The sequence below is a fragment of the Myxococcus sp. CA039A genome (assembly GCF_013336645.1).
GTDB lineage: Bacteria > Myxococcota > Myxococcia > Myxococcales > Myxococcaceae > Myxococcus > Myxococcus llanfairpwllgwyngyllgogerychwyrndrobwllllantysiliogogogochensis.
Genome location: NZ_JABUMQ010000056.1, coordinates 1 through 41,052 on the forward strand (window position 1 = coordinate 1; position 41,052 = coordinate 41,052).

The 41,052-nt window shown below is 66.8% G+C and carries 43 protein-coding genes; 24 read left to right on the forward strand and 19 right to left on the reverse strand.

What is annotated here, in order from left to right; all coding sequences use genetic code 11:
* Together HR086_RS12070 and HR086_RS12075 are read right to left on the reverse strand one after the other, a co-directional pair.
* Positions 1–211: hypothetical protein (locus HR086_RS12070; RefSeq protein ID WP_141646046.1), on the reverse strand; the 211-nt coding region annotated here is incomplete at its 3' end.
* Entirely contained in the window at positions 208–798 is a 591-nt protein-coding gene (locus tag HR086_RS12075; RefSeq protein WP_174465680.1) for a hypothetical protein, read from the reverse strand. The genes HR086_RS12075 and HR086_RS12070, both read right to left, overlap by 4 nt.
* A gap of 182 nt (positions 799–980) precedes the next feature.
* On the opposite strand from HR086_RS12075, the gene HR086_RS12080 reads away from it, so the two are divergent.
* The gene (locus HR086_RS12080; protein WP_174465681.1) at positions 981–1,748 is read left to right on the forward strand and encodes an alpha/beta fold hydrolase; all 768 of its coding nucleotides are present in this window, start codon (positions 981–983) and stop codon (positions 1,746–1,748) included.
* Between the two features lie 67 nt (positions 1,749–1,815).
* On the opposite strand, the gene HR086_RS12085 is transcribed toward HR086_RS12080, so the two are convergent.
* Together HR086_RS12085 and HR086_RS12090 are read right to left on the reverse strand one after the other, a co-directional pair.
* Positions 1,816–2,448 (reverse strand): hypothetical protein, encoded by a 633-nt coding sequence (locus tag HR086_RS12085; protein WP_174458744.1) that lies wholly within the window; start codon positions 2,446–2,448, stop codon positions 1,816–1,818.
* Positions 2,449–2,710: 262 nt separating this feature from the next.
* Positions 2,711–3,331: a glutathione S-transferase family protein gene (locus tag HR086_RS12090; protein ID WP_174458745.1), complete on the reverse strand. Its 621-nt coding sequence runs from the start codon at positions 3,329–3,331 to the stop codon at positions 2,711–2,713.
* Between the two features lie 177 nt (positions 3,332–3,508).
* Between HR086_RS12090 and HR086_RS12095 the strand changes: the two genes are divergently transcribed.
* Positions 3,509–4,369 carry a helix-turn-helix domain-containing protein gene (locus HR086_RS12095; protein ID WP_174465682.1) on the forward strand — a complete coding sequence of 287 codons (861 nt, stop codon included), beginning with the start codon at positions 3,509–3,511 and terminating at the stop codon, positions 4,367–4,369.
* A gap of 121 nt (positions 4,370–4,490) precedes the next feature.
* Here the strand turns inward: HR086_RS12095 and HR086_RS12100 are convergent, their stop codons facing one another.
* Positions 4,491–5,390 (reverse strand): NmrA family NAD(P)-binding protein, encoded by a 900-nt coding sequence (locus HR086_RS12100; RefSeq protein WP_174465683.1) that lies wholly within the window; start codon positions 5,388–5,390, stop codon positions 4,491–4,493.
* Positions 5,391–5,509: 119 nt separating this feature from the next.
* Here HR086_RS12100 and HR086_RS12105 point away from each other — a divergent pair, with 119 nt between their 5' ends.
* Complete coding sequence (locus tag HR086_RS12105) at positions 5,510–6,106, forward strand: TetR/AcrR family transcriptional regulator (RefSeq protein ID WP_174458748.1); 597 nt, start codon at positions 5,510–5,512, stop codon at positions 6,104–6,106.
* Between the two features lie 69 nt (positions 6,107–6,175).
* On the opposite strand, the gene HR086_RS12110 is transcribed toward HR086_RS12105, so the two are convergent.
* Entirely contained in the window at positions 6,176–7,069 is an 894-nt protein-coding gene (locus HR086_RS12110; RefSeq protein ID WP_174465684.1) for a LysR substrate-binding domain-containing protein, read from the reverse strand.
* Between the two features lie 122 nt (positions 7,070–7,191).
* Here HR086_RS12110 and HR086_RS12115 point away from each other — a divergent pair, with 122 nt between their 5' ends.
* Positions 7,192–8,070, forward strand: coding sequence for a PhzF family phenazine biosynthesis protein (locus HR086_RS12115; RefSeq protein WP_174465685.1), 879 nt, complete (start codon positions 7,192–7,194; stop codon positions 8,068–8,070).
* 41 nt (positions 8,071–8,111) lie between these two features.
* Here HR086_RS12115 and HR086_RS12120 read toward each other — a convergent pair whose 3' ends face one another.
* The gene (locus HR086_RS12120; RefSeq protein WP_174465686.1) at positions 8,112–8,966 is read right to left on the reverse strand and encodes an SDR family NAD(P)-dependent oxidoreductase; all 855 of its coding nucleotides are present in this window, start codon (positions 8,964–8,966) and stop codon (positions 8,112–8,114) included.
* A gap of 65 nt (positions 8,967–9,031) precedes the next feature.
* On the opposite strand from HR086_RS12120, the gene HR086_RS12125 reads away from it, so the two are divergent.
* Positions 9,032–9,976 carry an AraC family transcriptional regulator gene (locus tag HR086_RS12125; RefSeq protein ID WP_174465687.1) on the forward strand — a complete coding sequence of 315 codons (945 nt, stop codon included), beginning with the start codon at positions 9,032–9,034 and terminating at the stop codon, positions 9,974–9,976.
* A gap of 114 nt (positions 9,977–10,090) precedes the next feature.
* Here the strand turns inward: HR086_RS12125 and HR086_RS12130 are convergent, their stop codons facing one another.
* Together HR086_RS12130 and HR086_RS12135 are read right to left on the reverse strand one after the other, a co-directional pair.
* The gene (locus tag HR086_RS12130) at positions 10,091–10,342 is read right to left on the reverse strand and encodes a hypothetical protein (protein ID WP_141646060.1); all 252 of its coding nucleotides are present in this window, start codon (positions 10,340–10,342) and stop codon (positions 10,091–10,093) included.
* Between the two features lie 73 nt (positions 10,343–10,415).
* Positions 10,416–10,901, reverse strand: a complete 486-nt coding sequence (locus tag HR086_RS12135) for a hypothetical protein (protein WP_174465688.1) — start codon at positions 10,899–10,901, stop codon at positions 10,416–10,418.
* A gap of 146 nt (positions 10,902–11,047) precedes the next feature.
* Between HR086_RS12135 and HR086_RS12140 the strand changes: the two genes are divergently transcribed.
* A complete protein-coding gene (locus HR086_RS12140) occupies positions 11,048–11,269 on the forward strand; it encodes a hypothetical protein (protein WP_174465679.1) in 222 nt (73 codons plus the stop codon).
* 464 nt (positions 11,270–11,733) lie between these two features.
* On the opposite strand, the gene HR086_RS48450 is transcribed toward HR086_RS12140, so the two are convergent.
* Positions 11,734–11,892 carry a hypothetical protein gene (locus tag HR086_RS48450; protein ID WP_254626293.1) on the reverse strand — a complete coding sequence of 53 codons (159 nt, stop codon included), beginning with the start codon at positions 11,890–11,892 and terminating at the stop codon, positions 11,734–11,736.
* Here HR086_RS48450 and HR086_RS12145 point away from each other — a divergent pair.
* The 7 genes from HR086_RS12145 to HR086_RS12175 all read left to right on the forward strand — a co-directional run bounded on the left by HR086_RS12145 (position 11,891) and on the right by HR086_RS12175 (position 18,329).
* Positions 11,891–13,171 (forward strand): SH3 domain-containing protein, encoded by a 1,281-nt coding sequence (locus HR086_RS12145; protein WP_254626294.1) that lies wholly within the window; start codon positions 11,891–11,893, stop codon positions 13,169–13,171. The two genes, HR086_RS48450 and HR086_RS12145, sit on opposite strands and share 2 nt — an antisense overlap.
* A 119-nt stretch (positions 13,172–13,290) precedes the next feature.
* Positions 13,291–14,358 carry an alpha/beta fold hydrolase gene (locus tag HR086_RS12150; protein WP_174458755.1) on the forward strand — a complete coding sequence of 356 codons (1,068 nt, stop codon included), beginning with the start codon at positions 13,291–13,293 and terminating at the stop codon, positions 14,356–14,358.
* The gene (locus tag HR086_RS12155; protein WP_174458756.1) at positions 14,355–15,182 is read left to right on the forward strand and encodes a MerR family transcriptional regulator; all 828 of its coding nucleotides are present in this window, start codon (positions 14,355–14,357) and stop codon (positions 15,180–15,182) included. Before HR086_RS12150 ends, HR086_RS12155 begins: the two co-directional genes overlap by 4 nt.
* A 408-nt stretch (positions 15,183–15,590) precedes the next feature.
* Positions 15,591–16,037, forward strand: coding sequence for a hypothetical protein (locus tag HR086_RS12160; RefSeq protein WP_174458757.1), 447 nt, complete (start codon positions 15,591–15,593; stop codon positions 16,035–16,037).
* An 87-nt stretch (positions 16,038–16,124) separates the two neighbouring features.
* The gene (locus HR086_RS12165; RefSeq protein ID WP_174465689.1) at positions 16,125–16,397 is read left to right on the forward strand and encodes a hypothetical protein; all 273 of its coding nucleotides are present in this window, start codon (positions 16,125–16,127) and stop codon (positions 16,395–16,397) included.
* 145 nt (positions 16,398–16,542) lie between these two features.
* Positions 16,543–17,436, forward strand: a complete 894-nt coding sequence (locus tag HR086_RS12170) for an RNA polymerase subunit sigma-70 (RefSeq protein WP_217440900.1) — start codon at positions 16,543–16,545, stop codon at positions 17,434–17,436.
* A 74-nt stretch (positions 17,437–17,510) separates the two neighbouring features.
* A complete protein-coding gene (locus tag HR086_RS12175) occupies positions 17,511–18,329 on the forward strand; it encodes an alpha/beta fold hydrolase (protein ID WP_174464126.1) in 819 nt (272 codons plus the stop codon).
* Between the two features lie 349 nt (positions 18,330–18,678).
* Here the strand turns inward: HR086_RS12175 and HR086_RS12180 are convergent, their stop codons facing one another.
* From HR086_RS12180 to HR086_RS49760, 3 genes are all read right to left on the reverse strand, one after another.
* Positions 18,679–19,563: a hypothetical protein gene (locus tag HR086_RS12180; protein WP_174464127.1), complete on the reverse strand. Its 885-nt coding sequence runs from the start codon at positions 19,561–19,563 to the stop codon at positions 18,679–18,681.
* Between the two features lie 8 nt (positions 19,564–19,571).
* Positions 19,572–19,934: a cytochrome c oxidase assembly factor Coa1 family protein gene (locus tag HR086_RS12185; RefSeq protein ID WP_174458762.1), complete on the reverse strand. Its 363-nt coding sequence runs from the start codon at positions 19,932–19,934 to the stop codon at positions 19,572–19,574.
* A 62-nt stretch (positions 19,935–19,996) separates the two neighbouring features.
* Positions 19,997–20,245, reverse strand: coding sequence for an MYXO-CTERM sorting domain-containing protein (locus HR086_RS49760; RefSeq protein ID WP_371745762.1), 249 nt, complete (start codon positions 20,243–20,245; stop codon positions 19,997–19,999).
* Between the two features lie 62 nt (positions 20,246–20,307).
* On the opposite strand from HR086_RS49760, the gene HR086_RS12190 reads away from it, so the two are divergent.
* Both HR086_RS12190 and HR086_RS12195 read left to right on the forward strand, forming a co-directional pair.
* Positions 20,308–20,451: a hypothetical protein gene (locus tag HR086_RS12190; protein WP_174465690.1), complete on the forward strand. Its 144-nt coding sequence runs from the start codon at positions 20,308–20,310 to the stop codon at positions 20,449–20,451.
* A 279-nt stretch (positions 20,452–20,730) separates the two neighbouring features.
* Entirely contained in the window at positions 20,731–21,723 is a 993-nt protein-coding gene (locus HR086_RS12195; protein WP_174464128.1) for a hypothetical protein, read from the forward strand.
* A gap of 15 nt (positions 21,724–21,738) precedes the next feature.
* On the opposite strand, the gene HR086_RS12200 is transcribed toward HR086_RS12195, so the two are convergent.
* Complete coding sequence (locus HR086_RS12200; protein WP_174465691.1) at positions 21,739–22,353, reverse strand: glutathione S-transferase family protein; 615 nt, start codon at positions 22,351–22,353, stop codon at positions 21,739–21,741.
* A 101-nt stretch (positions 22,354–22,454) separates the two neighbouring features.
* Between HR086_RS12200 and HR086_RS12205 the strand changes: the two genes are divergently transcribed.
* Both HR086_RS12205 and HR086_RS12210 read left to right on the forward strand, forming a co-directional pair.
* Complete coding sequence (locus HR086_RS12205; protein WP_174465692.1) at positions 22,455–23,354, forward strand: LysR family transcriptional regulator; 900 nt, start codon at positions 22,455–22,457, stop codon at positions 23,352–23,354.
* A 110-nt stretch (positions 23,355–23,464) separates the two neighbouring features.
* Complete coding sequence (locus HR086_RS12210) at positions 23,465–24,502, forward strand: DUF3592 domain-containing protein (protein ID WP_174465693.1); 1,038 nt, start codon at positions 23,465–23,467, stop codon at positions 24,500–24,502.
* A 62-nt stretch (positions 24,503–24,564) separates the two neighbouring features.
* Here the strand turns inward: HR086_RS12210 and HR086_RS12215 are convergent, their stop codons facing one another.
* From HR086_RS12215 to HR086_RS12225, 3 genes are all read right to left on the reverse strand, one after another.
* The gene (locus tag HR086_RS12215) at positions 24,565–25,362 is read right to left on the reverse strand and encodes an N-acetylmuramoyl-L-alanine amidase (RefSeq protein WP_174464130.1); all 798 of its coding nucleotides are present in this window, start codon (positions 25,360–25,362) and stop codon (positions 24,565–24,567) included.
* A gap of 253 nt (positions 25,363–25,615) precedes the next feature.
* Positions 25,616–26,509: a signal peptidase I gene (gene lepB / locus HR086_RS48455; protein ID WP_174465694.1), complete on the reverse strand. Its 894-nt coding sequence runs from the start codon at positions 26,507–26,509 to the stop codon at positions 25,616–25,618.
* Positions 26,510–26,661: 152 nt separating this feature from the next.
* Positions 26,662–27,072 carry a RidA family protein gene (locus HR086_RS12225; protein ID WP_174464132.1) on the reverse strand — a complete coding sequence of 137 codons (411 nt, stop codon included), beginning with the start codon at positions 27,070–27,072 and terminating at the stop codon, positions 26,662–26,664.
* Positions 27,073–27,221: 149 nt separating this feature from the next.
* On the opposite strand from HR086_RS12225, the gene HR086_RS12230 reads away from it, so the two are divergent.
* From HR086_RS12230 to HR086_RS12245, 4 genes are all read left to right on the forward strand, one after another.
* Entirely contained in the window at positions 27,222–28,136 is a 915-nt protein-coding gene (locus tag HR086_RS12230; protein ID WP_174465695.1) for a LysR family transcriptional regulator, read from the forward strand.
* Between the two features lie 134 nt (positions 28,137–28,270).
* Positions 28,271–31,012, forward strand: a complete 2,742-nt coding sequence (locus HR086_RS12235) for a right-handed parallel beta-helix repeat-containing protein (protein WP_174465696.1) — start codon at positions 28,271–28,273, stop codon at positions 31,010–31,012.
* 2 nt (positions 31,013–31,014) lie between these two features.
* Positions 31,015–33,216: a hypothetical protein gene (locus HR086_RS12240; RefSeq protein WP_174464135.1), complete on the forward strand. Its 2,202-nt coding sequence runs from the start codon at positions 31,015–31,017 to the stop codon at positions 33,214–33,216.
* 49 nt (positions 33,217–33,265) lie between these two features.
* Positions 33,266–33,697, forward strand: coding sequence for a hypothetical protein (locus HR086_RS12245; RefSeq protein WP_174465697.1), 432 nt, complete (start codon positions 33,266–33,268; stop codon positions 33,695–33,697).
* Positions 33,698–33,724: 27 nt separating this feature from the next.
* On the opposite strand, the gene HR086_RS12250 is transcribed toward HR086_RS12245, so the two are convergent.
* Together HR086_RS12250 and HR086_RS12255 are read right to left on the reverse strand one after the other, a co-directional pair.
* A complete protein-coding gene (locus tag HR086_RS12250; protein ID WP_181790953.1) occupies positions 33,725–34,747 on the reverse strand; it encodes an alpha/beta fold hydrolase in 1,023 nt (340 codons plus the stop codon).
* A 112-nt stretch (positions 34,748–34,859) separates the two neighbouring features.
* Positions 34,860–35,744, reverse strand: coding sequence for a carboxymuconolactone decarboxylase family protein (locus HR086_RS12255; RefSeq protein WP_174465698.1), 885 nt, complete (start codon positions 35,742–35,744; stop codon positions 34,860–34,862).
* A 244-nt stretch (positions 35,745–35,988) separates the two neighbouring features.
* Here HR086_RS12255 and HR086_RS12260 point away from each other — a divergent pair, with 244 nt between their 5' ends.
* The 3 genes from HR086_RS12260 to HR086_RS12270 all read left to right on the forward strand — a co-directional run.
* Positions 35,989–36,894 carry a LysR family transcriptional regulator gene (locus tag HR086_RS12260; protein ID WP_174458777.1) on the forward strand — a complete coding sequence of 302 codons (906 nt, stop codon included), beginning with the start codon at positions 35,989–35,991 and terminating at the stop codon, positions 36,892–36,894.
* A gap of 438 nt (positions 36,895–37,332) precedes the next feature.
* On the forward strand, positions 37,333–37,794 hold the full coding sequence (locus HR086_RS12265; protein WP_174458778.1) for a hypothetical protein: 462 nt from the start codon (positions 37,333–37,335) through the stop codon (positions 37,792–37,794).
* Positions 37,795–38,644: 850 nt separating this feature from the next.
* Positions 38,645–41,052, forward strand: a 2,408-nt coding sequence (locus tag HR086_RS12270) for a condensation domain-containing protein (protein WP_174465699.1), incomplete at its 3' end; no start/stop codon positions are given.

The following is a 41,052-nucleotide window of genomic DNA, read 5'->3' on the forward strand; positions in this document are numbered from 1 at the left end:
CGGGCGGGCCGTGCATGGCGCGCCGGCCCACCGTGGGCATCACCCTCATCGACGGGAAGCCGATGCAGATGCCGTAGAAGGCGCTGAGCGCGAAGATGCGCATGACCTCCGCGGGCGGAGTGGGCGCGGGGAGTATCACGAACGCCGTGACGAGCGCCGCGAGCAGCAGCGTGCAGCCCGCGAACAGCGCCCAGCGCACCCCGGGTTTCATTTCGCGCGCCGCACCGTCATCTCGAGGAACTGACCGAATGTCTTGCCCCCATCGAGCGAGAGTTCTCCCTTTTCAACCCACACCCCGTCGCGCACGTCCAGCGTGAAGCGGACGCGGCCCTGAGGCATGTCGAAGCCCCACTGGAACACCCCATCGCCCAGCAGCTTCATTTCGGTGTCCACGACGCCGCCACCGAACCGGTATGCACTGAAGCGCACGCGGCCAGCGGCCTCATCCCAGGAGAGTACTCCGAGCGCCTGGTGCGTGGGGACCTCGGGGGCCGTGGGGCTCGCTCGGCTGGTGCCCAGTCCCTCCACCACGAGCACTGTTCCGTCGAGGTGCGGCTGCACGGTCTCCTTCAGTTGGAACGTCTTGCGGCCGCCCGCATGAGGGCCCATGTCGACCCATCCGTCTCCCCGCCAGTTGCCCACCAGGACCTGTAACGGCGAGAGCTTCTCGCGGTGCCGGGCGGCCGCTTCCGCGGCGGAGGGTGGCTGTCTCGGCCGCACAGGAGGCGTGGGCTCCGCGGCGAGGACAGGGGCGGCCAGTGTGAGCGCGAGGGCGACGAGGAGGTTGCGGGCGTGCATGAGAGGTACTCCCGTTCGTGGGTGCCTTCCGGTCCTAGTTCAGGGGCGCTCGCCGGGCGCGCGGGTTCCGACGAGAGGTCGGACTTCAGGGACGAGGGGTTCATCGGCACCCGAGCGGGGGCTATGCCGGTGTCGTTGGTTCCCCGTGACTTCGCGCAAGGACACACTGACCGTAAAAGCAGATGTATTACGAGGTGTCCGGCAAGGGCGACCCGCTGATTGTCCTGCACGGGGCCTACATGAACATCCCGACGATGGGCGCCATCATCCCCAAGCTCGCGAAGACCCATCGGGTCTATGCGCTCGAGTTTCAGGGACACGGCCGCACCACCGACATCGACCGGCCCATCACCTACCCCCACCTGGCGGATGACATCGCGGCCTTCATGGACGCGGTGGGACTCAAGAAGGCGGACGTGTTCGGCTACTCCATGGGAGCGGCCGCCGGGCTGCAGTTCGCCATCCGCCATCCGGAGAAGGTGAACAAGCTGGCCGCCGCTTCGGTCGCCTACGACGTCGAGGGCTGGCAGCCCGAGTTCAAGGAGTTCATCCCGCAGATGAAGGTGGAGATGTTCCTCGAGATGCCGTTCGCGAAGGACTACCGGAAGCTCGCCGCCAACCCCGAAGGGTTTCCGGAGCTGGTCCGGAAGCTGATTGCGCTCGAGAAGGAGCCGATGGCGTGGAGGGAGCAGGTGAAGGCGCTGAAGACTCCGGTGCTCATCATCACCGGAGATGCCGACGTCTCGACCCTGGAGCATTCGGTCGCCCTGTTCCGGCTCCTCGGCGGTGGCGGCGCGGGCGACATGGGCAAGCCGCTGTCGCCCTCGCGCCTCGCGGTCCTGCCGGCGACGTCACACACCGCGGTCATCACGCAAACGGAGCTGTTGCACGCCTTCATCGAGCCCTTCCTGAAGGGCATCACGCCGAAGGGGATGTTCGAGGCTCCTTAAGCCGGTGCCTCGAACCGCTCCCCCTTTCACCGCGTGAGTGACGGGGAGGCTTCCGCTCCTGGACGACTCAGCGTCGGACGAGGAGTCGCAGACCGCCCATGAACCAGGAATGGAAGCGGGCATCCTGTCCGTCGTACCTGGCCAGGGTCCCCGTCACGTAGGGGCCGAACCACACGGGCCCCGCGACGTTGAAATCGATGCCCCCCTGAAGGTTGCCCACCTCGAAGCCTTCCAGGCGGCCATACGACGAGGTCGGTTCGAGTTCTCCGGTCATGACGGAGGGCACCTGGTCGGCATCGAGGACGTCGTAGCCAACGCCCAGGCCCAGCCACGGGCTGAGCTTCTCCGACCAGGGGTGGTGGTAGCTCAGGTTGAGGCCGATTCGCATGGCGCTCACACCGCAGTCCCCCTGGCACTCACTGACGGCGAGCCCCACCGCGTACTGGAACGAGGCGCCCACGTAGAAGTGGGAGCCCAGGAACGTCCCCACGTCGAGCTGCGCGGGGACGATGCCCTTCACGATTTCGTCCAGGTATATGTCGTAGTGGCTGTCCCCTCCCTTCGCGATGCCGATGGGGAGCCCGTAGCCGGCGCGAAGGCCGAAGGAGAGCTTCAGGTCCTCGGATTCGGCCTGGGCGACAGGTGCCCCTGCGAGGATGAGCGTGATGATGGCCCCGAACGTGACAACTGAGTTGCGCATGATGTCTTCCTCTCGCGGTGATGCGATGTGAATCACCGCCGGGCCCAGAGCGGGGTCGGCCTCCCTCGCCTGGCCCGACGAGGCGCCAGTGCAAGCGCGGTGCCTTCCCTGTTCTCCAGGTGACACCAGGATGGACCGTGAAGACAGCACGACTCGGGGACTCAGAATTTCGCGGCAATGCGCCAGGGAGGCCGTGCTCCAGGGGAGGCATGACTTGTGTGTCGCAGCCTGGCTGAGGCACGGGTGGTGATGCGGGGAGTGCTCAACGGGCCCTGGCCGTTGGCCATACCGGCATCTTCACGAAGCCCGGCAGTTGCTCGACACGCGCCAGCCAGGCGGTGACTCCAGGGTAGTCGTCGAGGGCGATTCCTCCCTGGTACGAGAGGCTCACCAGAGGATGACAAGCCACGTCCGCCAGCGTCGGACGCCCGAGCTCAAGCCAGCCCCCGTCGGTCAGACGTCGCTCCAGCACCTGCAGGGCCGAGCGCGCTCGCGACTGCGCGGCGGGGAGGTCGCAGGCCACTCCGAAGGCCAGGTGGTTGCGCGCGAAGCCAATGCCGTTGTGCAGCTCATTGGCATCCATGAACAGCCATTGCATCACTCCCGCCGCCTCCGCGGGCTCTCGCGGCAGCCAGACGTCAGCGCGGTCATAGGTCCGGGCAAGGTAGTAGACAATGGCGTGACTGTCTCGCAGCACGAGTTCACCGTCGGTCAGCACCGGGACCTGCCCGAGCGGATTGAGCGCCAGGAATTCGGGGCGTCGATGCTCGCCGACGACCAGGTTCACCATCTGCTCGCGGTAGTCGAGCCCCAGCAGGGAGAGGAACAGCCGCACGCGGTGCGTGTTACCGGACAGGGGAAAGCCATGAAGGATGCGCGTCATGAAGCCTCCTGGAGAGGACTGAGCTGGGGTTGCACGTCGCGCGGCGATGGCGACGCGGGCCACTGTGGAGTCGTCGCGTGGGCGCGGCAACCACCTCGGAGGTAGTTGTCGCCATCACCGCATCAGCCCCACACTCCCCGCGTCCGCCATCTCGTCTTCCTCACGGAGGGGTCACTCATGGCTTCACGTCCGCAAGCGCTGCCGGAGCTGACCCCAGGCTCGTCCTTCGCCGAGCAGCTCAAGCGCTGGCGACAGCTGCGCAGGCTCTCGCAGATGGAGCTGTCCCTGCAGGCGAACGTCTCGCAGAAGCACGTCAGCTACCTCGAGCTGGGGCGGGCGAGGCCCAGCCGCGCCATGGTCCTGCTGCTAGCGCACGTGCTCGATCTCCCCCTGCACGAGCGCAACGTGTTCCTGGAAGCCGCTGGCTTCACCGGAGCCTTCAGCCGGAGCACCCTGGATGCCCCCTCGATGCGGCCGGTGGTCGAGGCCGTCGATGTCATGCTCACCCACCTCGAGCCGAATCCGGCGCTCGTGGTCGACGGCGCCTGGGACATCGTCCGGCTCAACGCAGGCATGTCGCGGCTCACGGCGGCGCTGGCATTCGACCCGGCGCCACTGCAGCGCGCCGTGGGCATGGCGAGGGCGCGAAACATGATGCGCCAGCTGTTCCACCCTGCCGGCCTGCGCGGGCGCATCATCAACTGGACGGAGGTCGCGCCGCTGATGCTCGTGCATCTGCGCCGCCAGCATCAGAGTCGGCCGAGCGAGGCCCTCGCGGACCTCTACACCGAACTGCGGGGGTATCCCGGCGTATCCGCCCTGCCAGTTCCGTCATCGGCATCCACCGGCCTGCCGCCCATCACGCCCATCGAGTACGCGCATGGGACGTTCCGGATACGGCTGTTGTCGATGTGCTCGACCTTTGGCAATGCGCAGGACATCACCACCGACCATCTGCGCATCGAGTCCTTCTTTCCCGCCGACGACGACGCGCGGCGGCGCTTGAATGAGCTCAAGGCGGCAGGACGGAGACGGTAGGGTCTTCGGGCAAGACCTCAGCGCGCCCAGCAGGCCGCGCGCCGCCAATCCTGCCCACGGCACCGCGTGCAGAGTGACTTCGCCCATTGCCTCCTGGCGGAGTCCCGGCGATGAGGTCACCTCAAGGCCACTTGGCGTGGACCCATTGCGCGAAGGTCCGTGGCGAGAGGCCGAGGGCCCGCGCTTCGTCGGGGCGGGCCGGACTCGGATTTTCGTTCAGGTAGCGCTGCGAGTTGACGAACGCGGGGAGGAGGCCCTGTGCGAGTGCCTCTTCCGGAGTCAGGTCGGGCGCCTCGACCTTCGTCTTCCAGGCCTCCGAAAGGACCGCTGATATCTCGCGGAGCGAGCGGACATCACCGGCGAGTTCGAGGTTGCGGCCATCGAAGCGCTCCGGCTCGGCGATGATTCGCGCGACCGCCTTGCCGATATCGTCGACGGCGATGAGCGACAGCCGGGTGTCGGGTTTGAGGACGGTCAGCAGCCGATTCTCCACCCAGTTCGCGAAGAGGAATGACGGGCGCACGAAGTTCTCCATGAACATGGACGGCCGCAGCACGGTCCAGTGCGGGAAGCCGGCGTCCTTCACGAGCTCGTCGAGATACGCCTTGCTCTCCCAGTAATGCTCCAGCGTCTTCCAGCGCCCCTCCTTCCAACCGGGGACGCCGCGATGATGGTCGCCAGCGCCGGAGACCGATGTGTGGACGAACTGCGGGACGCGCTCGGCGAGCGCCGCCTCGACGAGGTTCCGCCCATGCCTCGTCTCGGAGTCGCCTCCGAGGTCCTTGAGGTCGGGCGTCTGCACCGAGAAGACCGCGTCGACGCCACGGCAGGCCGCGCGCAGCGAAGGCGGGTCATCAAGATTCCCCGAGGCAATCTCGACGCCGTGCCCCCGGAGCCCCGCCACTGCCGGCGCCTCCAGGTTTCGGACCAGCGCCCGCACCGCGACGCCGTCGGCGCGCAGTGCGCGTGCGGCCGCTCCGCCCTGTCTGCCCGTGGCTCCCGTCACCAGAACCGTCTTCATGGCCCACCTCATCGCAACGTGGCCGGCGCTTTATTGCAACCAGTTCGTTGCTTTAACGAAGGTAACGGCCCCGGAGGACAAAGCAACTTGTTCGTTGCTTTCGTGCTAGAACGTTCGGGATGGCTTCGAAACAGCAACGGGGCGAGCCGCTGGTCGCGAAGATTCTCGAGGCGACCCTCGAAGAGGTCGCGCGGGTCGGCTACGAGAACCTGTCAATCGAGGCGGTCGCCGAGCGCGCCGCCGTCAACAAGACGACAATCTATCGCCGCTGGGAAACTCCGGAGGCGCTGGTGCTCGCCGCGTTCGAACGGGTGTCCGACCAGGACAGCTTCCCCAACACCGGCTCGCTCCGGGGCGATCTCCTCGACTACCTGCGCCGCTATCGCGCGGTCTGCCGCTCCCCCGTGGTGCTGTCGCTGATGCGCATGCTCTTCGCTGGCAGTGGCGGCAAGGGAGAGCTCTGCAAGGTCATCCAAGAGCGAATCGAGCGCTCCGAATGCAACGCGCTCGTGATGTTCGAGCGGGCGGTGGCGCGCGGCGAGCTCCCGAAGGACACCGACATGCCGCTCGTTCGTGACCTCCTGCTCGGCAGCGCCCGGAATCTGATTTTGTTCCGCCATGACACCTGCACCGACGAGACGCTCGAGCGAGTCGTCGACGTGATGCTGCTCGGCGCCGCCGAAGGCGGTCGGCGAAAGAAGTCGGCGCGACGCTGAGGCACCCCGCGAAGCGCATTCGTCCCATGCGTTGCACGCGGACCGCTACGACCCGCGAACAGGTATGAATCATGGGAGCGTCATCAGGTTGCGTTGAAACCACTCCCGGAGGGCGACGACGTCGGCACGGGAACTCAGGCCTGGCGCGCAGACGAAGTGATAGGTCTCGCCGCAAAGAACCTCGACGAACGGCTGGCTCAGCAGTCCCGCGGACAAGGCGTCGGCCACCAAGACCCGGCTGACGATGGCAACCCCCTGCCCCGCGAGCGCGGCCTGAACCGCATGCAGGCCGTCCGTGAACCGGATGCCGGCCTCGGTATCCACCCCTGTGACTCCGGCCTCGGCACACCAGCGGGCCCACGTCGGCGGAGGTCTGGGCACACGCTGCCCGTCGATGTGGATGAGCTTCGCGCGGCGCAGGTCGCTGGCGCGCGTGAGTTTGAGTCTCGGGCTGCACACGGGGGCGAAGGTGTCGCGCTTCAGCACCGTGGCCTCGGCCCCCGGAAACGGGCCCCTGCCATAGCGGATGGCCACATCGACTTCGCCCGCTTTCAGCACCACGGGCGCGTTTCCGGCATGCAGCCGGAACTCGATGTCCGGCAAGAGGCGGCGGACCTCATCCAGACGCGGCACCAGCCACTGGCTCAAGAACCCCGTGGTGGCGGAGAGTGTCAGCGTCACGGGAGTCGGGCCCTTGCGCAGGCGTGAGACAACCCGGCTGATGTCCGCGAAACCCGCCGCGGCCGCCTCGTACAGCTCCGCGCCCGCCGACGTCAGGGACACGGACCGTGGCGTCCGGTCGAGCACACGCACGCCCAGGTAGGCTTCGAGCTGCCGGACCTGGTGGCTGATGGCCGTGGGCGTCACGAAGAGCTCCGCGGCGGCGGCCTTGAAGCTGGAATGTCGGGCGGCGGCGTCGAAGGCGCGCAGCGCGTTCAAGGGAGGAAGCTCGTACGGAGGCATGCTGAATCCAGCTCATCTTCAAGGTGAGAACTTCGCTTTTGCGGCGGCACCCGTGCCTCATTAGGTTTCCGTCAGGTCCGAGCAAGGTGAATGTAGCTCATCTACGACCGAGGAGAAGACGAATGGCAGAGCTGGCATCAGGGCTGATCGATGTGTTCGCGGATGCTCCGCTGAGCGGCAACCCTCTCGCGGTCGTCGAAGGCGCGGACGCGTTGCCCGACGACACGCTTCGGCGCATCGCAGGCGAGTTCAATCAGGCGGAGACGACCTTTCTCCTGAAGAGCACGCGCGCCGATTGGAAGTTGCGCTCGTTCACCGCGAATGGCTCGGAGATATTCGGAGCGGGGCACAATGCGCTCGGGGCCTGGCTGTGGCTCGCCGAGCACGGAGCCCTCGGTTCGTTGGATGCGCCGAAGACCTTCCAACAGGAAATCGGTACAGACGTGTTGCCCATCACGCTCGAGGCACGTGCGGGCCGCATCCATGGACGGATGAAGCAGTCCCCATTGAAGCTCTCTTCGTCACTCGATGAGGTCGGCCCTCTGGCCGAGGCACTTGCCCTGCCTGTCGCGGATGTCCTGACGCACCCGGCGCCCCGCGTCGCCAGCACCGGCGCAGGTCATCTCCTGGTTCGCGTTCGAGACGCGCTGACTGTTGATCGCGCTCGCCCCATGAGTGACAAGTTGCTCTCGGTGCTGGCGGCGGCGGGGGCAGAGGGCTGCTATGTCTACGCGTTCGACCCGGCCGCGCCACGGACGGCCTATGCGCGCTTCTTCAACCCCACGGTCGGTCTCTGGGAAGACGCGGCGACAGGCACGGCCGCCGGGCCGCTGTGCGCCTACCTGGGTTCGGAGGACCTGCTCGCGGAGGACAAGACCCTCGTCGTCGAGCAGGGTGTTCACATGGGCCGGCGCAGTTTGTTGCATGTGCGCCTGACGCCAGAGCCCGAGCTCTCCGGCTCTGGAGTCGTGGTGCTTCGTGGATTGCTCACGGTGACGTGACACTCACTCGACGCCCACGTGCTTCTTATCCTGGGCGCGAGTCACGAACCCGGGCGCAGCATGGCCTCGGCGAGCCTCCAGACGCTGGCCGCCAGCTCGGCGTCGTACGCAATCGCTGTGGGCTGATATTTCTTCGGACTCTTGAGCGCGGCACCTCGCGCGAGCCGCACGTCCTCGTCGAGCAGGAAGCGAAGGCCATTTTCAGCCGAGCGCTCCGGCGTCGTCGCGATGAGCGCGTACAGCGCGCGGGCCCACCACGGCTGTTCGCGAATCGAGTCGGTCGTCGTAGGGCCCACGCAGGAAATCGCGATGCTGATGGGCAGGTCTTTCCACCTTCGCGCGGCCTCCTGAACGTGAAGGAAGCCGAGCACCTGCGACGACATGAGCGAAGCCGTGAGCGTCCACTTGCGACGCTCGAATTGCAGATCGCCCACATCCGGCACGAGCCTCGCGGGAGGGCTGGCGCCGATGTGAAGAATCCGTCCATCTCCGGACGCCGCGAGCGCATCGACGAGCTTCAGGTTGAGCCCGGCCCGCGCGAGGTATTGCAGGCCGAAGGCGTGTTCGTAGCCGTCGGCCGTCGACTGACGCGTCCGCGCCCGCAGGTCCACGTTCATCGCCGAGTGGATGAGGCCATCGAATGTCCTGCGCCAGGCCAGGATGTTGCGGGCAGCGGCTTCGATGCCCACGACCGACGAGAGGTCTGCCCGTGCCCACCGCGCGTCACCGGCTCCGGCGTCACGCAGCAGCTTCGCCGTGGCTTCGCCCCGTGTGGCATCTCGGCCCAACACGAGCACGTCCGCGTGTCGCCGCGCCATCGCGAGCGCGGTGGCTCGACCAATGCCACTCGTCCCACCGGCGAAGACGAAGGCCTTTCCTCTAACGTCTCTCGACATCAGCACCTCGTGGAGTTCAAGTTCGGGTGCCATGGTCTCGGACGACCTGCTACGAAGCGTCTCGAATGGTTGATGGAACGTCCGACGATGCGCTGACGTCGCTTCTCTCCACCGTGAGGCTTCGCGCGAGCATCTTCGGTGCGAGCGAGCTCGCGGCGCCCTGGGGCGTCAGCACCGAGGGTCTCGGCGCCTACGTCTGTTACGTCATCCCAGAAGGAAGTGCCGTCCTCTTCGTGCGCGGGACTCGCCGTGCCCTCCCCCTCCTGGCGGGCGGTGTCGCGCTGGTCCGCGCGGGCATGGCGCACGAGCTCAAGGACTCGCTCAAGACGCGCGCCGAGCCCTTCGAGCGGCTTCGCGCCAGGTCCAAGAGCGCGACCTCTTTCTTCCGCGGCGGCGGCACCGGCGCGCGAACCCAGGTCATCTGTGGGACCCTCGAGGTCGACGAGATTGACCGCGCCCTCTTCGACACCGCGCTGCCACCAGTCGTGAGCTTGAAACACGAAGAGCTCTCGGGGGCGACGCGGCATCTGGTCGCCGCGCTCACGTCCGAGGCCATCGACCGGAAGCCCGGGGCATCACTCGTCCTGACGCGGCTGGCGGAGCTCCTCTTCGTGCAGGTCGTTCGCGCGTGCATCGGTCTCGATGTTCGGATCGCCAGCTGGCTGCGAGGAGTCGGACACCCGGCAATCACGAAGGCGCTGGCTGCGATTCATCGCGCGCCAGGAGAAGCATGGACGCTCGAACGTCTCGCGGAGGAGGCGATGATGTCGCGGTCGACCTTCGCGGCGACCTTCCACGACATCGTGGGGGAGACGCCGTTCGCATATCTCACGTCGTGGCGCATGCGAGCCGCCGCACAGCTCCTCGCATCGTCTGAACAGAGCCTCAAGGTGATTGCCAGCACCGTTGGCTACGCATCCGACGAGGCCTTCTCGCGAGCCTTCCGAGCATGGGCCGGTATGCCTCCCGGCGCATACCGGGGGCGGTCGCCAAGGCGTGCGGACACGTAGCCGTCCCGCCTCGAACCCCTGTACATCCGGCTGCCCATCTCGTCGTTCGAGCGACTCCCCTGCTCGGTCCCCCGCACTCGAACGGGCATCCCACAACGACCTTGGCGCGCACCGCTATCGCCTGTTGATGAGGTAGCGGAGGACCGAGCCGAGGCCGGAGAAACGAAATGAGGGGTCGATGTATTTTTCGATGACGTAGAAGGCGAAGTAGTAGGCGCGGCAGAAGGCCCAGATGGCGAGGCTGAGCAGGAGCAGGACACGCCACTCGGGCAACTGAAGGAGGACGAGCGCCGACGACATCAGTCCGATGACGACGAAGAGGCTCGCCTTGATCCACATCCATCGGTGCGATTGCAGGTCGCGCATGCGCGAAACCTATACCGCCGCTGAGACCTTCGACAGCGCAGGGGGCCGCGGGGCACCAGGCCTCGCCTCCACGTCAGCGCTCCTCGCCTATCTTCGGCATCCCCCGACACAGAAAATCCTCGTCGTCCTTGATGTACGCCAGCAGGAATTCCTCCAGGCTCCCTAACGGGAACCGAGGATCATTGCCGCTCTTGGTGCCCAGGACGAGAGACACGTATCCCTTCCATGGCCCTGACACCCACAGCGCGTACCACCACGACTGCTGAAAGTAGTCGACGAAGATGACAGACGCCTCCGTGGCGTTGCAGCCGTACCCTGCGTCTCGGAGAACATCGGCGGTCGCGCGAAGCTCCCCCGGCAACCAGAAACGAAACCCCTGGGCATCCTCATCCGTTGGAAGCCCGGCGATGCGGAGGAACGCCTCGTATTCTTCTGGAAGTACGCCAGGAAGCGACCGCCACGCGTCCACGAGTTCCTTCATCGCGACCGGCTGGACGTTGAGGTGCCGCTCCAGCCAGTGCTGCCGAACCTGCGTCGCGATATTCGTTATTGCAGTCATGGCGCGGCGATCCAATCCATCAAGCACTTCAACAACCCCGGTGCTGCAAGCGCAGGTTTTCGACGGTAGCACGGGTCAATTTCGCTGCGTGTCCTGGACGAACCGCGAGGCGCGGTGGAGCAACAGGCGCGTGCTACCTTCGGTGGATGGCAAACCACCTCGCCTGCATCGGAATCCACGCCAACGACAAGGCGGCCTTCGGGCGCGTCCTGGACTCCCTGCTGGAGCACACCACGGTCGCGGGCACGACACGCGACCACGAGTTGAAGGTGTGGTCCGACACTTCGGGCGCGAGCTACAGCTTCGTCTTCAACCACGCGCGCACGGCGCAGTGCGCCATCCCGAGCTTCCGGGCGGCAACATCGTGAGGGGGACCTTCTGGCTTGTGGCGAGCGTGACGGCGGGGCTGGGCTGAGCCCGACCAAGAGAGTGGCCATGAGCCTGCGCGAGAAGCGCACCCGTGTGCCTCCCAAACCCGGTCGCCGCATCGCGAGCGCGTCGCTGCCATGAGCGCCAGCGCGTCGCGGCCAGTGAACGAGCCGTGAACTCCGAGGCGACAACAGCCCTGACTGAGGGGCATCTCAGTGGGCCCGTGAAGGCGGCGAGCAGCCGACAAGGCGAGCCGTCCGTTCAAGGAGCTTCTGGAGCGACTGCCTCCCGGTGAAAACGCCGCGCGCCTGCGAAATAGCTCTCGCCAAGAGTTCGTTGTGCCTGAGGGTGAGCAGCCAGTTACAAGTGCGATGACCTGCTCGCCCCCGCGCGCATGCACGGCCACATGAGCCGTCTTCCCCCTGGGAGTTGAACGAATGAGCCGCCTGGCATCCCCCTCCACTCAGCCTCGTGCGACGACGTGCCGGGCTGGCGCACGCACATGGCGCACGCGGATTCTCTCGCTCGCGGTGATGGGGACCACCGCCAGCCTTGCCGCCTGCGCCGCGCCGTCCGCGCTCGCCGTGTCTCCATCCGGGGTGCCCGCGTTCAGCGAAGACATGCTGTCGCCCGAGTTCTGGATTCGCCACGCGCCATCTCCCGATGAGGTGCTGCTCGATGCCAACCAGGTGGCGGCCAAGCGCATGCGCGCCTTCGGTCCGGATGGCGGCCTGATCGACCTGAAGCGCATCCCGGCCACGCTGACGCGGGCGCAGGTCGCCGGCTGGGTCAAGGATGCGCAGCAGACGCCCATCCAGGCAGTCATCGACGAACAGGGCCGACCGGTGACGGAGGCGATGCTCGAAGAGCCGCGCCAGAACACCGCGACCGAACACATCCCCGAAGCCTCCACCGCGCGCTACGGCCTCAGCGTGCGGCGCACGACCCTGCGGTCACTGCCGTCCGACCGGAAGTTCTTCGCGGCGGAGAACCTGCGCGACTACGAAAGCCTGCAGGCCGGCATCCTCTTCCCTGGCGAGCCGGTCGTCATCGCGCACCACAGCGCGGACCAGCAATGGCTGTTCGTCATGACGACCCAGGGTCCCGCATGGGTCCGGCGCGCCGATGTCGCGGAGGGCTCGGCGGACGCGGTGTTCTCGTACGTGGCGAAAGCGCCCGGGCGTGTCGTCACGGGCGACCAGGTGCGCACGGTCTCCACGCCGGAAGCACCCGGGGTGTCCGAGCTCGAGCTCGACATGGGGGTCGCGCTGCCACGGGCCGACGTGGCACCCGGTGAGCCGGTCAACGGCGCCAGCAGCTATGCATCGTGGCCGGTGCTGCTGCCGGTGCGCGAGCAGGACGGCACACTGGCGTTCCAGAGCGCGCTGCTGCGCCGTACCGCCGACACCGCGCCGGGCTATCTGCCAATGACACGCGCCAACATCCTCCGCCAGGCGTTCAAGTTCCTCGGCGAGCGCTACGGCTGGGGGCACCAGTTCAATGCACGCGACTGCAGCGGACTGACCAGCGAGGTGTACCGCAGCCTAGGGCTGTTCCTGCCGCCCAACTCCGGGATGCAGGGCAAGAGCGAGGCGCTGAATCACCGCCTCTTCACTGCGCAGGACTCGCACGCCGAGCGGCTGCGCGCGCTGGCCCAAGCGCAGGTGGGTGACCTCATCGTCGTTCCCGGTCACGTCTTGATGATCATCGGCCACGTGGATGGCGAGCCCTACGTCATCCAGGATGTCCCGTTCGCCGTGTTCAAGGACCCGGCCACGCAGCAGCTCCGCAAGACGAAGCTGAACCAGGTATCGGTCACGCCTCTGCTGCCGCTGTATGCCGACGACACGACCCTGTACGTGGACGCGATGACGAGCCTCGTACACGTCACGCGGCCATAGGCCCGGCCGCGGGCGATGAATTCCATGCTCGCGTGGGCCGCCTCCGCTTGACTCTCCCCCAAGGGGAGACCGCCACCCTCCGCTCCATGTCACCCGGAAACAGGTCTCGGAGGATGGTCATGGTAGGAGTTCTTGGAACACTCGTCCTGCTGGTCGCGGCGGCAGCGGGCACCTGGTGGTGGATGGGGCGAGCGCTCTTCCAACCAGGCACCGTGGAGCAGTTGCTGGCCGCGCGGGGCGAAACGCTGGACGTTCCCCCAGGACAACGTGCGGATGGGCCGTCCTGGCAGGTGTCGCCGGACGTGAGGCTCCACCACGTGGCCGTGGGTGATGGGCGGGACGTCGTCGTCGTGCATGGCGGCCCTGGACTCCCGCCAGCGGAACCCTGGCGCGGGGCGACCATGACGGGTGACGCCCTGCGCTGGCACTTCTATGACCAGCGAGGCTGCGGCGCCTCGTCGCGGCCCTTCACCCACGCGCCCCCTGGCGGCACGTGGCAGGCCATGCAGGCGGTGGAGCTGCGACTGGGACTCGCCGCGCAGCTCGCGGACCTCGAGCGCATCCGGCGACTGCTGGGCAAGGAGCGCCTCACGCTCGTGGGACACTCCTTCGGGGCCCTGGTGGCCGCGCTCTACGCCGCGGAGTGGCCGGAGCGGGTCGAGGCCCTCGTGCTGGTGGCACCCGCCCCGTTGGTGACGATGCCCGCGGGTGATGGCGACCTGTTCACCCAGGTGAGGGCCCGGTTGGACGCAACGGGCCAACGCGAGCTGGCGGCGTGGCTGAAGCACACCTTCGACTTCCCTGCCCGCCTGAAGGACGACGAGGCCCGACTCGCCGAGCACTTCGCCGCCTTCGGCCCCCTGTACGTCCAGGCCACGCGGCACGCCCGCCCCGACGCGAAGCTTCCAGGCGCCGGCACCGCGGGAGGCTTTCTCTCGCTGGGGCTCTACCTGAGCCTGGGCCGGCATCACGACTGGACGGAATGGTTGCGCCGGGTGCGCGCGCCCACGCTCGTCATCCATGGCGCCCAGGACCTCCAGCCGCGCTCGGCCACGGAGCGTGTGGTAGAGGCGATTCCCCACGCGCGACTGGTGGAGCTGGCGGACAGCGGGCACTTCCCTTTCGAGGAGCAACCCGAGTCCTTCGCGGCCACTGTGCGCGCCTTCCTCTTGGAGGAGGAGCGGTGAGCGGACTGCTGTATTCCATTGGCGAGACTTCGCGCATCACCGGGCTGACCGTGAAGGCCCTGCGCTTCTACCAGGAGAAGGGACTGCTCGAACCCTCGCGCGTGGACCCCTCCTCTGGCTATCGCTACTACACCGAGCGCGACATCGCCCTGGCCCACACGCTGCGCGCGCTGCGCGACCTGAAACTGTCCCTGGAAGAGATTCAGGGAGTGCTCACGGAGGTGGCGACGGGCGCCTCGCTCGCGGAGCAACTGGGGCGCGCGCGCGCCCGGCTCGCCGACGAGGCCGCCAGCGCGCACCGCTCCGTGCTCGCGCTGGACACCCTGCTGCGAAACCAGGCCCAGGCGGAGGCGTACCTGCGCGCACCGCCGCCACTCCTCGAGCGCTGGCTCCCTCCGGCCCGCGTCGCCGTGCACCGGGCCCGGGGACGGTACTCCGACGCGTCGGTGGCCTTCCCCAGGCTGTTCGCCGCGTGCGGCCCCCACGTGGCCGGTGCGCCCTTCTGCCTCCTTCACGAGGCGGAGTACCGCGAGGAGGACGCGGACGTGTCCTGGTGTGTCCCCCTGGCACCGGGAGCCACTCCGCGAGGTGTCACCATCGAGGAGGTGCCCGAGGTCCAGGCAGTCACGCTCGTCCACTCAGGGGCGCCCCAGTCCGTGGGCCCATCCTGGGCTCGCCTCTTCGCATCCCTTCACTCGAAGGAGCGCACCCCAGCCCTTCCCCTGCGCGAGACGTTCCTGCGCGTGGACACACAGGAGAGCGCCTCCTGGTTGACCGAGCTCGCGCTGCCGTGGGAGGGGAACGGGCTTCGAAGCAAGACCTGAGTCAGCCCCTCCCGATGGATGGGCTGAGCCAGTGCCTTCCTTGGAGCCACTGGAGAAGCGTGTACGCGCCAGGCTGTGCAGCCGCGTTCACATCGACCTCTGGATTGTGCAAGGAATTGCACAGCCCTGACATGGGCGCCGTCGAGGATGGGGAGACTGGGACAGGGCCAGCTTCTTGCTGGGCGACCGGGCATGAATACCCTCAGGCATCTGTCGACCTGGTCGTCGTTCGTGGCGCTCGGATGGGTCCTCCTCGCGCCAGGAGTCGGCCGTGCATCGGAAGCCGAAGCGTCGCCCGGTGAGATGGCGTCAAGCCCACAGCCTCTCAGCCCGGCCCCGCTGGTGGATGCGCCTCGGGAGGAGAGTGGTGGACGGTATGTGGGGCGCATCGCGGCCGAGGTGGGACTCATGGCCGCGACCTCGATGGCGGCGGCGATCCCCGGAATGATCATCGGCGCGACGAGCTTGCGGGAGGATCCACCGTCCCGCTTCGACTTCCTGAACCTCGATGGAGCAGGGCGTGGGTTTCTCGTGGGGGCCGCGATAGGTGCTCCGCTGGGCGTCTGGTTGGGTGGGCGGGCCACCCGGGGCCGAGGGACCTTCGGTGGCGTATTGCTGGGGGCTGGAACCGGGGGCGGCCTTGGGCTGCTGGCCTCGACGCTGGTTCCGAAGAAGCACGAGGATATCGCGCCGCTACTCTTCCCGGCATTCGCCATGGCCGGCTCACTCATCGGCTACGAGGTGTCCCACGCCTCGAACATGGCGCCTTCGGCCCCCGCCGCCGAGGTGAGCCTCCTGCCGGTGCTCGCCCTCGACGCGAAGGGGAGCATGCTGGGCCTGTCGGGACGGTTCTGACGACCCCGACGCAGGTGCTCGGGGCCACCGGGCGCGAGGAGCAGGCAGACGCGCTGGCGCACTGGCTGCGAATACACCTCAAGGTGGATGCGACCGCGCCGGAAGCGCTGCGCTCCGCCTGACTCACGACGCACGAGACACCGAACCCGAAGTGGCACCGCGTGGGAGCAGCAGGCCTACGTCAAAGCCTCCAACACGGGGGTCAACGACAACTTTGGCCTGCGCCTGGCGCTCTCGGCGGATGGCTACCTGCTGGGTGTGGGTGTCCCCTACGAGGACAGCAAGGCGAAGAGCATCAACGGCAACCAGGCGGACAACAGCAGCGAGGACAGCGGCGCCGTCTACCTCTTCAAGCTCTGAGCCGCCCTCGCGCGGGCCTGCATCGAAGCCGCGCCAAGCCCGCGTTTTCACTGGGGCCGGGGAGGAATCATCGGTCGACCGATGATTCCGGTCCCTCCGCGTCGTTTGGGTGTGGATGATAGAGACCACACCCTCCCCGCCCCCGATGACCGCCTTCGACGCGCTCGTGCGACCGCACCGCCGCGCGCTGCATCTCCACTGCTACCGCATGGTCGGCTCGTTCGCGGAGGCCGACGACCTGGTGCAGGAAACGCTGCTGCGCGCGTGGAATGCGCGCGATGCGTTCGACGCGAGCGGCGGTGAAGCCGGGATGCGGCGCTGGCTGTACCGCATCGCCACGAACGCCTGCCTCGACCACCTGCGAAGCTCTTCGCGGCAGGCGGCCTCCGCGCGCTCGTTCGCCGAGATTCCCTGGCTGCAGCCCTACCCGGACGTCCTGCTTGAAGAGGAGGCCGTCACGCGCGAGTCCATCGCCCTGGGCTACCTGGCCGTCATCCAGCGACTGCCGCCGAGGCAGCGGGCGGCCTTCGTGTTGTGCGAGCTCCTGGACTGGTCCGCGGCCGAGACGGCTTCCCTGCTGGAGACCTCGGTCGCGGCGGTCAACAGCAGCCTCCAGCGTGCCCGCGCCACGCTCTCCCGCCACGAGCCCCTCGCACGCGGCGACGCGGTGAGCGCCGACGAGCGCGCGCTGCTGGAGGCGTTCATCTCGGCGCACGAGAGCGGCGACTGCAAGGCGTCCATCGCGCTGCTCACGCGCGACGTGCGGGTGACCATGCCCCCACTGCCCGCGTGTTTCGAGGGCGTGGACCAGGTGCTCCCGCTCATGGAGCGAGCGAATGCCATGGGCGAGTGGCGACTGGTGCCGGCGTGGGCCAACCGCATGCCCGCGGCCATGAGCTACCTGCGACGACCGGGAGACCCCTCGTTCCGCGCCTTCAAGCTCGACGCGCTGCATGTACGCGACGGCCGCATCCACGAGATTACGACGTTCGAACCCAGGCTGATGGCCGCCTTCGGTCTGCCGGAGGTGCTCGCGTGAGAACGCTCCTTGTCGCGCTGTCCCTCCTCGCCAGCTCCTGCTCCTCCATTCCCTCCTCCCGAGGCGCTTCCTCCATGACGACCCCCACCCTCCCGACGAAGACCGGCCATGCCCAGGTGAATGGCCTGCGCCTCTATTACGAGGTGCGCGGCGTCCCCACTGACGGAGCCCTGCCGCTCGTGTTGCTGCACGGAGGACTCCACAACACCCTGATGGACGCGCCGGTCGCGACGCGCCTCGCGCAGGGGCGCCAGGTCATCTCGGTCGACCTCCAGGGCCACGGCAGGACCGCCGACATCGACCGCCCCTTGCGCTACGAGCAGTTGGCGGACGACCTCGCGGCCCTGCTCGACGAGCTGCGCGTGCCGCAAGCGGATGTACTGGGCTACTCGCTCGGCGGGGGCGTCGGCCTGCGCCTCGCCATCCAGCATCCGTCGCGGGTGCGCAAGCTCGTCGTGGTGAGCTCACCGTTCAGCAGTACCGGCTGGTACCCGGAGGTGGCCACGGCGTTCCAGCACCTGACGGGCGCGCTCGCCGACATGATGAAGCCCGCGCCGGTGTACCAGACCTACGCCGCCATCGCGCCCGATGCGACGGGCTTCGCGCGCCTCATCGACAAGACCGGCGAGCTCCAGCGCCGCCCCTACGACTGGTCCGTGGAGGTGTCGAAGCTCGCCATGCCCGTGCTCCTCGTGTTCGCGGACGCGGACTCCATGCCGCCCTCGTACATCGCGCGGTTCTACGAGCTGCTCGGCGGAGGCCAGCGCGACGGTGGCCTCGACGGCAGCGGTCGCCCCAAGTCGAGCCTCGCCATCCTGCCCGGCCACACGCACTACGACCTGTTCGAGTCCCCCGCGATGATTACAACCGTCGAGCCCTTCCTCGGGCCCTGACCTGCCGCGCGAAGCCGGACCTTCCGCGTCAGGCGCCCCCAATCCGGTCACTGCGTGATACGCGCGTCAATGCCTGTCCACAGCCCTTCCCACGTCCGGCAAGGAGCCCTCTGAAGTGCGACAGACGCCGCTGCATTCCTTCCGCGGTTGACCGGAGGGCGTTAGTTATTGGTGACGTATATCTTCTTGAAAGTGCGGTTTGGACGGTCGACCTGGGGGTCGTTGCTCAGGGTGATGGAGGTCTGGGACAACGAGCCAACGGTGGTGAGCGCCCGGGCCTGTTGATTGAAGAGGAACGAATCGGGAGCGCCAGGATGCCTGCGCCAGGAGGGCGGCGTCAGGCCCTGGTTCAAGTGCCTGGGGCCGGTCCACCGAGACGAACTCCACGCATGGCTCGCACCGAGCGCGCAAGGCTCTCAATGGATACCGAGTGGCCGCGCTCCGCCAACAGCTCGACGAGCACCGCCATCGACGCGTCATCGCCGAGCGCCATGAGCGCCTGGCTGCGCGAATCACTCGCCAGCCACGTGAGCGCCGCGCGTGGTGCCAGGCCCTTGCCCTGACGCAGCCGGTCCTCGACCTCGGGCTTCAGCGCGGAGTGCCCTGCGTTCGCGAGGGACATCACGCGGTCATAGTCGACAGAGCCGTCCGCATCGAACACGGTGGGCTCGAACACTTCATCGAACGTCGCGTGGTCGTGGATGTCGGGGGTGAACTCGGTCCAACCGCGCGCCCCACACACCACCGTGCGGCGGCACCGGTCCGCGTCGACGCACGTGGTGCCATCCAGCAACACGAGTGCGGCTTCGCACGAGCGCGCCACCAATACCGCGCCGCCGTCGCCCCACGCTCCACTCACGATGCCGAGCCCGCCGCCGACAATCAGGTCGCCCTTTATCTCGACGCGTGCGCTCGCGGCGAAGCGCACGTTTCTCGCTCGCACGTCGCCGGTCACGACCAGCGCGCTCGACAGGTAGTCGTTGGTCCTGCACACGAGGTCACCACTTGTCTCGAGGTCTCCATCGATGACGACGGCCCATGGGCCGCGCCCGCTCTTGATGGTGTCCTCGCAACGCACGCTGCCATTGACGATGCGTGGCACGACGATGCCATTGGTCTCCGGGTCGTTGAAATCCTCGGTCTCCAGGAACGAGGTGAGCCAATCCGCTCCGGCAAACCGCCTGGCGACTTCCGCGAACGTCGTCACTTCACCGAGTTCATCGAGCCGAATCATGGGCCTGTTCAGAACTCGGCGACGACGTTGATGACCTTGCCGTCCTGCGCCATCACTCGAAGGCGGCTGAATCCCCAGACCTGGCTTGTCTGAACCGCCTTCACATGCAGCACGCCGTCCTGCTTGCTTCCCGAGAGAGCAATCTGCATTTCGGCGACTGCGTTATCGTCACGAGCCTGGGTCGTGCCCGAGAAGAAGAAGCTGCCACTCACGGGCGCGCCGAGTGTCTGGATGACCTGCTGATGGTTCACGACCCGCGCGAGTGCCTCCTCATGGGGAAACTGACCCCGGAACCACATGCCGCCGCAGCCGCAGCACATCAACGGAAGTCCCACCAGCGCTCCAAGCACCCACTTCAGCGTCGGCGACATTCCTGGCTCCCGGCCCGTCTGGGCCTGACGACGTGACGGGGAGCACTCTAAGCGTGTGCTGCCTATACCGATAGAAACGAACGGGAACCCCGGCGCGCAAGCCGTCCGAGGAGGAGCACGAGCGCGAAGGCAAACGGCGCCGAGGCGCCCGCCCCTGGATGCGCCTCACAGCCACATCCGGACGTCCCTGGCCTCTCATTACCGGTTCCAGGATCGACGGGAGGCGGCGACGCGCCCCTCCTGGAGGAACTCCAGAGTCCACGCCATTGGACGCCACCGCGACATTCCGTTCGTGGAGGCCCGGACCTCATAGTTCGAATGGCCCCCGCTCCACTGCTCGCCCTCGGGGCGGTACGCGAAGTGGACCTGCCTCATGACGGAGGCGACGTCGAAGGGCGCGCTGACCGCCGTGCTCGTGGGCGCGGCGACGGGCTCGGCGGGAGGTCGTGAGCGGCAACCCATCCAGGCGAGGAGCGCGACACCCAGACAGAGGCGCAGGGCTCCCCTGGATGCGTGACGAGGGAACGTGGAAGGCATGGCGGTCGTGAGGTGGGGGATGAGTGCTTCCGCCGGGCCCGGAAAGCATCGAGAGGAGCAGGTGCTCCCTGTTGAGTCGTGGACGCCAGCTTGCACCACCTGGGCCACGACGGTGTCTGCCTGATATTGCGTCCCGCGGGCGTCGTCTGCGCAAGGCGTTGCACGGTGCTGCGCAGCGGCCTGCTCGACCCGGTGGTTCACGCGCCGGAGTCCGTGGTGAATGTCGCAGGATGGAAACACCCCGAAAGGAACCGCACGCATGCCGCAGCGACTCTTGTTGATGCTCTTCGGAATGTTGGTGTCCTGCGCCACCACGCCGAGCCCCAGTGACGCGCTCAAGACTCCCGCACCGGTGCCCGGCCGACCGCTCGCGCTGCCGGTGAAGTTCAGCGAGGACCGATTCTTCGTGCAGCCCGTGACGCGCGAAGGGCAGACGTTGACGTTCTACACGGACACGGGGGGAGGCCTCTTCATCCTGGCGGATGCCGTGACGCGACTGGGCCTGCAACGGATTGCCAGAGCGGCAGGAAGTGAGGATTCCAAGGACTGGGTACGGATGCCTGACTTCCGAAATGAAGCCTGGATGCCAATGCCCGAAGGCACCGAGGGACAGCTCCCCGTAGCGGCAATGGAGAGGGTCCTGTCTGAACTCGGGGATGGATTGCTCGGTCAGGGCTGGTTCGCCGGACGGGTCTGGACCTTCGACTACCCCGGCGGAAAGCTGTGGCTGCGCGCGGCGAGAGACGTTCCGGAGGTTGCTCCCGCGCACCGGGTGGCGCTGGGGTTTCCTACGGATGCGACGGGAAAGCGGCAGGCGAACTTTCCTCGCATCCAGGTTCGGGTGGACGGAGAGACGCTCGACCTGCTCTTCGACACGGGCGCGATGCTGTCTCTCACGGAGTCCGCCAGGAAGGTGCTCGCGGATGAGCGGCCGGCGACCCGGGCGACGAACTTCATCACTCGCTCCACCTTCGAGCGCTGGCACCAGCGTCACCCGGACTGGCGGGTCATCGAGGATGGAGACACCTACCTTCCAGGCTCAACGCTCATCGAGGTTCCCCGCATCGAGGTGGCGGGTCATGAGGTCGGCCCTGTCTGGTTCACCACCCGGCCCGACCCGAACTTCCGTGAGTTCATGTCGCAGTTCATGGACAAGCCCGTCGAAGGAGCCTTGGGAGGCAATGCGCTGAGGTTCTTTCGCGTGACGGTCGACTACGACCAGGCGGTGGCCGTCTTCGAACGCGCCCCTTGAGACATCCACCGTGTCCTACCCTGAAACCGCCGTCCTCACCGCCGGGCGTCGAGTGTGACTTCTGACGTACTCGACCAACCGCGGATGCCCGTCGAGCAGCGTCAGCGTGTTCGCCAGGTGGAGGATTGATGCCATCAGCACATCGGCGGCGGTGAACGCGTGTCCCACCAGGAACTCGCGGCCGCCAAGTCCCTCGTCGATGACATCCAGCAGGGTCGCGAGGCGAGTCCCGAGCTTCGCGAGGTCGTCATTCGAGCGCGCGGCCGCCTTCCGCTCTTCGGGCAACTGCGCGTGTCCGTGGAACTCCATCACCACGGGCTCGAGGCTCACCTCGGCGAAGGCCATCCATTGGTAATAGAGGCCGCGCTCCGCGGAAGCCATCCGCGGCGCCAGGCCCTTCTCCGGGAACAGGTCAGCCAGATGGAGGCAGATGGCCAGGGCCCCCAGCAGCGTGACGTCTCCATCCACGAGGACGGGAACTTCGCCCAGCGGATTGACCGACAGGTAGGCGGGAGCGGTGTTCTCCTGTCGAGCAAGGTCAAGCTTGACCAGGTCGTAGGGCACCCCGAGTTCCTCCAGCAACCAGCGAGCACGCGTAGCTCGGGTTCGAGGGGCGAAGTACAGCTTCATGTATGAGCTCCTGAGGTTGGCAAGCGGCAACATGATGCCGCCAGGGCTGCCCTGACAATGTGGCCAAGGGCGAACTCATTGTCAGGTTAGGATTGACGGTCATGATTCCACCTGCCGACATGATGCTCTTCGTCGCGGTCGTTCGAGAGGAGAGCTTCACCCGAGCAGCGCGCCAGCTCGGCATCACCAAGCAGACCGTCAGCGAGCGCATCGGGAATCTGGAGGCGCGGCTCGGGGTGCGCCTGCTCGAACGGACAACGCGGCGCCTGCGGGTCACCGGGGCCGGAGCGACGTACTACGAGCGCTGCGCCGCCATCGCCGCGCAGATCGACGAGGCGAACAGCGAGGTGCAACAGCGGCAGGCAGAGCCCACGGGCTTGCTGCGGGTCTCCTCGCCGGTGCTCTACGGGCGCAGATACCTGACACCCGTGGTTTCACGGTACCTCGCGCGCCATCCCCAGGCGCGGGTGGAGCTGGTGCTGGCGGACCGCCGCATCCACCTCATCGAAGAGGGGCTGGACGTCGCGATTCACATCGGCCCTCTCGACGACTCGTCGCTCGTGGCGAGAAAGCTCGGTGAGAGTCCGTTCCATTTCGTCGCGAGCCCCCGCTTCCTGTCCAAGTACGGCATGCCGAGCGCCAGGGACCTCCGCTCCGCGCGCTGCATTGGCTTCAGTGCGTTCGAGACGTGGGAGGCCGAGGGAGTGAAGTCTCGAATCGACCCGGTCCTGACCGTGAATGACCTCGAACTCGCGTGCGACGCGGCGATTGACGGGGTCGGCATCGCGCGCGTCCCCGCCATCCTTTGCCGGGATGCCGTCCGTGAGGGCCGGCTGAAGATTCTCTTCGGTCCCCGGCCCGCGATGTCACGGGCCATCCACGCCGTCTACCCGAGCCGGCTGAATCTCCCGGCCAAGGTCCGACTCTTCGTGGACGCCATGGCGACGCTGGCCGAGCCGACAGTGCCTCCGCACAAGGGCCCGCGTCGAAAACGCTCGTGATGGGCGACGTGACCCGTCCGGCGGGCGACGTCACGCAGGACCCTGCGGGAGGGGGGCCCCGTAGCGGACGTCCTTTCGTTCATTCCGGAGTATCCCTATAGGCTGGGGCCATGTCTGTTCGCGTGGGCTCGCCCCTCCTGATGATCGTGGTCGTGTTGCCGGTGACGGTCCTCATTGGGGGCCTGGACTTCTTCGCCATCTCCGCCATGGTCCGCCAGGCACAGGTGGCGAGCTGGCCCTCCGTGCAGGGCACCATCACCCGGAGCGAGGTGGTGATGGTGCACACGAGCAAGGGCTCCAGGCGCGAGGTGAAGCTGGCCTACACCTACTCCGTCGACGGGCAGCCCTACGAGGGCGACAAGCACAGCTTCAACGCAGGGAGCTCGGGGATACGCAGGTACGAGGAGGAGCGGCTCGCGCGCTACCCCCTCGGGGCCAGCGTCCCCGTGTACTACCGGCCTGGTCAGCCCTCGGAGGCGGTGTTGCAGGCGGGCATGGATAGCTGGGGGCTGTTCACGCTCATGGGCGCGATGCCTTTCAACCTGGTGATGTTCTGGCTGTGGGTCGTGGTGCGGTGGACCCCGAAGGAAGACGAGCCGTTCCGCTTGTCCACCTTCACCCGGGAGGACGGCAGCGAGTGCGTGACGCTCGATGGGCCGCGGCCGGCCATCCGGGTGTCCCTGGCCCTGGTGGGCTCCTCCCAGGCGTGCTTCGCGCTCGGGGGATTCATGGGGGGATTCACCGCCCCGCTGCCCGTGGGCGTGGGGACCTGGGGGGTCATCATCGCCTGCGGTGTACTCGCCGGGCGGTGGGCGCGCGAACGGCTGAAGTCAGGGCACCATGACGTGCGCCTCCACACCCAGGCGCGAAGCCTCTCCCTGCCGCCCTTCTCCGAACGCAAACACCGGCTCGACGTCCGGTGGCGCGATGTGCGGTCTCTCCGCGTCGAACCCCAGCTTCACATGCCCAAGAAGGAGCGGGTGAGCAGCTATCAGCTCACGCTCCAGCTCTCCACCGCCGACGGCGAGGCGCGCCAGGAAGCCATCGCCAGCTTCCCCGACCAGGAGGAGGCAGACGCGCTGGCACACTGGCTGCGAACGCACCTCGAGGTTGGCGAGGGCGCCCCGGAAGAGCTGCGCTCCGCCTGACTCACGGCCCATCGTTGTCGCACGACACGGGCTCCGGGCAGGCCTGGAATCCTGTGTGCCCCTCACCGCACCTTCTCGGTGGCGCGGGTGATACGCCCGAAGTCGAAGTTCTCCGAGGGGTCCTTCTTGTCGGGGTTGGTCTCCTTGTGGCCCACGACGTTCTTGGTGGGGACGTCGTAGCGCTTGGAGAGATAGGGCACGAGCTGCTCGAGCGCCTTGTATTGCTCTTCGGTGTAGCCATCCTTGCCGTCGCCGTCGTTGACGATTTCGATGCCGATGGAGCGGTCGTTGACGTCCTTCGACTTATCACCGTGCACGGCCCCCCCACCCGCATGCCAGGCACGCTTCTCGTCGGCGACGAGGTGATAGATGGTCCCATCCTTTCCAATCACGTAGTGGGCGCTGACCTTGCCGCCGTTCTTCTTCTCCTTCGCCCATCGAGTGGCTTCACCGATGAGACCGCCCCCCTCGCCGGTGAGCGTCTCCAGGCTGCTCTTGTCGGACTTATCGGCGGTGTGGTGAAGGACGATGGTGTCGATGTCCGTTCCGTTGCGGGACTCATCGTAGCGGTCCGATCTGGCCGGACGGACTTGCATCTTCGGCGTCGGGTTTTTCGGGTCGGTGGACGGAGGCGTCAGGGGCGCCGGGTCCGGGCAGTTCGGCCCACCGGTACTGGCGTTCGACGGCGCCGGGCCCGGGTGCGGGCAGGGAGTTGTCCTTGGCGCTGGAACAGGTTCGAAGCTGTCCACGGGGCCCGGCGAGGGTGCGGGCCGTGGAGTGGGCGTGGGCCGAGGACTCGGCTCGTCCTTCAAGTAGCGGACGATGCTGTTGTCGACGATGCGCTTCAGGGGACCAAGCATGGGGAAATCCTGGGGTGTGGGGATGGAACGGGAGCAACCGTGAGCCTGCTCCTCTGCGAGCACTTGCCTGGTCCACAGAGCAAGGCGCAGGCCACCTCCAACCATGCGAAAGGACGAAGCCCCGCCGCCCGCGTTGTAGGCCGCAGCCTGCAACTGGAGCCGAAGCTGTTGTCTGGAGCCTGCACGGCGTCATCCGCCACGTGATGCGAACCCCGCCCGGCGTTCTCGTGGAGTTCCACAGCACCCTGAATGCTCACCGGAGCCATTGGCCGAGCCGGTCCCACCGAGCCCTGCCTTCGGGTGCCCACGAGAAGAAGATGTAGGAGCCCACACCGCGGATGTTGGCTTCCGGCACGGCGCCGAAGTAACGCGAGTCGAAGCTGTTGTCGCGATTGTCTCCCAGGACGAAGAGGTGCCCCTCGGGGACCTTGCAGCTCGTGCCCTCGAGTTCGAGGTGGGCTGGGCATCGTCCCTCTTCCGTCGGGAGGGACGCTCCTTCCCCGCCGACCTGGATGAGGTAGTTGAGTTCTCCCAACAACTCCTCGTACACCGCGCATCCGGGCGCCTGCCGCGGCGGGTCGGTTGCGATGCACGCGTCCTCGGTGAGCCGGCGCGAGACGGGCTGGCCGTTCAGCCACAGCCTGCCAGCTTCCATCCGCACGGTGTCACCGCCCAATGCGACGATGCGCTGCAGAAAAGGTCCTTCTGAAGTGTGCGGGGGGTCGAACACCAACACCTCACCGCGCAGCAGAGGGCGACGCCTCAGCGGAGGCGCGACCGTGGCGTCCGCAATGAGCACTTCTCCCTGCAGGAGGGAGGGATGCATTCCCCCGGACGGCATGCGCCAGGACGTCGTGACGCTGGCGCGAATCTCATTCAGCACCACGCTGCTCGCGAGCCAGATTCCCACCACTATCAGCAGCGCACGCCAGCGCGAGGGCACGCCCACGGCGGGTGGAGCCACACGCGCCACATCCACGACGGCCGCCACGTACAGCGCCAGCATCACCACGACGCCGACGAAGCCCACGAACGGCAGGCTCGCGCTGAGCACCACGATGGCGCCCACCCACAGCGCTCCGCGGAGCCACCGTCCCATGAGTGCATGGCCCACACCGGGATTGAACAGCGCGAGGAGGGTCGCCACGGCCCTGCGCCGGAATGAGAGAGGCCGGGGCGGGGGCATGGCTGATTCGGCTTCGACCGTCATCGCTGGAGCATCCGCGAAGAGAGCGGGCCTGCACAACCGTCCTGGCCCCACTCCTCCGCTGTCGAATGGACGCTCGGTTACGACGTGGGTCAGCCCACGACCGCGGTGGCTTCAATCTCGACGAGGACGCCCGGCTCGAAGAGCACGGAGACTCCGATGAGCGAGGCCGGCGCTGGCGAAATCTGCAACTCAGCGGCGACCTGCTCGATGCCGGCGAGGAAGGCGGGCATCATCTCGGGCTTCCAGTCGACCACGTAGAACGTCAGTCGGACGACGTCACGGAACGTCGCCCCAGCGGCCGCGAGCGCGATGGCGACGTTGCGGTAGGACCGCGCCACCTGTCCCGCCAGGTCACCGCGTGCGACGAGTTGGCCATTCGCGTCGTACGCGACCTGCCCCGCGACGTGCACCTGCCGGGTGCCGGTGGCAATCGCCACCTGTCGGTATCCATATGCGTCGGTCTTCGGGAGTCCTTCGGGGTTGAGCAGGGTGACGGGCATGAGTGCGCTCCAGTGGGCTGTGCCGGGAAGCGTTTCGGGGACGTCGTCGCCCCGGCGTGAAGAGGTGATTGCCGGACTCGTATACCGAGGCCATTGACGAACGGCGTTCGCCTCTCCAGCGACGCTGGGGGCTACAATGAGGGACCTCCATGAAACGCGCCCAGTTGGATGAGATTTTCGTCTTCATGTCCGTCGTGGACGCGGGCAGCTTCGTGGGCGGAGGCCGGGCCGTTGGCCTGACACGCTCGACGGCTGGCAAGGCCCTGGCCCGGCTGGAAGCCCGCCTTGGGGTGCGGCTGCTCAATCGTACGACGCGCCACGTGAGTCTCACCGACGATGGCCGTGTCTTCCATGAGCATTGCCTGCAAGTCCTGGCGGCCCTGGACGAAGCGGAAGCCAGCGTCGGTCAGCGCACGGGCCACCCCCGGGGAACCTTGCGGCTCACCGTGCCCGACGCCTTCGGCAGACGGCATGTCCTCCCCTTGCTGCGGGACTATCTGCGGACCTGGCCCGAAGTGCAGGCGGAGGTGAGCTTCACGGACCGCGTCGCGGATATCATCGAGGAGGGTTACGACCTGGCCGTGCGCATCAACACGACCAGCACCGACACGCGCCTGGTTTCACGGCTCGTGGCTCAACACCGGGCGGTCCTCTGCGCCGCGCCTGCCTACCTCGAGGCGCGCGGCGAGCCTGAAACGCTGGAGGAACTCGCGACACATGATTGCCTGATATTCAGCAGCCGGACGCGACGACAACACTGGCAGCTGCGCAAGAAGGGCGGCTCCTCGGTGAAGGTGGAGGGGCGAAGCCGCCTTCGTCTCGACAGCGGCGAGGCGCTCAGGGATGCGGCCGTCGCGGGACAGGGCATCGCCTATCTTCCCGACTTTCTGGTCGACGAAGACCTGGCGAGTGGGCGGCTCAAGGCGCTGCTGCCGTCTTGCGAGACGGAGGTCGTCCCCATCATGGCCATCTACCCGAGCAAACGATACCTGCCAGCGAAGGTGCGACGTTTCATCGACCTGATGGTCGCGCAATGGAGCGCGAAGTCTCGCCAGCTCCCCTGAGCCAGGGCTTATTCCTGGCTGATGTCACCTTTGTGCACGCCATTGTCGCGGTGCTGGAAATGACGACAGCGTGAAGTGTGTGAAGACGGGCCGGTCGAGTCGCGCCTCTCGCTGACTCTCCCGAGGAGTTCTTCATGCACCGTGTCATGAGCTGGATGCTCATCCTGGCCGCCGTCTGCCTCGCAGCTCCCGCCCAGGCGCGCGACTGGTTCGTCCGCGCGGGCGCCACGGGAGGTGATGGCTCGCGGGAAAGGCCCTTCGCCGACCCCTGGATGGCGCTGGAGCGCCTGGAGGCGAACGACGCGGTCCACGTCGCCGCGGGGCGGTATTACGGCAAGCTGGAGCGTGGAAACTGGGAGCTCGTCTTCCCAGGAGTCCGGTTGCTCGGCGGCTATGACGCGGCCTTCCAGGAGCGCAACCCCTGGAAGAACCTCACCGAGCTCACCTGGCGCAAGGGCTCGCCAAACCGTCCGGATGTCTCGCTCGCCCGAGTCAGCACCAGCGCCCAGCGAGACACGGCGGGCGCGACCATCGATGGCTTCTTCATCGACATGCAGGACACCTATGACTACGTCGGCGAGGGCGGCAACTTCGACGCGAGCGCCCTCCACCGCAACGGCGCCGTGGACCTGGCCAGGGGCGGCGTCCTGCGCAACTGCATGATTGTCAATTCCCTCCACGCCGTGCGCACGTCGCCCGGAGCCGTGGTGGAGAACAACGTCATCGTCAACTCCATCTCCGCCGCCATCATCTCCAAGGGCGGCGGAGACCAGGACCCGCCCGTCACCCTCCGCAACAACACCATCGCGTTCATCTGGGCCACCAAGGCCATCGCCGAGGGCGGCACCGATGGCGCCGGCATCGACGTGACGAACAAGGCGCTCCTGGAGAACAACCTCGTCGTCCACTCCGACAACCACGGCGCCCAGGTGACGGTGCCCTCCAAGGTGACGCTCCAGGGCAACGCGTTCTGGAGGAACCTCTTCTCGAACGCCGCCTTCTACTTCGAGGGCAAGAAGTCCTCGCTCGATGACTCCGACATCGAGGACGCCGAGGACGTGGGCTTCGCGCGGGCGGGCGGCAACGTCGCCGTGGACCCGAAGCTCCCCTTCGAGCAGGCCTGGTACGAGCGGTTCACCCGCCGCGAGGGGCGCGGGAAGAAGTTCGACGCGAAGGCCTGGGAGGAGACGCGCACCGGCGCGGGCTTCCCCGCCACGGGCGAGCCCCTCACCCTCTTCGCGCCCGCCTATCCGCCGGGGGCCGTCCCCCAGCTCGTCTCTCCAGGCAATGCCTCACTCACGCAGGGAGCTCGCGCGAAGGGACTCAAGCTGACCTTCTCCACGGCCTCCTCGGCGGCGCCGGCCAAGGTCTACACACGGGTGAGTCTCACCAGCATCCAGGCGAACCCGAAGGGCCACGACGGCAAGGACGTGGAGGTCATCGTCGGAAGCCAGGGCGTGGCGAATCCGGACAACGGACCGGTGGGCACCTCGCGGGAGACCCACAAGGCCGTCTTCCTGGTCGACGAGAAGAACGAGGCGCGGGCCACGGGACTCTTCAGGAAGGGGACCGCCGCCGAGCGCGTCATCGACGCCATCCCCAACTACGGCTCGGGCCCGCCCAGGGACCTCTTCGTCGTGCGCGGCACCGCGAGAGCCCGCGAGGGCAATCCTCGGTACGCCCTCGTCATCGACTCGGTCGAGCCCTTCGAGAAGGAGCTCGCCATGGCCGCCCGCCCGAAGGGACGGGACTGGTTCGTGCGTGCCGGCGCGACCGAGGGCGATGGCTCGCGCGAGCGGCCCTTCAAGGACCCCTTCCAGGCGTTGGAGCAGGCCCAGCGCGGAGACCGCATCCTGGTCTCGCAGGGCGAGTACGGCGGCAAGCTGAAGAGCGGCAAGTGGGTGGTGGACGGCAAGCAATACCTCACGCTGCTCGGGGGATGGGACCGGGACTTCCAGCGCAGGGACCCCTGGAATACCCCCACCCTCCTCCACTGGCCGTCCGACTCGAAGACGTCTCCGCAGGGGTACCTGCTGGAGGGCAATGGCGACCACACCGGGCTCATCGTGGATGGCTTCGTCTTGGATCGCCGCACGCTCAACCGGTATGACCCGGACGGCTTCCTGGACGTCAACCTCTCTCCCGACAGCGAGCACGTCTGGGTGTCCTCGCCGGAGACGGTGATTCGCAACTGCACCTTCGTCAATGGCGCGGGCGCCGCGGTCCGGATGAGCAACGCGGTGACGTTCGAGAACAACATCGTGGTGAACATGGTCTCCGACGGCATCCGCGTCACCGGAGGCTTCGGCACGCGGCCCGCGAGGATTCGCGACAACACCTTCCTGTTCATCTGGAACCGCAACCGCCCCCATGACGGCTCCAGCTCCACGGGCACCGGGGTCGCGCTGGGAGGCAACGCGCCCGCGGTGCTGGACGGGAATGTGTTCCAGTACATCGACAACTTCGCGGTGCGCTCCAGCGCCAATCCGGGAGAGGTGGTCCTGACGGACAACGCGTTCTTCCGCAACTGGGCCGCGTTCCGCTCCACGCAGGGGACACCACCGCCCACGGTGGACGAGAAGTCCATGCACCTGCTGGCGGACCTCCCCTTCAAGAAGCAGGCAGGCAACATCGTCGCCGACGGAGGATTCGACCTGGACCCCGCGCTCTACGCGAGCTGGTTCGCTCGAACCTCGAAGCAGACCAGCCGGTTCACCGCCGAGGAGTGGGAGCAGGTCTCACCGCCGTCTATCGGCGCGGAGCCGGCGAAGGCCGGGCTGGGCAAGGCGTTTGACTGGAAGGCGGCCGCGCAGCTGTTTCCGAAGAACGCCCAGGTGAAGGGCGCGCGGCCCAGGAAGCTGGAGACCGGGGGATGACCATGAAGAAGACACTGACCGCGGGGATGCTCGTACTGCTTGTCGCCCTGCCCGCCGGGGCGGATGAAATCGACGACAAGGTGCGCGCCGTTGAAGACAACCTCAGCCGCATCAAGGACAAGCTCGACGGCATTGTCTCCGACTCGAGTTCCAGCGACATCGACTCCGCGCTCGACACCCTGGGCAACGTCAGGAATGACGTGGAGCGACTCAGGTCGCTGAACCCGCCGAATGACCCGGGCAAGACGATGGCGAACTCCTACCTGGACTACATCTCGAAGTTCCGGGAGTCGGCGCAGTACCTGAAGCGGATGAAGGACGCGCAGGTGAAGGCGGACGAGTCCCGCCTCGCCGAGCGCTGTAACGAGGCCGAAAGGAACCTGAAATCCTTCATCCAGACGTTCGTCGACAAGAAGGACCCGACGGGGGTCTTCAAGATTCCAGATGAAGCCGAGAAGATTGGCCGCATCTACAACGACGAATACCGGAAGCACCAGGAGGTCCACGGCGAGCTGGACCGCTGGCGGAGTTATGCCCGGAACTTCTCCGAGTCACACAACCGCTGGTCGGACGTGAAGGGCGAACTTCAAGACGGCGTCAACGATATCTGGGACCGCTGGAATCGGCGGATGGAAGAGACGAAGTCGAAGTGCGTCGAGGTCGCGAAGGGCAAGGAGTTCGACGCGGCGAAGGACGCGATGTCGAAGCTCGGCAACTTCGGGCAGGTCCGCACGGTGATACGCAAGAAGCTCGATGAGCGATTGCAGACCATCGCCTCGAAGGTCAAGGACCTGGACTCCCGCAGCGGCGATGCGTCCTCGGAAATCTCCGAAGCGCTTCGCGCCGTGGAGGACGTGCTCGGCTTCCTGGGTGACCTGAAGGACATCCAGGGCGAGGACTCAGAGGCCCGCCAGCTCGTGGAACGCTGGCCGGCACCCACCAGGTCGCTGAAGGAAGCCATCGAGTCGATTCGCAGGCTGAAGTCCGAGCAGTACTTCCTCGAAGGAGACGTCCGAGCCTGCCGCGCGGACGAGGTCCGACTCCAGGAGACGATTCGTGAGCAGATCGGCAACAAGGACAACCACGCGCAAGGGGTCGTGAAGCTCAAGGAGATGTCCGACTCACTTGAACGGACGTGGACGGGCAAGAAGGCGGAGACCGACCGCCAGAAAGAGGCGATGGAGCGCCGCGTGGCGGCCACCAAGACCTTCTCCTTCACCGAGGGGAACTGGTCGAGCATCAAGAGCAACCTCGATGCCTCCGCCGACAAGATACTTGCCTACTGGAACACCCGGCGCTCGGAGATCTACGAGAAGGACCCGTGCAAGAACCTCGTCCTCGGAGAGAAGAACCCCGACGTCGCGCGCGCGGGGCAGGAGCTCAGCCGCTATGCGGTGGGCATCGCGGAGAACTACCGCGCACTCCGGAAGGACTTCCTGGAATGGGAGCGTGATGTCCTCGCGTTCCGGAAGACCGCGAAGCAGGACGCCGATGCCATCCGCGACGCCTTCTGCAAGGAGTACGACTGGGAGCAGAAGGTGAAGGAGATTTCGGACAGCTATGCGTCGACGCTCAACAGCCAGTGGGGTTCAATCACCGGGCGATATGACCGCATGTTGAAGGCCGTCGAGGTCCTCGTCGCGGAGAAGAAGGTCAAGTCCGCACCGAAGCTCCAGAGTGCGCTCAGCTCGAGGATGAAGAGCATCGAGAACATCAAGGAGGGCCAGTTGCTCGGCTCGAACAGCCCGAAGGTCCGGGCGCACATCCGATACGGACAGGAAGAGCACAAGCGCCGCCAGGCCTCGAGCTGTTCGGAGGGTTCGGAGATCTCCATCGAGGCCACGTACTGCGACAATCCGAACCCGCGTTACAAGGGCCGCGGGTGTCGGATTGACTGCATCCACCAATGCCAGGTCCTGGAGATCAAACCCGACAACATCGCCGAGATGGAGAAGGGCGACAAGCAAGGGGAAGAGTACACGAAGGCATTGCACAAGAAGTACAAGGCGCTCGGCGATGCCATGTTCAAGGAGTCCGGTTACGAGGAACTCGCGGACTGCGAGGACAGGACCAACAAGCGACTCAACCTCTCAAAACACTCCGTGGTGCCGTATCCGTTCTGTGCGGACCGGGACGGGAGCTTCTTCCCGATGCTGGGCGAGATGCCCACCGACCAGCCGCCCGAAAATCCGAACGACGGCTGAGCGCCACCCGCTCCAGACGTGAGGCTGCTACGGTCCTGAGTCACGGCGCATGACGGAGCATCCTCGAGAACTCGACCTGACGAAGCTTCCCCACCTCCGCTCGGAGGAGGTGAAGCTTCTCTGGGTCTCCAACTACTGGGATGGCCCCCTCGAGGGCATGGCCGAGTACCGAGGCGAGCGATGCTTCTATGTCGTCGCGGAGCCAGATCTCATCGCCGCGCACGATGAGACGCGGCGGTGGGTGCTGTACCGACTGACTCCGGAGCAACTCGGGGAGGAGGAGCGCTGGCATGCCCTGTTCGTTCGACATGTCGGCGCTCATTTTGACTTCACGGGGACGCCAGCGCCTGAAGGAGCGCATCCTCACCCAGAGCGGTTCTACGAGCCCTACCAGGCCGAGTACCGCCCTCCTCTCCTCGGTGCAGGGCAGGCGCTGGGGTGGGTAGATGACTTCGCCTCCTCAAGCGGTCCGTCGCAATAGTCTCCACGCGGAGGCAGGCAGGTCGGCTCAGTCCAGGTTCTTGTCGGCGAGGAACCTCGACAGAAGGTCCGCGATCTCCACGTTGTTGGTGTCCGAGAACGGGAAGTGGGTGTTCCCTCGGACGCCGAGCTCTGGCAGGTGGACGAGCGTGACGTCCCCGCCATGGCGATTCACGGCGTCCCGCCAGAGCCGCGCCATCGCGAGCCGAACCCGCCAGTTGTCCTGCCCTGGATTCGGCGACGGCCCCTCCGGAATATTGTCCCCGAAGAACATCACGATCGGGACCCGGGTCAGCGGCATGAACTGAGACAACGGAACGCCGCGAGCCTCGAGCGGGCCCGTGAGGCTGGGCATGGGCGGAGGCACCTCCCCCTCTGGAAAGACGAAGCCGCTGCCCGGCTCATACGAGACCACCGCTCGAACTTTCGGGTTCCGCATCGCGACCCACCAGCCAGGACCTCCTCCTTGCGAGTGCGTGACGAGGATGCCCGGCCCCATCCGGTCGAAGAGGGCGGAGACAGCGTTCGCGCTCACCTCCGCATCGAAGGGCCCCGTGTTCGGCGTCATCGAGCGGAAGAACTGGTTGAGCGCTTCCGGCTCACGCGAGAACCGCACGCCGGGGAAGTAGTCCGGCCAGACTCCCATCCGGAACATGCCGAACCAGGTCTGGTCGTCGGGAGTCGCGGGGATGGTCAGCGGAACGGTGCTGCGCCCCGCGTCACCGCGCCGGGGCTGGTCCAGGAGATAGACCGCGAATCGGCGGCGCAAGAAGAGGTTCTGAAAACCCTCCCGACCGTCAGGGGTGGTCTCCCACGTCTTCGAGGACTGGCCAGCACCATGCCAGAACACCAGCGGGAGTCGACGCGCGTCGTTCGGCACCTGATAGAAGACATACGCGTGGTCTCCGTGGAGCGTTGCGCCCTCCGAAGAAGGACGGAGCGGGTCGAACGTCCCTGGACTGGTCACCACCGTCCCTCCAACGGCGAAGCTCCCTTGCTCTTGGAGCACCAGTCCTTCCGACGTCGTCGCGCCAGTCCTGGTGGGACTCACACATGAACTCGACGCCACGCTCATCACGACGAGCGTCCCCTGAATGAACCGTCCTGGCCGCTGCGTTCGCATCTGGGTTACCCCCTGGGAATTCTTTCGACCCTCGCCATCGTCACCTGGCTTCAAAGACGTCCTTCGCCACCGCGAGCGCCGTCATCGCGCTCGGCCAGCCCGCGTAGAACGCCAGGTGGGTGATGGTTTCGATCAACTCCTCCCGCTTCACCCCGTTCTCACGCGCCCGGGCGAAGTGGGAGCGGAGTTGGTCCGGACGGTTCATCGCGATGAGGGCGCTGACGGTCACCAGGCTGCGGTCCCGCTTGGAGAGTTCCGGGCGCTCCCAGATGTCCCCAAAGAGCACGCCGTCGGTCAGCTCGACCATCTTGGGCGAGAAGTCACCGATGAGGCTCTGAGCCCGGGTGGGTTGCCCCGCGCCACCCGCGCCCGTGCGCGCCGGTACCTCGGACGGTGGCCGGCCCTCCGTCGTGGGGGCGCCGTACTGCGCATCGCCGACCTTCTCCATCCACTCGGTGGTCTTTCCGTCGAGGTGCTCCAGCACGGCGATGTGCGTCATCCGGTGCTCGGGCGAGGCGCCATGCCAGTGCTTCTGGCCGGGGGGAATCCAGACCACGTCTCCTGGCCGGATTTCCTCGGCGGGGTCTCCCCAGCGCTGCACCCGCCCCACGCCCTCGGTGACGAGGAGGACCTGGCCCAGGGGATGCGCGTGCCAGGCCGACCGGGCGCCTGGCTCGAACGTGACCGACGCGCCCGAGGTGCGGGACGGCGCCTTCGCGTGAAACAGCGGGTCGACACGTACAGCCCCCGTGAAGTTCTCGGCGGGCCCCTGGCGTGGGGCCTGCGAGCCGCTCCGGGAAATCCGCAGCGCCTGCGCGCCGTCGCTCGGGGACGTTGCGGCCACCTGCGTCCCAGCCTCGGTCGTGTGGGCACACGCCACGGCAACGAGAGGGAGCACCATTGCGGTCAGGGTGAGCCGTTTCATGTCGGTCCTCTCAAGGGTGGCGGCGCGGAGGCCGAGCTGGGACGGGCGAGTTGGCGGGGGGGGTGGGGCCGGTCCGGCGAGAAGAGAAGTAGCTGCCACGGAAGCAGCGGGCCAGATGGGGATTTGGCAATGGGCCTTGAAGCTGCGATTGAAGATGGGCTGCTCTGACAGGACGCCTTCGCTGAATGGACACCGCCGCTCGGGGCGCCACGCGTGGCCTCTGTGACTCACACGGACACTCTTCATGAAGACGACGCTCCTCCCACAGCTTCAGGTTTTCCTCGTGGTGGCACGCCTGAAGAGCTTCAGCGCGGCGGCGCGCGAGCTCAGCGTCTCTCCGGCGGCAGTGAGCCAGTCCGTGCGTCAGCTCGAGGCGCAGCTTCGGGTGGTGCTCTTCGCCCGAACCACCCGCAGCATGTCACTCACGGACGCGGGACGGCGTCTGCTGGAGGGTGCAGGACCCGGCCTCGGCCAGGCGCTTGCAAGCCTCACGGAGGTGTCGGCGCAACCGGGCGAAGCGGTGGGGCAACTGAAGCTGACGGTGCCGGAAGTCGCGGTGCCCTTCGTCATCACCCCGGTGCTTCCTGCCTTCCGCGCGCGCCACCCCCGAGTGGAGGTGGAGGTCGTCGCCGAGAACCGACTCGTGGACATCGTCGCGGAGGGCTACGACGCGGGCGTGCGGCTGCACGAGGCCATCGAGCGCGACATGGTGCAGATACGCCTCTCCCCTGCCTTCCGCTTCGTCGTGGTGGGTGCGCCTTCGTATCTCGAACGCCACGGCACGCCGCAGCGTCCCGAGGACCTGCTGCGTCACGAGTGCTTCACCATCCGCATGCCCTCGAGCGGAGGGCTCTACGCCTGGGAGCTGGAGCGCGGGCGCAGGAACTGGCGGGTGCCGGTGCGAGGCGGCGTGCTCACCAACGACCGCGCACTGACGCTGGCCCTGGTGGAACAGGGCCTGGGGCTGGCGTACGTCTTCGAGCCGGCGGTGAAGGAGAAACTGCGCACCGGACGGCTCGTGCGAGTGCTCGAGGAGTACGCGCCCACCGTGCCGGGGTTCTTCCTCTATTTCCCGAGCAGGGCACAGCGCTCGGGGCCCCTGCGACTCTTCATCGACGTGGCCAAGGAGCTCACGGTGAAGACGGTGTGAGGCTTGTTAGCCCAAGGTCCCCGGCTGGGACATGAGCGGCTGACGACAGGGTTCGCTTGCGTGTCCGTCAGGAAGTCCAGCCACCATCTGGTGCCGGCGCGCTTCGCAATCCCTGGCCACCGGCCGGTGCCCGCAACCCTCGCACTGCGTGGGAACCAACTCGACAACGTGTTGAGATTCAGCCGCTCCTTGTCGAGTTCCGCTACGGCTGGCGATGTGTCACGTTGCGGTAACCGCTGTCGAGCGCTGTCCCGCCCACGGCCCGCTGCCCAGCAGTCCCTTCAACCAGGCACCAGTCGTTGAGCGGCTACTCAAACAGTAGCCTCCGGGTAAGGATTGGCTTGCCAAACGAATTCCCCAGCCATCAAGCCGCACACCATGATAGACATGCAATGCCGGTCAGACTGACGGCTTCACACCTTGCACGCGAGTCACAGCATGCAGCCAACCCGCCTCCTCCTCACCATCCTCGCCCTCTCCACCATTGCATGCGGAGGGCCGGCAGACACCGCCAACAATCAGGAGCAACAGCCAGGCATCAACAAGGCGAATCTTGACCCGAGCGATGCTCTTATCGGAAACTATTACCTTGGCGCCGGCGGCGATCACCTCATCACCATTGACGCAACTGGCAGCGGAATCACGACATCGCCAGCATGGCCGCCGGGCAACTGCTTTTACAATCAGCCCATCTATCGAAACCTCGTGTTCAGTCGTATTGACCCTGGTTGTGAGCATATCTACACCGGCGAGAGGTATTGGATGTGTTCGACGCCCTCCATCTGGACCCCCATCACGTTGAAATTCCATCCCCACGGGGCCTGCGGCAATACTGGCCCCAGTTGGTTCGTTGAGTTTGACTCATATGGCACTGGTCATTGGAGCTTCACCAAGTACTGAGGCCTGATGAGGGCGCATGACTGCTGGCGGTGAAGCCGAGAGGCGTTGAGCAAAACATGCCATGGCAAGCAGCAGTACGTGCCACCCAGCAGCAGACTCGCAGTGACGCCTTCGGGCGCTGGGCTGGACCTCCGGGTCCGGCCCCTTTTCATTTCCCGCGTGCCGTGGCCCTTGGCGGCATCAAGCACCGGCCGTCTGGGGCTGATTTCAGCAGAGCCATGTCAAGGTAGCAGCGGTGCGCCCAGGACCGACGCCCTCCCCCATGTCCGGGCCAGTGGAGATGCGCCCGTTCGCCACCCTCGCCAGCTTTTCGCGGAAACTCCCGCCCGCACCGGTGCAGCGCAGGATTCCTGGCAATAGGAAGCGTCCTCGTTCGAATCACTGAGCGTGCGTCCCACCTGGCAACGACGGCAGCCTCATCACCGCAGGTGGTGCTCTGGATGGCGCACAGTGAAGGGAATTCTCCCTGGAGCCCCAGCGATTCCCGCGTCCCCTTGCTCGCCTGGAAAATCCCACATGCTGAGATTCTGGTGCGTGCCCAATTTTGGAGAATCTCCAGGACAATGGGATTCTGCATGGAGCATGTCCGACCCCCTCGACACTCACTGCAGCCCGCCAGACAGACTGTGTCTCGTATTGCCGCGCGCCCCGCGCATACTTGAATACAACTGTTGATGTTTCACTGGTGGCTCGACCACCGGGTGCTGCAGCGAGGGCGTCAGCCATCCTTGGCGATGGCTTGATACATTTTGCCCGGCCCCTTCCATCCCCGTGACGACGCACCGACAGCCTGTCGGTCGGCAATTGCTCGCGCTTCCTGGCCCCCCAGGGCTGGCGCTCGGAGTCTGTAATGAGCAGTGGGAACAAGAACCTCGAGAAGCTCACCCCCAAGCAGCGCGCTCTGTACGAACTGCTTCTCAAGGAAAAGAAGGGACAGCTTCAGGACGCGACCACGAAGGCGGTGGAGCGGACCATCCCGCGCCGGGAGGACACCGGGCCCGCACCCGCTTCCTTCCCGCAGCAGAGACTGTGGGTGGTGGACCAGCTCGAGGGCGGTCGCGCCTTCGCCTACAACGTCCACATCACCGTCCAGTTCACCGGCGCGCTGGATGTCGCCCTGCTGGAACGCTGTGTGAATCAGGTGGTGCGGCGCCACGAGTCGCTGCGCACCGTGTTCGCCGCGCGCGAGGATGGCATCCCCGTCCAGGTGGTGCTGCCAGAGCTGCGCTTGCTCGTCCCGGTCGAGGACGTCTCGCACCTGTCGAAAGAGGAGCAGGACGCCGAGGTGGAGCGACGCACCAGCGAGGAGTCCCAGCGGCTGTTCGACCTGGCGCGCGGGCCGCTCCTGCGCGGCAAGGTGCTGCGGCTGGGCCCCGACAACCACGTGGCCCTCGTCACCATGCACCACCTGGTGACGGACCGCTGGTCCCTGGGCGTCTTCGTCCGCGAGCTGATGGCCTTCTACGCCACAGGCGTCACCGGCCAGTCGCATGACCTGCCCGAGCCCGCCATCCAGTACTCCGACTTCGCCGTCTGGCAGCGCGAGCGCATGCAAGGCGAACGGCTGCGCACGGAGCTGGAGTTCTGGAAGCAGCACCTGCGCACACTGCCCGCGCCGTTGGAGCTGCCCACCGACAGGCCCCGCCCGCCCGAGCAGACCTACCGCGGCTCCCGCCAGTTCGTCACCCTGCCAGTGGCCCTGACGCGCGCCCTCAAGGAGATCAGCCAGCAAGAGGGGGCCACCCTCTTCATGACGCTCTTGGCCACGTTTCAGACGTTGATGCACCGGCACTCGCGACAGACGGACATCACCGTCGGCTCGCCCATCGCCGGCCGCAACGTGCCGGAGCTGGAGACGCTGATCGGCTTCTTCGTCAACACGCTGGTGCTGCGCAATGACCTGGGCGGCAACCCCACCTTCCGCGAGCTGCTGCGCCGCGCGAAGGAGGTGTGCATGGCCGCGTACGCGCACCAGGAGCTGCCCTTCGAGAAGCTGGTGGAGGAGCTGCAGCCCCCGCGTGACTTGAGCCGTCACCCGCTGTTCCAGGTGATGTTCAGCTTCCAGAACACCCCGCGCCAGGACCTGTCGATGCCGGGACTCCAGTCCACCTATCTGCTGGTGGACCCGGGCTCGGCCAAGTTCGACCTGCTGCTGGAACTGCGCGAGGACCGACCGGACGAAATCTTCGGCTGGCTCGAATACAACACCGACCTTTTCGACGTCGCGACCATCCAGCGGATGCGCGGGCACTTCTACTCTCTGCTCGGCGCGGTGGCGGAGAACCCGGACACGCGGCTGTCCGAGCTGCCCCTGCTCACCCAGGAGGAGCAACTCCAACTGCGCTCCTACTTCCAGGGCCAGCAGGACGACTTCCCGCGCGACGTGTGCCTGCACTCACTCATCGAGGCCCAGGCTCGCCGCACTCCCGACGCGGAGGCACTGCGCTTCGAAGACTCTGCTCTTTCCTACGCGCAGCTCGACTCACGCTCCAACCAGCTCGCGTGGCACCTGCGCTCCCTTGGCGCTCGCCCGGGCTCCCTCGTCGGCGTCTGCCTGGAGCGCTCGCTCGACCTCGTCGTCGCGCTGCTCGCCGTCCTCAAGTCCGGCGCCGCCTACGTTCCCCTGGACCCCGCGTATCCCCGCGAGCGCCTCGCCGGCATGCTCGACGATGCCCAGGCCCCCGTGCTCCTCACTCACGAGCACCTGAAGTCCGCCCTCCCCCAGCACGACTCTCGCGTGCTCTGCCTCGATTCACAGTGGGACGACGTCGCAGTCCACTCCCGAGACTCGCTGCCGCTCCTCGCCGGGCCCGACGCCCCCGCCTACGTCATCTTCACCTCCGGCTCCACGGGCCGCCCCAAGGGCGCCATCAACTCCCACTCGGGCATCGTCAATCGCCTGCTGTGGATGCAGCAGCAGTACGGCCTGTCCCCTGACGACACCGTCCTTCAGAAGACTCCCTTCTCCTTCGATGTCTCCGTCTGGGAGTTCTTCTGGCCCCTCATGACGGGCGCTCGCCTCGTCCTCGCGAAGCCCGGCGGTCACCAGGACCCCGCCTACCTCGTTCGCCTCATCTCCGAGCAGCGCGTCTCCACGCTCCACTTCGTCCCCTCCATGCTCCGCGCCTTCTTGGAGGAGCCGGGTGTCGAGAAGCTCTCCGGACTTCGTCGCGTCGTGTGCAGTGGTGAGGCCCTCCCCGCCGAGCTCGTCCGCCGCGCGCACGCCCTCCTTCCCGCCTCCGCCGAGGTCCACAACCT

Bases quoted from the DNA above. Each gene is read 5' to 3' on its own strand.
- HR086_RS12075 (WP_174465680.1), bottom strand. From the start codon at position 798: ATGCACGCCCGCAACCTCCTCGTCGCCCTCGCGCTCACACTGGCCGCC.
- HR086_RS12080 (WP_174465681.1), top strand. From the start codon at position 981: ATGTATTACGAGGTGTCCGGCAAGGGCGACCCGCTGATTGTCCTGCAC.
- HR086_RS12085 (WP_174458744.1), bottom strand. From the start codon at position 2,448: ATGCGCAACTCAGTTGTCACGTTCGGGGCCATCATCACGCTCATCCTC.
- HR086_RS12090 (WP_174458745.1), bottom strand. From the start codon at position 3,331: ATGACGCGCATCCTTCATGGCTTTCCCCTGTCCGGTAACACGCACCGC.
- HR086_RS12095 (WP_174465682.1), top strand. From the start codon at position 3,509: ATGGCTTCACGTCCGCAAGCGCTGCCGGAGCTGACCCCAGGCTCGTCC.
- HR086_RS12100 (WP_174465683.1), bottom strand. From the start codon at position 5,390: ATGAAGACGGTTCTGGTGACGGGAGCCACGGGCAGACAGGGCGGAGCG.
- HR086_RS12105 (WP_174458748.1), top strand. From the start codon at position 5,510: ATGGCTTCGAAACAGCAACGGGGCGAGCCGCTGGTCGCGAAGATTCTC.
- HR086_RS12110 (WP_174465684.1), bottom strand. From the start codon at position 7,069: ATGCCTCCGTACGAGCTTCCTCCCTTGAACGCGCTGCGCGCCTTCGAC.
- HR086_RS12115 (WP_174465685.1), top strand. From the start codon at position 7,192: ATGGCAGAGCTGGCATCAGGGCTGATCGATGTGTTCGCGGATGCTCCG.
- HR086_RS12120 (WP_174465686.1), bottom strand. From the start codon at position 8,966: ATGTCGAGAGACGTTAGAGGAAAGGCCTTCGTCTTCGCCGGTGGGACG.
- HR086_RS12125 (WP_174465687.1), top strand. From the start codon at position 9,032: ATGGTTGATGGAACGTCCGACGATGCGCTGACGTCGCTTCTCTCCACC.
- HR086_RS12130 (WP_141646060.1), bottom strand. From the start codon at position 10,342: ATGCGCGACCTGCAATCGCACCGATGGATGTGGATCAAGGCGAGCCTC.
- HR086_RS12135 (WP_174465688.1), bottom strand. From the start codon at position 10,901: ATGACTGCAATAACGAATATCGCGACGCAGGTTCGGCAGCACTGGCTG.
- HR086_RS12140 (WP_174465679.1), top strand. From the start codon at position 11,048: ATGGCAAACCACCTCGCCTGCATCGGAATCCACGCCAACGACAAGGCG.
- HR086_RS12145 (WP_254626294.1), top strand. From the start codon at position 11,891: ATGCTGTCGCCCGAGTTCTGGATTCGCCACGCGCCATCTCCCGATGAG.
- HR086_RS48450 (WP_254626293.1), bottom strand. From the start codon at position 11,892: ATGTCTTCGCTGAACGCGGGCACCCCGGATGGAGACACGGCGAGCGCG.
- HR086_RS12150 (WP_174458755.1), top strand. From the start codon at position 13,291: ATGGTAGGAGTTCTTGGAACACTCGTCCTGCTGGTCGCGGCGGCAGCG.
- HR086_RS12160 (WP_174458757.1), top strand. From the start codon at position 15,591: ATGGCCGCGACCTCGATGGCGGCGGCGATCCCCGGAATGATCATCGGC.
- HR086_RS12165 (WP_174465689.1), top strand. From the start codon at position 16,125: ATGCGACCGCGCCGGAAGCGCTGCGCTCCGCCTGACTCACGACGCACG.
- HR086_RS12170 (WP_217440900.1), top strand. From the start codon at position 16,543: ATGACCGCCTTCGACGCGCTCGTGCGACCGCACCGCCGCGCGCTGCAT.
- HR086_RS12175 (WP_174464126.1), top strand. From the start codon at position 17,511: ATGACGACCCCCACCCTCCCGACGAAGACCGGCCATGCCCAGGTGAAT.
- HR086_RS12180 (WP_174464127.1), bottom strand. From the start codon at position 19,563: ATGATTCGGCTCGATGAACTCGGTGAAGTGACGACGTTCGCGGAAGTC.
- HR086_RS12185 (WP_174458762.1), bottom strand. From the start codon at position 19,934: ATGTCGCCGACGCTGAAGTGGGTGCTTGGAGCGCTGGTGGGACTTCCG.
- HR086_RS49760 (WP_371745762.1), bottom strand. From the start codon at position 20,245: ATGAGGTCCGGGCCTCCACGAACGGAATGTCGCGGTGGCGTCCAATGG.
- HR086_RS12190 (WP_174465690.1), top strand. From the start codon at position 20,308: ATGACGGAGGCGACGTCGAAGGGCGCGCTGACCGCCGTGCTCGTGGGC.
- HR086_RS12195 (WP_174464128.1), top strand. From the start codon at position 20,731: ATGCCGCAGCGACTCTTGTTGATGCTCTTCGGAATGTTGGTGTCCTGC.
- HR086_RS12200 (WP_174465691.1), bottom strand. From the start codon at position 22,353: ATGAAGCTGTACTTCGCCCCTCGAACCCGAGCTACGCGTGCTCGCTGG.
- HR086_RS12205 (WP_174465692.1), top strand. From the start codon at position 22,455: ATGATTCCACCTGCCGACATGATGCTCTTCGTCGCGGTCGTTCGAGAG.
- HR086_RS12210 (WP_174465693.1), top strand. From the start codon at position 23,465: ATGTCTGTTCGCGTGGGCTCGCCCCTCCTGATGATCGTGGTCGTGTTG.
- HR086_RS12215 (WP_174464130.1), bottom strand. From the start codon at position 25,362: ATGCTTGGTCCCCTGAAGCGCATCGTCGACAACAGCATCGTCCGCTAC.
- HR086_RS12225 (WP_174464132.1), bottom strand. From the start codon at position 27,072: ATGCCCGTCACCCTGCTCAACCCCGAAGGACTCCCGAAGACCGACGCA.
- HR086_RS12230 (WP_174465695.1), top strand. From the start codon at position 27,222: ATGAAACGCGCCCAGTTGGATGAGATTTTCGTCTTCATGTCCGTCGTG.
- HR086_RS12235 (WP_174465696.1), top strand. From the start codon at position 28,271: ATGCACCGTGTCATGAGCTGGATGCTCATCCTGGCCGCCGTCTGCCTC.
- HR086_RS12240 (WP_174464135.1), top strand. From the start codon at position 31,015: ATGAAGAAGACACTGACCGCGGGGATGCTCGTACTGCTTGTCGCCCTG.
- HR086_RS12245 (WP_174465697.1), top strand. From the start codon at position 33,266: ATGACGGAGCATCCTCGAGAACTCGACCTGACGAAGCTTCCCCACCTC.
- HR086_RS12255 (WP_174465698.1), bottom strand. From the start codon at position 35,744: ATGAAACGGCTCACCCTGACCGCAATGGTGCTCCCTCTCGTTGCCGTG.
- HR086_RS12260 (WP_174458777.1), top strand. From the start codon at position 35,989: ATGAAGACGACGCTCCTCCCACAGCTTCAGGTTTTCCTCGTGGTGGCA.
- HR086_RS12265 (WP_174458778.1), top strand. From the start codon at position 37,333: ATGCAGCCAACCCGCCTCCTCCTCACCATCCTCGCCCTCTCCACCATT.